Source organism: Rodentibacter ratti, from assembly GCF_002000485.1.
GTDB classification, from domain to species: Bacteria; Pseudomonadota; Gammaproteobacteria; order Enterobacterales; family Pasteurellaceae; genus Rodentibacter; species Rodentibacter ratti.
The window spans coordinates 57672-113086 of record NZ_MLAJ01000006.1; the positions used below are offsets into that span (position 1 = coordinate 57672).

Annotated in this window: 53 protein-coding genes, 2 tRNA genes, 1 pseudogene and 1 riboswitch (1 of these 57 only partly in view); of the genes and pseudogenes, 20 read left to right on the plus strand and 36 right to left on the minus strand. The window is 39.3% G+C overall.

The window, feature by feature from the left end:
* Positions 1 to 610: the 3' portion of an anti-phage deoxyguanosine triphosphatase gene (locus tag BKG94_RS06785; protein WP_077435519.1), read on the plus strand. It extends 743 nt beyond the left edge of the window; 610 of the gene's 1353 nt are visible here — the last part of the coding sequence; its start codon lies off the left edge, out of view; the stop codon is at positions 608 to 610.
* Positions 611 to 642: 32 nt separating this feature from the next.
* Here the strand turns inward: BKG94_RS06785 and BKG94_RS06790 are convergent, their stop codons facing one another.
* Complete coding sequence (locus tag BKG94_RS06790; protein WP_077435521.1) at positions 643 to 1032, minus strand: hypothetical protein; 390 nt, start codon at positions 1030 to 1032, stop codon at positions 643 to 645.
* A 63-nt stretch (positions 1033 to 1095) separates the two neighbouring features.
* Here BKG94_RS06790 and BKG94_RS06795 point away from each other — a divergent pair, with 63 nt between their 5' ends.
* Complete coding sequence (locus BKG94_RS06795; protein WP_077435523.1) at positions 1096 to 1347, plus strand: helix-turn-helix domain-containing protein; 252 nt, start codon at positions 1096 to 1098, stop codon at positions 1345 to 1347.
* A gap of 175 nt (positions 1348 to 1522) precedes the next feature.
* Here the strand turns inward: BKG94_RS06795 and dxs are convergent, their stop codons facing one another.
* The 3 genes from dxs to xseB all read right to left on the minus strand — a co-directional run bounded on the left by dxs (position 1523) and on the right by xseB (position 4575).
* Entirely contained in the window at positions 1523 to 3376 is a 1854-nt protein-coding gene (gene dxs, locus BKG94_RS06800; protein ID WP_077435525.1) for a 1-deoxy-D-xylulose-5-phosphate synthase, read from the minus strand.
* A 67-nt stretch (positions 3377 to 3443) separates the two neighbouring features.
* Positions 3444 to 4334, minus strand: a complete 891-nt coding sequence (gene ispA / locus BKG94_RS06805) for a (2E,6E)-farnesyl diphosphate synthase (RefSeq protein WP_077435527.1) — start codon at positions 4332 to 4334, stop codon at positions 3444 to 3446.
* A 1-nt stretch (position 4335) separates the two neighbouring features.
* Positions 4336 to 4575 carry an exodeoxyribonuclease VII small subunit gene (gene xseB, locus BKG94_RS06810; protein WP_077435529.1) on the minus strand — a complete coding sequence of 80 codons (240 nt, stop codon included), beginning with the start codon at positions 4573 to 4575 and terminating at the stop codon, positions 4336 to 4338.
* A gap of 170 nt (positions 4576 to 4745) precedes the next feature.
* On the opposite strand from xseB, the gene thiI reads away from it, so the two are divergent.
* Positions 4746 to 6197 carry a tRNA uracil 4-sulfurtransferase ThiI gene (gene thiI / locus BKG94_RS06815; protein WP_077435531.1) on the plus strand — a complete coding sequence of 484 codons (1452 nt, stop codon included), beginning with the start codon at positions 4746 to 4748 and terminating at the stop codon, positions 6195 to 6197.
* 45 nt (positions 6198 to 6242) lie between these two features.
* On the opposite strand, the gene BKG94_RS06820 is transcribed toward thiI, so the two are convergent.
* The gene (locus BKG94_RS06820; RefSeq protein ID WP_077435533.1) at positions 6243 to 7178 is read right to left on the minus strand and encodes a gluconeogenesis factor YvcK family protein; all 936 of its coding nucleotides are present in this window, start codon (positions 7176 to 7178) and stop codon (positions 6243 to 6245) included.
* A gap of 146 nt (positions 7179 to 7324) precedes the next feature.
* A riboswitch (molybdenum cofactor riboswitch) is annotated at positions 7325 to 7466 on the plus strand.
* Between BKG94_RS06820 and moaA the strand changes: the two genes are divergently transcribed.
* From moaA to moaE, 4 genes are all read left to right on the plus strand, one after another.
* The gene (moaA, locus tag BKG94_RS06825) at positions 7455 to 8468 is read left to right on the plus strand and encodes a GTP 3',8-cyclase MoaA (RefSeq protein WP_077435535.1); all 1014 of its coding nucleotides are present in this window, start codon (positions 7455 to 7457) and stop codon (positions 8466 to 8468) included. It overlaps the preceding riboswitch by 12 nt.
* 41 nt (positions 8469 to 8509) lie before the next feature.
* Positions 8510 to 8989, plus strand: a complete 480-nt coding sequence (gene moaC, locus BKG94_RS06830) for a cyclic pyranopterin monophosphate synthase MoaC (RefSeq protein ID WP_077435537.1) — start codon at positions 8510 to 8512, stop codon at positions 8987 to 8989.
* The gene (gene moaD / locus BKG94_RS06835) at positions 8990 to 9235 is read left to right on the plus strand and encodes a molybdopterin synthase sulfur carrier subunit (protein ID WP_077435539.1); all 246 of its coding nucleotides are present in this window, start codon (positions 8990 to 8992) and stop codon (positions 9233 to 9235) included.
* A gap of 1 nt (position 9236) precedes the next feature.
* Positions 9237 to 9689 carry a molybdopterin synthase catalytic subunit MoaE gene (gene moaE, locus BKG94_RS06840; RefSeq protein WP_077435541.1) on the plus strand — a complete coding sequence of 151 codons (453 nt, stop codon included), beginning with the start codon at positions 9237 to 9239 and terminating at the stop codon, positions 9687 to 9689.
* Between the two features lie 43 nt (positions 9690 to 9732).
* Here moaE and ftnA (BKG94_RS06845) read toward each other — a convergent pair whose 3' ends face one another.
* From ftnA (BKG94_RS06845) to mukF, 7 genes and pseudogenes are all read right to left on the minus strand, one after another.
* Positions 9733 to 10233, minus strand: coding sequence for a non-heme ferritin (gene ftnA, locus BKG94_RS06845; protein ID WP_077435543.1), 501 nt, complete (start codon positions 10231 to 10233; stop codon positions 9733 to 9735).
* Between the two features lie 18 nt (positions 10234 to 10251).
* The gene (gene ftnA / locus BKG94_RS06850) at positions 10252 to 10740 is read right to left on the minus strand and encodes a non-heme ferritin (protein ID WP_077435545.1); all 489 of its coding nucleotides are present in this window, start codon (positions 10738 to 10740) and stop codon (positions 10252 to 10254) included.
* A 720-nt stretch (positions 10741 to 11460) separates the two neighbouring features.
* Complete coding sequence (gene sbcB / locus BKG94_RS06855; RefSeq protein WP_077435547.1) at positions 11461 to 12882, minus strand: exodeoxyribonuclease I; 1422 nt, start codon at positions 12880 to 12882, stop codon at positions 11461 to 11463.
* An 11-nt stretch (positions 12883 to 12893) separates the two neighbouring features.
* A complete protein-coding gene (locus tag BKG94_RS06860) occupies positions 12894 to 13769 on the minus strand; it encodes a hypothetical protein (protein ID WP_077435549.1) in 876 nt (291 codons plus the stop codon).
* Between the two features lie 111 nt (positions 13770 to 13880).
* Positions 13881 to 18296: pseudogene (gene mukB, locus BKG94_RS06865) on the minus strand (chromosome partition protein MukB); the annotation flags it as partial.
* A 101-nt stretch (positions 18297 to 18397) separates the two neighbouring features.
* Entirely contained in the window at positions 18398 to 19156 is a 759-nt protein-coding gene (gene mukE, locus BKG94_RS06870) for a chromosome partition protein MukE (RefSeq protein WP_077435553.1), read from the minus strand.
* Positions 19157 to 19224: 68 nt separating this feature from the next.
* Complete coding sequence (gene mukF, locus BKG94_RS06875; RefSeq protein ID WP_077435555.1) at positions 19225 to 20559, minus strand: chromosome partition protein MukF; 1335 nt, start codon at positions 20557 to 20559, stop codon at positions 19225 to 19227.
* A 154-nt stretch (positions 20560 to 20713) separates the two neighbouring features.
* Here mukF and ttcA point away from each other — a divergent pair, with 154 nt between their 5' ends.
* The 3 genes from ttcA (at position 20714) to metE (ending at position 24481) form a co-directional block, all read left to right on the plus strand.
* A complete protein-coding gene (gene ttcA / locus BKG94_RS06880) occupies positions 20714 to 21646 on the plus strand; it encodes a tRNA 2-thiocytidine(32) synthetase TtcA (RefSeq protein WP_077435557.1) in 933 nt (310 codons plus the stop codon).
* Between the two features lies 1 nt (position 21647).
* Positions 21648 to 21977 carry a TusE/DsrC/DsvC family sulfur relay protein gene (locus BKG94_RS06885; RefSeq protein ID WP_077435559.1) on the plus strand — a complete coding sequence of 110 codons (330 nt, stop codon included), beginning with the start codon at positions 21648 to 21650 and terminating at the stop codon, positions 21975 to 21977.
* A gap of 227 nt (positions 21978 to 22204) precedes the next feature.
* Positions 22205 to 24481 carry a 5-methyltetrahydropteroyltriglutamate--homocysteine S-methyltransferase gene (metE, locus tag BKG94_RS06890; RefSeq protein WP_077435561.1) on the plus strand — a complete coding sequence of 759 codons (2277 nt, stop codon included), beginning with the start codon at positions 22205 to 22207 and terminating at the stop codon, positions 24479 to 24481.
* Between the two features lie 52 nt (positions 24482 to 24533).
* Here metE and BKG94_RS06895 read toward each other — a convergent pair whose 3' ends face one another.
* Positions 24534 to 24716: a YegP family protein gene (locus tag BKG94_RS06895; RefSeq protein ID WP_018356020.1), complete on the minus strand. Its 183-nt coding sequence runs from the start codon at positions 24714 to 24716 to the stop codon at positions 24534 to 24536.
* A 381-nt stretch (positions 24717 to 25097) separates the two neighbouring features.
* Between BKG94_RS06895 and BKG94_RS06905 the strand changes: the two genes are divergently transcribed.
* Positions 25098 to 25448 carry an MliC family protein gene (locus BKG94_RS06905; RefSeq protein ID WP_077435565.1) on the plus strand — a complete coding sequence of 117 codons (351 nt, stop codon included), beginning with the start codon at positions 25098 to 25100 and terminating at the stop codon, positions 25446 to 25448.
* A 325-nt stretch (positions 25449 to 25773) separates the two neighbouring features.
* Here the strand turns inward: BKG94_RS06905 and BKG94_RS06910 are convergent.
* A tRNA-Leu gene (locus BKG94_RS06910) sits at positions 25774 to 25859 on the minus strand.
* A gap of 290 nt (positions 25860 to 26149) precedes the next feature.
* Here BKG94_RS06910 and BKG94_RS06915 point away from each other — a divergent pair.
* The 3 genes from BKG94_RS06915 to BKG94_RS06925 all read left to right on the plus strand — a co-directional run bounded on the left by BKG94_RS06915 (position 26150) and on the right by BKG94_RS06925 (position 28943).
* Entirely contained in the window at positions 26150 to 26923 is a 774-nt protein-coding gene (locus BKG94_RS06915) for an FNR family transcription factor (RefSeq protein WP_077435567.1), read from the plus strand.
* 94 nt (positions 26924 to 27017) lie between these two features.
* Positions 27018 to 27947 carry a universal stress protein UspE gene (uspE, locus tag BKG94_RS06920; RefSeq protein WP_077435569.1) on the plus strand — a complete coding sequence of 310 codons (930 nt, stop codon included), beginning with the start codon at positions 27018 to 27020 and terminating at the stop codon, positions 27945 to 27947.
* Positions 27948 to 28109: 162 nt separating this feature from the next.
* Positions 28110 to 28943, plus strand: a complete 834-nt coding sequence (locus tag BKG94_RS06925; RefSeq protein WP_077435571.1) for a DUF4198 domain-containing protein — start codon at positions 28110 to 28112, stop codon at positions 28941 to 28943.
* A 40-nt stretch (positions 28944 to 28983) separates the two neighbouring features.
* Here the strand turns inward: BKG94_RS06925 and topA are convergent, their stop codons facing one another.
* Positions 28984 to 31590 (minus strand): type I DNA topoisomerase, encoded by a 2607-nt coding sequence (gene topA, locus BKG94_RS06930; protein ID WP_077435573.1) that lies wholly within the window; start codon positions 31588 to 31590, stop codon positions 28984 to 28986.
* Between the two features lie 96 nt (positions 31591 to 31686).
* Here topA and BKG94_RS06935 point away from each other — a divergent pair, with 96 nt between their 5' ends.
* Positions 31687 to 32580: a LysR family transcriptional regulator gene (locus BKG94_RS06935; RefSeq protein WP_077435575.1), complete on the plus strand. Its 894-nt coding sequence runs from the start codon at positions 31687 to 31689 to the stop codon at positions 32578 to 32580.
* 191 nt (positions 32581 to 32771) lie between these two features.
* Here the strand turns inward: BKG94_RS06935 and BKG94_RS06945 are convergent, their stop codons facing one another.
* The 4 genes from BKG94_RS06945 to smrB form a co-directional block, all read right to left on the minus strand.
* Positions 32772 to 33311 (minus strand): DUF4303 domain-containing protein, encoded by a 540-nt coding sequence (locus BKG94_RS06945; RefSeq protein WP_158074643.1) that lies wholly within the window; start codon positions 33309 to 33311, stop codon positions 32772 to 32774.
* A gap of 135 nt (positions 33312 to 33446) precedes the next feature.
* Positions 33447 to 33890: an SMI1/KNR4 family protein gene (locus BKG94_RS06950; protein ID WP_077435579.1), complete on the minus strand. Its 444-nt coding sequence runs from the start codon at positions 33888 to 33890 to the stop codon at positions 33447 to 33449.
* Between the two features lie 235 nt (positions 33891 to 34125).
* Positions 34126 to 34551 carry a hypothetical protein gene (locus BKG94_RS06955; RefSeq protein ID WP_077435581.1) on the minus strand — a complete coding sequence of 142 codons (426 nt, stop codon included), beginning with the start codon at positions 34549 to 34551 and terminating at the stop codon, positions 34126 to 34128.
* A 402-nt stretch (positions 34552 to 34953) separates the two neighbouring features.
* Entirely contained in the window at positions 34954 to 35457 is a 504-nt protein-coding gene (gene smrB / locus BKG94_RS06960; RefSeq protein ID WP_077435583.1) for an endonuclease SmrB, read from the minus strand.
* Between the two features lie 95 nt (positions 35458 to 35552).
* Between smrB and prmB the strand changes: the two genes are divergently transcribed.
* Entirely contained in the window at positions 35553 to 36497 is a 945-nt protein-coding gene (gene prmB, locus BKG94_RS06965; protein WP_077435585.1) for a 50S ribosomal protein L3 N(5)-glutamine methyltransferase, read from the plus strand.
* Between the two features lie 57 nt (positions 36498 to 36554).
* Here prmB and cysB read toward each other — a convergent pair whose 3' ends face one another.
* The 9 genes from cysB to mdh form a co-directional block, all read right to left on the minus strand.
* Positions 36555 to 37526 carry an HTH-type transcriptional regulator CysB gene (gene cysB / locus BKG94_RS06970; RefSeq protein ID WP_077435587.1) on the minus strand — a complete coding sequence of 324 codons (972 nt, stop codon included), beginning with the start codon at positions 37524 to 37526 and terminating at the stop codon, positions 36555 to 36557.
* Positions 37527 to 37535: 9 nt separating this feature from the next.
* The gene (rluB, locus tag BKG94_RS06975) at positions 37536 to 38552 is read right to left on the minus strand and encodes a 23S rRNA pseudouridine(2605) synthase RluB (protein ID WP_077435589.1); all 1017 of its coding nucleotides are present in this window, start codon (positions 38550 to 38552) and stop codon (positions 37536 to 37538) included.
* A gap of 40 nt (positions 38553 to 38592) precedes the next feature.
* A complete protein-coding gene (locus tag BKG94_RS06980) occupies positions 38593 to 39216 on the minus strand; it encodes an L-threonylcarbamoyladenylate synthase (protein WP_077435591.1) in 624 nt (207 codons plus the stop codon).
* A gap of 122 nt (positions 39217 to 39338) precedes the next feature.
* Complete coding sequence (gene sucD / locus BKG94_RS06985) at positions 39339 to 40208, minus strand: succinate--CoA ligase subunit alpha (protein WP_077435593.1); 870 nt, start codon at positions 40206 to 40208, stop codon at positions 39339 to 39341.
* A gap of 2 nt (positions 40209 to 40210) precedes the next feature.
* A complete protein-coding gene (gene sucC / locus BKG94_RS06990) occupies positions 40211 to 41377 on the minus strand; it encodes an ADP-forming succinate--CoA ligase subunit beta (RefSeq protein WP_077435595.1) in 1167 nt (388 codons plus the stop codon).
* Between the two features lie 99 nt (positions 41378 to 41476).
* Positions 41477 to 42706 (minus strand): 2-oxoglutarate dehydrogenase complex dihydrolipoyllysine-residue succinyltransferase, encoded by a 1230-nt coding sequence (gene odhB, locus BKG94_RS06995; protein ID WP_077435597.1) that lies wholly within the window; start codon positions 42704 to 42706, stop codon positions 41477 to 41479.
* Positions 42707 to 42815: 109 nt separating this feature from the next.
* Positions 42816 to 45623 (minus strand): 2-oxoglutarate dehydrogenase E1 component, encoded by a 2808-nt coding sequence (sucA, locus tag BKG94_RS07000; protein ID WP_077435599.1) that lies wholly within the window; start codon positions 45621 to 45623, stop codon positions 42816 to 42818.
* Between the two features lie 186 nt (positions 45624 to 45809).
* Positions 45810 to 46379, minus strand: a complete 570-nt coding sequence (locus BKG94_RS07005) for a ComEA family DNA-binding protein (protein ID WP_077435601.1) — start codon at positions 46377 to 46379, stop codon at positions 45810 to 45812.
* A 309-nt stretch (positions 46380 to 46688) separates the two neighbouring features.
* On the minus strand, positions 46689 to 47624 hold the full coding sequence (gene mdh / locus BKG94_RS07010; protein ID WP_077435603.1) for a malate dehydrogenase: 936 nt from the start codon (positions 47622 to 47624) through the stop codon (positions 46689 to 46691).
* A 207-nt stretch (positions 47625 to 47831) separates the two neighbouring features.
* Between mdh and argR the strand changes: the two genes are divergently transcribed.
* Complete coding sequence (gene argR / locus BKG94_RS07015) at positions 47832 to 48284, plus strand: transcriptional regulator ArgR (protein ID WP_077435605.1); 453 nt, start codon at positions 47832 to 47834, stop codon at positions 48282 to 48284.
* A complete protein-coding gene (locus BKG94_RS07020; RefSeq protein ID WP_077435607.1) occupies positions 48284 to 49180 on the plus strand; it encodes a TIGR01777 family oxidoreductase in 897 nt (298 codons plus the stop codon). The genes argR and BKG94_RS07020 overlap by 1 nt, the downstream gene beginning before the upstream one ends.
* Before the next feature lie 54 nt (positions 49181 to 49234).
* On the opposite strand, the gene BKG94_RS07025 is transcribed toward BKG94_RS07020, so the two are convergent.
* Complete coding sequence (locus BKG94_RS07025) at positions 49235 to 49900, minus strand: Bax inhibitor-1/YccA family membrane protein (RefSeq protein WP_077435609.1); 666 nt, start codon at positions 49898 to 49900, stop codon at positions 49235 to 49237.
* Between the two features lie 201 nt (positions 49901 to 50101).
* Here BKG94_RS07025 and BKG94_RS07030 point away from each other — a divergent pair.
* Positions 50102 to 50191: transfer RNA gene (locus BKG94_RS07030), tRNA-Ser, on the plus strand.
* A gap of 46 nt (positions 50192 to 50237) precedes the next feature.
* Here BKG94_RS07030 and BKG94_RS07035 read toward each other — a convergent pair.
* Complete coding sequence (locus tag BKG94_RS07035) at positions 50238 to 50924, minus strand: hypothetical protein (protein WP_077435611.1); 687 nt, start codon at positions 50922 to 50924, stop codon at positions 50238 to 50240.
* 110 nt (positions 50925 to 51034) lie between these two features.
* On the opposite strand from BKG94_RS07035, the gene yfaE reads away from it, so the two are divergent.
* Positions 51035 to 51283, plus strand: a complete 249-nt coding sequence (yfaE, locus tag BKG94_RS07040) for a class I ribonucleotide reductase maintenance protein YfaE (protein WP_077426324.1) — start codon at positions 51035 to 51037, stop codon at positions 51281 to 51283.
* Here the strand turns inward: yfaE and dapB are convergent.
* The 6 genes from dapB to ribH all read right to left on the minus strand — a co-directional run bounded on the left by dapB (position 51278) and on the right by ribH (position 55204).
* Complete coding sequence (dapB, locus tag BKG94_RS07045; protein WP_077435613.1) at positions 51278 to 52090, minus strand: 4-hydroxy-tetrahydrodipicolinate reductase; 813 nt, start codon at positions 52088 to 52090, stop codon at positions 51278 to 51280. The genes yfaE and dapB overlap by 6 nt on opposite strands.
* Before the next feature lie 15 nt (positions 52091 to 52105).
* A complete protein-coding gene (locus BKG94_RS07050; RefSeq protein WP_077435615.1) occupies positions 52106 to 52735 on the minus strand; it encodes a homoserine/threonine efflux transporter in 630 nt (209 codons plus the stop codon).
* A 1-nt stretch (position 52736) separates the two neighbouring features.
* On the minus strand, positions 52737 to 53225 hold the full coding sequence (locus BKG94_RS07055) for a phosphatidylglycerophosphatase A family protein (protein ID WP_077435617.1): 489 nt from the start codon (positions 53223 to 53225) through the stop codon (positions 52737 to 52739).
* Complete coding sequence (gene thiL, locus BKG94_RS07060; RefSeq protein WP_077435619.1) at positions 53222 to 54226, minus strand: thiamine-phosphate kinase; 1005 nt, start codon at positions 54224 to 54226, stop codon at positions 53222 to 53224. The genes BKG94_RS07055 and thiL overlap by 4 nt, the downstream gene beginning before the upstream one ends.
* A gap of 66 nt (positions 54227 to 54292) precedes the next feature.
* Complete coding sequence (nusB, locus tag BKG94_RS07065; RefSeq protein WP_077435621.1) at positions 54293 to 54727, minus strand: transcription antitermination factor NusB; 435 nt, start codon at positions 54725 to 54727, stop codon at positions 54293 to 54295.
* Positions 54728 to 54730: 3 nt separating this feature from the next.
* On the minus strand, positions 54731 to 55204 hold the full coding sequence (gene ribH, locus BKG94_RS07070) for a 6,7-dimethyl-8-ribityllumazine synthase (RefSeq protein WP_077435623.1): 474 nt from the start codon (positions 55202 to 55204) through the stop codon (positions 54731 to 54733).
* Between the last annotated feature and the right edge of the window lie 211 nt (positions 55205 to 55415).

The window sequence follows — 55415 nt, forward strand, 5'->3', positions numbered from 1 at the left end:
TTCTGCCGAGTTTTTAAAAACCGGTTTTAAATCTCTCGATTGCAGCATTATGGAATTGGCGGATGATATTGCTTATGCAGTGCATGATTTAGAAGACGCTATTGTCACCAAAATGGTGAATCAACATCAATGGCAAGAAGCGCATATGGCATTAGCGCAAATTCCTTATCCATGGTTACAAGAAAATATCCAACGCATTAGTCAAGGGCTTTTTTCTGACAAACATTTTGAACGGAAAAATGCCATTGGTGCATTGGTGAACTTTTTTATTACCAATGTACGTTGGACCCTCACCGAGAATTTTGATGAGCCTTTGTTACGTTATAACGCAGAACTCCCAAGATCGGTGGTGATGGCCCTTGATGTATTCAAAAAATTCGTTTGGAAATATGTGATTCGTGGTGTTGATACGCAGAGAATTGAATACAAAGGGCAAAGAATGTTAACGGAAATGTTTCAAATTTTTGAATCCGATCCAATCCGTCTTTTGCCACGTCATACCGCCGAAGAGTGGCAAAACGCTCCGGACGACCGGAAAAAACGAGTCATTTGTGATCATATCGCGAGTATGTCCGATGCCCATGCCATGAGGCTTTATCAACAACTATAGTGAAAAAAGGGACGCCAAATGCGTCCTTTTTACTATTGTTCTTTATTCTGCAACTTTTCTTGTTTTGAGTGATAAAAATAAAGGTAAATCAACCCAATAGGGGCAATGAAAATGGAAAAGAAAAAACATAAAGCCATAGTGATGAATTTTACAGTAAGTAAGAAAACTGCATTCACTAAAAAGACATTCTCTCCAAAAATATATCCCACAATACTTTCATAAACAAAACGGGCATAAGGATAAAGGAATAAGCATACCAAACCATAACCAATGTTTACCGCTAAAAGTGAATGAATTCCACTTCTCGTGTAGCTGTCATAACCAATGAAAAGTAAAAAGGCAAAAAATATTAAACCGAAAAGAAATTGCCTTATATAGTAGGATCTCGATAATCCACCAAAAGTTTTAGATAAAAATGACATCTCTCCTCCTAATGTTTGGTTCTAAAACAGGTACAAGTATATATTGCTCCTAAAATAGGTGCAATGGGAAATTTAAGATTATCTGTTCATTCTGATGAACATAGCTGGTTAAGGGAACTTTTCCTTAATCGGCGAAATGAATTAGGTTTAACTCAGCGCGCATTGGGAGAACGATTGGGCGTTGTACATTCCTTTATTGGAAAGGTGGAAACTGGCGACCGAAGGTTAGATATTTTTGAATTTATTGAATATAGTAAGGGGCTAGAACTTGATCCCATAATGATTTTGAAAGAAATTGAAAAACGGTTTGGGTGACACACTTTAAAAGATAAAAAAACCGCTATTCATAACAAATAGCGGTGGAGGTCTTAAAATAAAATAACCATTTAAAAAACTGCAAATATGCAGTGCACTAGCAATTTATCAGACTATTGTTTTGTGAGTTAGTTCACATTTTTTTCAAAAAAATGACTAAAAATTTCATCAGTACCTAGTTTTTTGTAAAGGCAAGGATTTGCGCCTCAATTCCTTCCGCATCTAACTGCAATTCATGTAACATTTCTTGTTGTGAACCTTGCGGAATGAAGTAATCAGGCAAACCGAGTTGTAAAAGAGCGGTCGGTTTTGCCGATAAATTTAATACTTCCGCTACCGCCGAGCCTGCCCCACCTTGAATCGCATTTTCTTCCAACGTCACTAAATAATCGTGAGTTTGTGCAAGGATATTGATCATTTCCCTATCAATCGGTTTCACAAAACGCATATCTACCACTGTCGCATTTAATTTTTCTGCCGCTTCGAGGGCTGCAGGTAGCAATGTACCGAAATTTAGAATCGCAATTTTTTGCCCTTCTCGAACCAAACGGGCTTTACCGATAGGCTGTACTTCCAGAGGCGTTAATTCTACACCTAAAGCATTACCGCGTGGATAACGCACTGCAGCCGGTTTACCGCATTTATATCCGGTATAAAGCATTTGGCGGCATTCGTTTTCATCACTTGGTGTCATAATAATCATATTAGGAATGCAACGCATAAAACTTAAATCAAATGCACCTTGGTGGGTTTGCCCATCAGCCCCCACGATACCGGCACGATCGATAGCAAATAAAACCGGAAGATTTTGAATAGCCACATCATGAATTAACTGATCGTAAGCACGTTGTAAAAATGTTGAATAAATGGCAACAACCGGTTTATAGCCGCCAATAGCTAAACCGGCGGCGAAAGTGACGGAATGTTGTTCTGCAATGGCAACATCAAAATATTGTTCCGGGAAGCGTTGGGAAAACTCAACCATCCCTGAACCTTCTCGCATTGCCGGTGTGATGCCAATAATTTTAGGATCATTTTCCGCCATTTCACAAAGCCAATCACCGAAAATTTTGGAATAAGTCGGTTTTGCGTTTGATTTTGGCAATTCACCACAAGCCGGATCGAATTTCGGTACGCCGTGAAAACCAATCGGGTCTTTCTCTGCCGGGGCATAGCCTTTGCCTTTTTTCGTTTTAATATGCAACAGTTGTGGCCCTTTTAAATTGCGCATATTGCTTAAAGTGGCGACTAATTCATCAATATTATGACCATCTAGCGGGCCAATATAGTTAAAACCAAGTTCTTCAAATAACGTACTTTCCGGTGAGAACATAACACCTTTCATATGTTCTTCGGTTTTTTTCATAAAATTCTTCACACTTGGTACTTTATCTAGAATTTTTTTACTGCCATCCCTTACCGTAGAGTAAAAAGAACCTGAGAAAATACGCGCTAAGTGATTATTGAGTGCGCCCACATTTTCTGAGATTGACATCTCATTGTCATTTAAAATAACCAACATATCTGTGTGTAACGCGCCTGCATGATTTAACGCCTCAAATGCCATACCTGCTGTGATTGCGCCATCACCAATAACACACACGGTTTTACGTCCCGCATTTTCTCGTTCTGCGGCTAAGGCGATACCCAATCCTGCACTAATAGAAGTGGAGGAGTGTCCAACACTCAGCACATCAAATTCACTCTCCTCACGCCAAGGGAAAGGGTGAATACCATCTTTTTGACGAATTGTGGACATCTGATCACGGCGACCGGTGAGAATTTTATGCGGATAAGCCTGATGCCCTACATCCCAAATGAGTTGATCGAATGGCGTTTTATACACATAATGCAATGCGACAGTAAGTTCTACCGTACCTAGCCCCGAAGCTAAATGACCGCTGCTCTGACTAACTGATTCCAAAAGGTAGCTACGTAATTCATGGCAAAGCTGTGGTAATTGGTTTTTGTTTAAAAGACGTAGATCTTCCGGTGAATTAATGAGGGATAAAAGAGGGTAGTTGTTCATGTTAGTTATTCCCAAAAATTTGTGATTATTAACCGCACTTTTTGTTTAATTTGTGACGCGGTATCAATTAACTCTTTCTTGTAATAATAAATTTAGCTAAAGCACGAAGTGCGGTGGTATCAAAGGGGATTTTATCCAATTCGGACAGCGCGGTTAAATATAAATCTTGTGCCTTTTGCTTTGCGCCCTCTAATCCGAGAAGTTTCGGATAAGTATTTTTACCCAAAGTTAAATCCGAACCGACTGGTTTTCCAATTTCTTCACTATTACCCTCAATATCTAAAATATCATCCTGAACTTGAAAGGCGAGTCCAATGGCTTCAGCATAATGCGTTAAGGACTGTTCTAGTGCTCTATCTGCAAAATGGGGGGAACAAATAAATCCCAGTTTTAAAGCGGCGGTGAGTAATGCACCGGTTTTATTGCGGTGAATGATTTCTAATTCCTCAAGGCTGATTTGTTTATTTTCGGAAATCAGATCCAAACTTTGCCCCAAACACATACCCTGTACACCGGAAGCTTGGGCTAAAATCTGAATCAATGCCAGTTTTTGTTCCGCTGAAAGGTGAGGAGTTTGAGTGAGAATATCAAAAGCGAAAGTTTGTAGTGCATCACCGGCTAAAATTGCCGTGGCTTCATCAAAAGCAATATGACAGGTGGGATGTCCCCGGCGTAAATCGTCATTATCCATTGCCGGTAAATCATCGTGAATTAAGGAATAAGCGTGTATGGCTTCAATGGCAGCAGCAGCATAATCTAAAGATTGTTCATTTGCTCCGAGCATTTTCCCTGTTGCATAAACTAAAAAAGGACGAACCCTTTTTCCGCCCAACAACAAACCATATTTCATCGCATCACGTAATGGTGCTCCCTGGTTTTTAATATTATCAAACCGCGTCTCTAAAAATAAATTAATCCGTTGTTGAACATCTGTAGATTGTTGTAAAAATTGATTCATTTTACTCGCTTCCTTGATAATCACTCAGCGGTGCATCTTCACTTTTTTGCAAAAGAATTTGAATACGCTGCTCCGCTTGCTGTAAACGTTCTTGACCTAACTGTGCCAATTTTATTCCCTGTTCAAATTCTTTTAGCGCCTCTTCTAAAGGCAATTCGCCACTTTCTAAACGAGAAACAATGGTTTCCAGTTGCATCAATGTGGTTTCAAAATCTTGTGATGTTACCGCTTTGCGAGCCATTATTTAGTGTTCCTTTTTATGGAAAATATGCAACATTGTACTTTATTTTATCGGATGTTAAAGTTTTATTTCAAAAACACCGATGGGAAAACTTGCACTTGATTTTGCTTTGTGGACTTTTCCCTTGCTTTGCGTAAAATATCCGGCATTTTTTATCAAATTCTATTCTTATGAAATTTATTATTAAACTTTTCCCTGAAATTATGATTAAAAGCGAAACCGTGCGTAAACGTTTCGCTAAAATTCTCACCAGTAATATACGCAATATTTTGCAAAAATATGACGAAGAAACCGCGGTTGTTCGCCATTGGGATTACATTGAAGTGCGGTCAAAAAATGAAAAAAATCGTGAAGAATTAATCGCATTATTGCAACGTATTCCGGGTATTCATCATTTCTTAGAAGTAGAGGAAAAATCTTTCACAGATTTACACCACATTTTTGAACTCACTCTTGCCGATGTCAAAGAACAACTTCAAAACAAAACCTTTTGTATTCGGGTAAAACGTAAAGGTAGGCATAAATTCAGCTCCATTGAAGCGGAGCGTTATATTGGCGGTGGTTTAAACCAACATATTGAAAGTGCAAAAGTGCGATTAAAAAATCCTGATGTAACCGTACGGATTGATATTGAAGATGACAAAATGATGTTGGTTAAAGCACGTCACGCCGCTATCGGAGGTTATCCTATTGGCACGCAAGAGGATGTGCTATCTTTGATTTCCGGGGGATTTGATTCAGGTGTGTCGAGTTATATGTTGGTTCGCCGAGGTTCACGGGTGCATTATTGTTTCTTCAATCTTGGCGGGGCGGCACATGAAATTGGCGTAAAACAAATGGCTTATCATATTTGGCAACGTTATAGTTCATCCCACAAAGTCCGCTTTATTGCGATTAATTTTGAAGGGGTAGTCGGCGAAATTTTAGAGAAAGTCGATAACGGTCAAATGGGCGTTGTCTTAAAACGAATGATGGTACGGGCAGCAAGTAAAGTGGCGGCACGTTTTAATATTGAAGCGATTGTAACCGGCGAGGCGTTGGGACAAGTATCCAGTCAAACCTTAACTAACTTACGCTTAATTGATGAAGCCGCAGATGCCTTGGTATTACGTCCTTTAATCACTCATGATAAAGAACAAATTATTGCTATGGCGAAAGAAATTGGGACTGATGATATTGCAAAATCAATGCCTGAGTTCTGTGGTGTGATCTCGAAAAATCCAACTATCAAAGCGGTACGTGAGAAAATTCTTGCGGAAGAAAGCCATTTTAATTTTTCTATTTTAGAAAGTGCGGTAGAAAATGCGCAATATTTAGATATTCGTCAAATTGCAGAAGAAACGGAAAAAGAAGTAGTAGAAGTTGATACGGCTTCAGAGCTAAATGAAAACGATGTCATTTTAGATATTCGTAGCCCGGAAGAAACCGATGAAAAACCCTTTAAATCGGATCACCACGAAGTTATACAAATGCCGTTTTATAAGCTTTCATCACAATTTAGCTCACTGGATCAAAGCAAAAACTATATGTTGTATTGCGAACGTGGTGTGATGAGTAAATTGCAAGCCTTGTATTTAAAAGAAAACGGTTTCACTAATGTTTATGTGTTTGTGAGAAAATAACCTCAATATTGACCGCACTTTTATGCTTTAATTGTGCGGCTAAAACTAATTCAACTCTTCTAACATTTCATCAATAGCTTTTGCTAATAAAGTGCGGTCATGGCGGTAACTGACATCATCCGCATTTAAGCGCTTTTCGAGTATTTTTACCGAAGAAATGCTTGAAATATCAACCGCACTTTTTCCCCGTATTGGAGTGATAACACCATCAAGAATATCTGTGCCGACAGTATGGTGAATCCAATGGATACGCTCAGTTAAAGAAAGGGTAGCGGCAGTACCTAATTCAATGCCTAAATTATCAATAAAAATTTTTTTCGCCGTACTTGTGCGAATTGCGCTGCCAATATCAGATAAAAGCAAAGGAGGCATAATACTGGTTAAGAAACTTCCCGGTCCGAATAAAATAACATCAGCCTGCTCAATTGCTTGGATGGCTTCCGGTGTTGCCTGAACCAGCGGAATAAGAAATAATGATTGCGGTGTTTCGGTTAAATTATCAATGCTTACTTCTCCCACAATACTGGAGCCGGCTCCAAGGCTTGCTGCGAGGTGGACGGGGCTTTCTGACATCGGAATTAAATAGGATTTAACCCGTAATAAATCCCGAATCAAATTAACGCCGTCTAGCGGGCGAACGTGCATATCTTCAAGGGCTTTTAGCATTAAATTACCCAAATTATGTCCGCCAAGTTCGCCTGTACCGCTAAAACGATATTCAAATAGGGCGGAAGCAGTACTAGGTTCAGTAATGATTTGGTTTAAACAATTTCGTAAATCCCCCCAAGCAATCCCACCTTGCTGCAAACGAATGCGACCGGTAGAACCGCCGTTATCCGTGGTAGTAACAATGCCGGTAAGGCGTTCTTTCATAAAACTTAAAGCAGACATTACCCGCCCTAAACCATGTCCGCCGCCAATCGCAACAACACGTTGATCATTTAAGTATTTATACTGACCCAGTGGGGTAAAGTCTGACATAAAATTTTTCTACCTAAAATTAATTAATATATCAATCATTATATATTTATTTATATAAAAAATTTAAAAGAATTTACTGAATTTATCATGAAGTTTACATAATTCATTGCGTTTTTTAGCAAGAATCTTTTAAAATGCCAAAATATTCTATCGCATAACTCCGAGCTTGTTTAGTCTAAGTTCTCAACCGAATATGACGGCAATGCCAATAACGATGTTTGTTATTCAGGGATACGTTGGAAACGGCTTATCCTCTCCATTTTAGAAAGGTGTCTCATGCAATCAATTCCTATAAAAAACGTGGAGGCGTCACGTTTAGTCGATGCATTCCAGCGTACTTACTATTATTTACGGCTGTCAATTACTGATCAATGTAATTTCCGTTGCAACTATTGCTTACCAGACGGCTACCAACCGGAAACGGATAAACCCAGTTTTCTCACTTTAAGTGAAATTACCCGTGTCGCACAGGCTTTTGCCAATATGGGGACGAAAAAGATTCGTTTAACCGGCGGTGAACCAACGTTGCGTAAAGATTTTCTTGCGATAGCTGAAAATATTGCCCAAATCAAAGGTATCAATCAAGTGGCTTTAACCACAAACGGCTACCGTATGTTAAAAGATGTGGAGGCTTGGAAACGTGCCGGCATTACCTCTATTAATGTGAGCGTAGATAGTCTCGACCCCAAAATGTTTCACCAAATTACGGGGATTAACAAATTTGAAGAGGTTATACGTGGAATTGAACGAGCATTTGAAGTGGGCTACGAGAAAATCAAAGTTAATTCGGTATTGATGAAAAATTTAAATGATATTGAATTTAATCAATTTCTTGATTGGGTGAAACATCGTCCGATTCAAATGCGTTTTATCGAGTTGATGCAAACGGGAGAAATGGATAGCTTTTTCCATCGTTATCATCTTTCAGGACAAGTTCTTGCTGATAAATTAATCTCACTGGGTTGGAGTCAACAACAAAAAGCGCTAACAGATGGACCGGCAAAAGTTTTTAAACATACTGATTATAAGGGCGAAATTGGTCTGATTATGCCTTATGAAAAAAACTTTTGTGCAAGCTGTAATCGTTTACGGGTTTCGTCAAAAGGCAAGCTACATCTTTGCTTATTTGGCGAAGAAGGGATTGAATTGCGTGATTTGTTGCAATCTGATGAGTATCAAGCACGTTTACAAGCTCGCATTTTTGCTGCTTTGCAAGGTAAACGTGAACATCATTATTTACACCAAGGTGATACTGGTATCCGTAACCATCTTGCCTCTATTGGTGGGTAAGATTCAAAACTTTTTCAAAATTAACCGCACTTTTTTAAATTATGACAACATTTACTCATATTAATAGTCAGGGCGAAGCCAATATGGTGGACGTATCTGAAAAAACAGATAGTGTACGCGAGGCACGAGCCGAAGCCTTAGTGACCATGTCACAAGATACATTATCGATGATCTTAAATGGACAACATCATAAAGGCGATGTATTTGCTACCGCACGCATTGCGGGTATCCAAGCGGCGAAACGCACTTGGGAACTGATTCCATTATGTCACCCATTGTTACTTTCAAAAGTGGAAGTCAGCTTAGAACCACTGATTGAAACGAACCAAGTTCGCATCGAATCCCTTTGCAAACTTACGGGAAAAACAGGGGTAGAAATGGAAGCCTTAACTGCAGCGAGTGTTGCAGCGCTGACCATTTATGATATGTGCAAAGCGGTGCAAAAAGATATCGTGATTTCACAAGTTCGCCTACTTGAAAAGAGCGGTGGAAAATCAGGTCATTTTTTAGTGGAGAAGTAGATGTTACACGTATTGTTTTTTGGTCAGACACGTGAAATTATCGGGCTAGATGAAACTAAAGTAGAAGGGGAGTTTTCTAGCGCAGAAGCCTTACGCCAACACCTTGCTCAACAAGGTGACAAATGGGCATTGGCGCTGGAAAAAGGAAAATTGCTTGTGGCAATTAATCAAACTTTAATGCCCCTTGAAAGTACGATTAAATCCGGTGATGAAATTGCTTTTTTCCCTCCGGTGACAGGAGGTTAATATGAGCGATATTCATATTTCTGTGCAAGATGCAAAGTTTGATCAAAATGCTGTTTATCAGTGGCTTTCAGCACCGCATTCCGTTGGTGCAGTCGTTATTTTTGTGGGAAAAGTTCGTGATCTGAATTTAGGTGATGACGTGTCCAGCCTCTATTTGGAGCATTATCCGGCCATGACAGAAAAAGCGTTGCGGGAAATTGTATCTGAAGCCAAACAGCGTTGGGATATTCAGCGGGTTACAGTGATTCATCGTGTTGGGTTATTACATACCGGTGATGAAATTGTATTAGTCGGTGTATCTTCATCCCATCGTGGTGAGGCTTATCAGGCGAATGAATTTATTATGGATTACCTTAAATCAAAAGCCCCATTTTGGAAAAAAGAACAGACTAACCAGGGAGAGCGTTGGATTGAAGCCCGGGACTCAGATAAAAAATCGTTAGAAAAATGGTAAAACTAAAAAAGCTCGGGAATACCGAGCTTTGCATTTTAATGATTTAACTTTCCAAACCGGCAAGATTACCTAAATCTTTGTCGATTAAGAATAAGCCTTTACCATCTTCACCAAGAAGGTTAAGTTTATCTAGAATACCGCTAAAGAGTTTTTCTTCTTCGTGTTGTTCAGCCACATACCATTGTAAGAAATTGAATGCTGAATAGTCTTTTTCTTCAAAAGTACGACCTACTAACTCATTGATTTTACTGGTAATCAATTTTTCGTGTTGGTAAGTAATTTCAATCACATCTTTTAATGATTTATACTCGTGAGGTGGAGCTTCAATCGCAGAAATAACAGCTAACGCGCCGGTTTCATTCAAATAAGTGAATAATTTGCGCATATGTTGCATTTCTTCTGCAGCATGTGCAGATAGGAATTTTGTCGTACCTTCAAAACCTTGTTGTTCACACCAAGCACTCATCTGAAGATACAAATTAGATGAATAAAATTCTAAATTCATCTGATCATTTAATAGTTTTACGACATTTGCTGATAACATCTTATTTCTCCTATTATCCTATTCTAACGTTGCCAAATCACGATCAACGAAATATAAACCTCTACCGTCTTCACCGACCAAATTAAATTTATCAATAATACTACTAAATAATTTTTCTTCTTCATGTTGCTCAGCAACATACCATTGTAAGAAATTAAAGGTAGAGTAGTCTTTATTTGCAAAAGTCACCTCAACTAATTCATTAATTTTTGAAGTAACAAGTTTTTCGTGTTCTAGGGTAATTTCAAATATTTCTTTTAATGATGTATAGTCATTTTTCGGCGCTTCGATTTTACCTAAAAGCGGCATACCGCTAGTTTCATTCACATACTGGAACAATTTATGCATATGTTCTAATTCTTCGTCTGCATGACGAAGTAAAAAAGCCGCAGCACCTTCATAACCATGTTTTGAACACCATGCACTCATTTGTAGATAAACATTAGAAGAATAAAATTCCAGATTAATTTGTTCATTCAGTTTATCTGTAATTGCTTGATTAAGCATAACTAGCTCCTTTTCACTTGATTGATGAAATAATGAATCTAGGACATTCTAGATAGATAAATGAGAATTTTCAATATATTTTACACTTTATTTTTTACAAACCATTAATTTTAAAAGGATAAAACAAAGTGAATTATTCTCATTTATAGCAATAATTTAGAATGTAACAATTAATGCCTTCCTTGGTATCTTATTACTTTGAAACTGATTTTACCGAAATTTAGTTTTAACCATTCATTCGCTTTATCCAATAAACAGTAAAACTAACCATTAGTTTCTTAAACCCAAGAATTAGATCTGCCTAATTTTTTCTTAAACAAATAGAGTAGAAAAACAAACGTTCTAAAAGTGACAAAATCTTACAGTTAATTTAACATAATATACATTATGCGAAATTAGTGATAAGGTGAGTGAAAACTACGGATTAATAAAATCACAGAGTTATGCACAGGTCACAGATACTAGTTAAACAAGACAAATACAGTGATTTTTACGCCTTGTAACGGCTTTTTGAGGTATTTTATTGAATGATTGAAGTTGATTGTCAGGTTTTTGTCAAGGCTTAGGTGTGTCAGATATTTATAAAATTATTAGATGGATGTGGCTATCCTAATGAGGCATAAATTTTCTATAGAACTTATTTAGGACTTAAAAAACAAAAGCACATTCATTTCTGAATATGCTTCCATTTTAAAAAATCTCTTGTGATACGGTCACTAATTATTCGAACAATTTTACTCCATATTCGTAAACTTGTTGCAGTAAAAAAAGTTTTTCAGGATTATTAGCATTTTCGTCAGCGAGCGCTCTTAAACTACTCTCAAAATCACTCAGACTTTGTTCCAGTTTACGTTGACGATATTTCTGCCATTTGATTTGTTCTGCCCGTGTTAGTGTTTTATAAAAATGTCGTGCACGATAATGAAATAATAAATCTGCTATTCGCTTATCCTCAAAGGCTAATCCATGTTCAGCTAATTTATCCTCCGGCAATTGGCGTAAAATCGCCATATTATTTTTATCGGCATTACTGAAAAAACCATTATAAAGTTCAGTTTCAACATTGTCACTTGGTTCAAAAATACGCTCTTCACTAAATATATCGGTCACTTTTTCGCGAATATCAAAAGACGTACGCAATTTAGCTAAATTTTCTAAGCATAATTGACGATTTATACCCAAGCGTTCTGCATTTTTAGGCAATAAGGTTTTAGCTGGCGCAAGAATAGGACATTTATTAATATGTACAAGTTTTAACGGTACAGATGGGACTTCCCTTTCATCTAATTCGGTTTTTTTAGTATATAAATCGATTCTTAATTCATCCGCACTTTTTGCCAATAAATTATCAATGTCACCACTTAAATCACACGTAATTACAGCATTTTGATTAGTCGGATGCCAAGCTAAGGGAGCAATCCAAGTACAATTACCGCGATAATTACCAAACATACCTGAAACGTGAACTAACGGTGTCATTTCTGCCGTATCAATGAGTTTTTCTACTTCCCTTTTGCCACGATTTTCAAAGAAATACTGGAATAATTTAGGCTGTTTTTCCTTAATTAATTTTGCCATAGCAATAGTCGCATAAACATCGGCCATAGCATCATGCGCATTCTCGTGTTCAATTCCATTCGCTTTGGTAAGTTTTTCTAGTTTAAAACTAGGGATTCCGTTTTCATCAAACGGCCAATTTATTCCATCTGGGCGTAATGCGTAGCAAGCCCGCACCAAATCTAATAAATCCCAACGGGAGTTCCCATTTTTCCAGCTATATTCATAAGGATCGATAAAATTGCGATAAAAGGTATAACGCGTCATTTCATCATCAAAACGAATGTTGTTGTACCCCATTACACAGGTGTTAGGTTGAGAAAATTCAGCTAAAATTTTTTCGGCAAACTCCGGCTCAGAAATCCCCTTTTCGTTGCATTCTTGAGGAGTGATTCCAGTCACTATCACAGCTTCCGGAGAAGGTAAATAATCGTTTGTTTGCTTACAATAAAGCATTACAGGTTCGCCGATAATATTAAAATCAGCATCAGTACGAATACCAGCAAATTGAGCCGGGCGATCTTTAGATGGACTGATCCCAAAACTTTCATAGTCATAGATAAAGAAGGTAAAGTTATTTGACATGATATTCTCTTTTAAGCCAAAATTTTATCTAAATAAAATAAACAAAAGATAGCAGTTAAACTAAAGACGATACCTAACCAGTTAATTTTACTGATCTTTTCCTTAAATGCTAAAGCACCGGTCACTGTTCCCAAGCAAATAACACCGATATTCATACCTGCAAAAACTAAAGTCGGGTTTTCGCCAAAACTTTGATGAGCTTTAATATAAAATAAAATATTAAAGAAATTTAGTCCCCCTAAAATAATACCGCCGACAAAGCTTGGTACAGTCCATTGCGTACGTTTGACTAATAAATAAAAAAACATTACACAAGAGGCAAGAGAAAACGAAATAAATAATGTGGCTGAAAATACCCCACCACTTTTTGCCACTTGTTTGAATAAAATATCAATAATGCCATAGCCAAACCATACACCGATTAATCCTAAAATGCCCTTAAAATTGACCGCACTTTGTCCATGGTTTGATTTCGTCAATAAGCAAAATAGTCCCATAAATGCTAAGAGAATCCCGACTATTTTTGATTGACTCAATGTTTCGTCGAAAATTAAAAATGTGGCTAAAATTGGCAGAAATAACGAGAGGCGTTGTGCCGCATCTGAGCGAACAATACCGGCAAATTCCACGGCTTTCGACATAACAATAAACACACTTGGCAACAATAGCCCTAGTGCGAAGAAAATGGGAGCGCTATCACTTTGTGCAATATAATCCGTAAATTCCAATCCTTTGAAATCCGGTTTTAACAAAAAATAGCTTAATGACAAGGCAACAATATAGTTAAAAGCAATAGCTTGCTCTACAATGATATTTTTCTTGCGTGCAATTTTGAGTAAAACAGAAACGGACACACTGAATAAAATAGCGAGTATGAGATTGTACATTTTGTTCCCTGACTACTACTTGATCAAAAATTAATAATTTTTAGAAGAAATGGATATTTTCAACAAAAAAGTGCGGTCAAAAACACGCTCATTTTTAACCGCACTTATCCTCTACTCCGTTACGCCAAAACCACGTAATCCAACCACATGAACGTGTTCTTGGTTTCCTGAGATTTTACGTACCAGTTTATAAGTCGTTCCTTTTTCCGGGCTAATATTTTCCGGTGCGGCGATGAGGAGTTGCATATCTAGCCGTTCGCACAATTCAAATAAGGTGGAAATGGACTTGCCGTCAAGACGTGCAGCTTCATCAAGGAATAATAACCGGCAAGGCACAATATCTTTTCCACGAATGCGGCGGCTTTCTTCTTCCCAACTTTGCACCACCATTAAGAGAATTGACATCCCCGTACCGATCGCCTCGCCGGTTGATAATGCCCCACTTTCCGCACGTAACCAACCGTCTGCACCACGGAAAACTTCCACTTCCAATTCAAGATAATTGCGATAATCCAATAATTCTTCCCCGATGGTTTGTGCCGTGCGTTGCCCCATATCAATATGCGGGTTAATGCGTTGATAAAGCTTCGCCATTGCTTCAGAGAAAGTAATACGATTGTCATTAAATAAATCTTGGTATTCATCTTGCTGACCGGAAAGCGCATCCAGTAACATCGCGTGTGTATCACGGATATTAACCACAAGACGCACGGATTTCACCTGACCGAAAGCGATATTTTGTAAACCTTGGTTCAGCATACGAATACGGTTTTGCTCACGCTGAATGGTTTTACGCATAATATTCGCTACACTTTCGGAGCTTATCGCTAGTTTTTTCTCACGTCCGGTGAGTTCCGCCGTTAGACGGGAAAGCTCGATTTCCATTTGTTCAATAGCATCAATCGGATCATCGGTTTTAATAATATCTTGGCGGATACGTTCACGTAAATGTTGATAGACCGCAATAAAGAAGCGTACTTTATTTTCCGGTTTACGACTATCTTCTGATGCACGTAAGCTATCACGTAAATATTCGTTGTCCGCAACGGCCGTGCGTAATGCTCCTAATGCCTTATCCGACATTGAACGGAGTTCATCTGCGGACAAATAAGCCAGTTCACGGCGATTTAAGCGTTTTTCAACATCAGAATGACGGGATAAACGCAACACAACGCACCAACTCGCTTTTGCTGCGATGATCAACTCCCGCTGAGTTTTGTAATCACGCTCTGCTTTACGAATTCGACGATTTAAATTCTCTGCTTCACTCTCAATTAAGGTAAGTTGTTTTTCTACATAAGAACGTCTTTGGCGATTGATTGAAAGCTGTTGATTCAACTCATCACGTCGGATACGTGCTCGCTCTTCTGCCCCTTCATCGGCACGTACACCCAATTCGTCAATTTCGCTGATGAGTTCTTCTAATAGCTGACTTTTGCTGTCATAAGAACTTTGTAATCCAATGAAAACCTGATTATATTGGGCAAACTGAACTTGTTTTTGACGAAGTTGTTCACGTTGTGCATCTCGTTGGGTTTGCATTTGTTCCAAACGTTGGCGAAGTTGTTCGTTCAATTCTGAAGTTTCTGTCTGAACACGATCTTCATATGCAAAATGATGTTTACGTTGTACGACATCAGCCAAGGCAAAAACTCGTTGTTGAACTTGTTTTTGACGCTCAATAGCTTGCGTTAATTCGTTTTTCAGCTCTTCATAATGTTCCGGATCGCTTTGCAGACTATTGGCAATCGGTTCTAATTGTGACAACGTCATACCATATTGGCGAATAAACAATTCATCTTGCTCAGCAAGGTCTAATTGTTCACGACACTCCTCAATACGATCAATTAAATCTTCATCAGCCAATACGCTGAGTTGTGGAATTAATTTATTCAGCAATTGCATTTTTTCTTTTGCATTATCTAATTGAATACGTAATTGCTGTTCACCACTATTAAATTGATTTAATTCACGATCAATTTCATTGCGTTCACGATTGATTTCTGCCATTAATTCTTCTGGGTTTGGCTGGAACGCAAGAGCTAAATGTAAACCGACAAATTGACTGAAATGTTCGTGTAAACGTTGGCATTTTTGCACATCAAACGCAACTTGCGCATGATCTTCTGCAACTTCATCACGTTGAATTTCTAAAGCTGCTAAATGTTTTTCACGAGCTGCGCGCCCAAATAATGGAATTTCCGGGAATTTAGAATAACGTAATTCACGTTCCGATACTTGCACCACTACGCCAAGCTCAAGCTCCTGAGCGGATAGTACACTATCATCAAAAGCACTTGGATCACCTTCAATTAAATAAAGATCATCCGGGCAGTCATCAAGCTGGGTTAACTGTTCTCTTATAGCGTTTAAATCACGAACCACAATGGCATGCCGTGCCGGTCCGTAAAGTGCGGAGAAATATGGTGCATCTTCAATCGGTACATCATCATAAAGTTCAGAAAGCAATACACCGCCAAAACGTTCTGCAAGAGCATTTAAACGTGCATCTTCGGAGCCATCAGGTTGGCTTAAACGAGAAATTTGCTCATCTAATTGTTGGCGTCTTTGTTCAAGCTGATCACGTTGCATCGTCAATTCGCGTTCTTTCACGAGTTGCGCCTGCATAAAATTCATCACATCCTGACTATGTTGAAAAGTCTCACCACTCTGCTCTTCCAAACGTTCCAGTGCTGCTTGGGCAGTCAACCAGGCCGGTGCTTTGCGAGCATTTTCATCATAAAGTGCGGTTAAATTTTCACGTTTTTGGCGAAGCATTGAGCGAGCTTCCAGTTGTTCAGAAAGATCGGCAGAAAGCTCCTCTACTAACGCTTCTTGTTCCGCATGATAGGCTTCTAACTCATCAGCTGTTTCTAAATTTAAATCCGCCCGATGATTAAAATCATTTAATAATTTGACCGCACTTTGTTGTTGCGCATAACGTTGTTCCAATTCACTTAATTTGGCACGAAGTTGTGGCGTTTGTTGTGCCTGCAATTTTTGACTTGGGTATTCACGCAATAATTCTTTAGCACTTTCCCAAGCGGCAGATCGAGGTATATCGCCGGCAATTTTACAAACTAATTGGTAAGCCTTATCAAATTGGGATTTTGCCGCTTCAGAAATAGACATTTTATGTTCTAATTCCAATACCGTTTCCGTCAAACTTTCTGCGTGAGCTTCAAATTCTGCATGGTAATCTGCGACATTTTTTACATTCAGTTCGGCTAAACCGCATAAACTTTTCGCTTTTTCTAAAGCGGCAATCGCTTGTTGATATTGTAATGCGCGCGTTTGTTGAGCATCTAATGCTTGCTGATAATCGGCTAGTTGGCTGCGAACTTCATCAATTTCGCTCTCTGTTTGCTCAAACAGCGCTTGGCTTTCTTCAAGTTGCTCATTGGCCGTTTCCACAACGATTTTTTGCTCTTCTAAACGTTCGGAAAGCTCTGTAACATCTTCTTGATAACGAGATATTTTCTCTTGATGGCGAAGTGCGTTCAATACAAGATTCAAATGATCTTGCGCACTTTGGTGATCCACTTCCAAGGTACGTTCATTCTCTGCAAGTTCGGCAACTTCACGGCTTAAATCGATTAAACGGTGCTGTGAAAGCTCTTGCTCCGCCTTAGCTTTATACCATTCACGACGAAATTCCAGCGCCGCTTCAATATTGCCACGGCGTTCGTTCGCATTACGCATATAATCCGATGCCACATAATTGGTCGTTTCGGTGATTAAATGCTTGAATAAATCACGATCAGACTGAGTAACCTTAATGGCTTCCAACGTCATACGATTCTCACGTAATGCGCTTTCCATATCTTGGAAAGCTTTACGTACACCTAAATTTTCCGGCAATAAATAATCACGTAACGAACGGGTGATGGCACTTGAAATCCCGCCGTATAAGGAGGCTTCGATAAGTTTATAGAATTTGCTACGATCCGATGCAGAACGCAGGCGTTTTGGAATAATGCCGAGATCGAACATCATGCCATGATAATCACTGATGGAATGGTATTGTTTAAACTGCGCCCCGAGATTTTCAATCTTATCTTTAAGTTCGTTTAAATTCAGCACGCGTGCTTGACGTTCCCCTACGCTTTCGGTGAAAAGTGCGGTCGGATTTTGCGATAATTCTACGCCTTGAATAGAGAAAGTTTTTAAATCGACTTTTTTATCACGTCCGGCAACTTGTTGTAGCCGAACCCCTACAAGAATGCGTTGATGACGGGAATTTATGGTATCCAATACAGCGTAACAAACACCCGGACGTAATTTCCCGTGTAAACCTTTGTCGCGTGATCCACCGGTTGAACCGGCTTCTGTGGTGTTGCGGAAATGAAGTAATGTTAAATCCGGAATGAGCGCAGTAACAAAACCTGCCATGGTGGTTGATTTTCCTGCACCGTTACCGCCGGAAAGTGTCGTCACCAGCTCGTCTAAATCAAAAGTGCGGGCAAAAAAACCGTTCCAGTTGATTAAAGTTAATGAGCGAAATTTACCACGTTCAACCCCATGATTGATGATTGGCGTAACAAACTGGCTTTCTTCCATTTTTTCAATGTCTTGTTCCGGTGACTCGTGCTGTGCAATATCACTTTGCAATTCTAATACATCAGACATTATTCTTGTTCTCCTGCATCATCAAATTCTTCTTCAATTTCAACCGCACTTTCTTCGTCCATTTCTTCAGGCTGATGTTCTGTATTTGTCAGTGCTTGTTTTTCAAGTTGTAAAGATTGTGGTGTGGCGGCTTCCCCATCACGTATTAAACGGGCCTGCGCTTCTAGTGCATCATCACCGGAACGCACTTCTGCCCCAAAACGGAAAACCGACTCGGCGATCGTAAATTTGCCGCTATTTTGTTCCCCCACTGTATGAATCATTCCTAAACGGCGTAAACGACCAATTGCCGCACGCACTTTTTCTGCTAATTTTTGTTTATCTAAATCAGAACCGCTGGAACGTTGGTTTACTGCTTTTAATAATTTACTTTCATCCGCCAAGTTTAATAATTCGTCATACACTTCCTGTGTGCTAAAAATGCCCTGCTGCGCCAAACGTTCCGGGCTTAGATAGAGATAGCAAAGCACTTTTCCCACTAGCATTTCCAATTCGGAAAGTACCGAACGGGCAATCAGAGTGGTTGCTTTCGGGCGTAAATAGAAAAAGCCTTCAGGCGCACGAATAAGTTCCACATTATAGCGGCGATAAAAACCGTCCAACTCATTTTGGAAATCCATTAAAAAGGCGTGATTATCAAGCTGTTCCGTGCTGATATGGCGACCTGAACGCAAAAGGCTGTCCACCGTAGGAAATAGCGGATTCGCAATCGCCGTCGCAAGTTTTGGGGAAATTACATCTTGAAGATTATCTATCATGGTTTATTTCTCTTACTTTTTATATCCTGTCCCGGGATAATTAAATCTCTTTTAAAATTGACCGCACTTTAATACTTATCAATCACGTGAGCCTGTACCTCAGCACCTTGCTTGTTAATTTCTTTCCAATTCGGATAAACGCCGGATAAATCATCGTTTGCGATTCCTAAGCGTACCGCTTGATCCACAATAATACGGGCTACATCAAAATGACGGGAAAACGGATAGCTATCCAGTTGTTCTTTAAGTATCACACTTAAATCTATCGGACGATTATTTTCACGGTATTGAATCAACAAGTTTTGCATATGGTCAACAATCTGATCATGTAAATCCGCTAAAGATTCATATTGCAACGCTTCCGGTAATTCACCGAGAGCATCATCTTCACGTAGTACCATTTCTTCATCACGTAAATCAACGAGGCGATCCGCTTGTGCCGTCCATAAAAACCAAGGATGATCAAAATAATGATGGATAGACTGACGTAAACGTTGTGAAAAAACACGATTTTTATCCATATCAATAGCAGTACGGATAAACTTATGCACATGGCGGTCATAACCAATCCACAAATCAATGGCTTGCTGCCCCCAACTGATAATTCGATCGAGCTTCGATTGCAAATCGGTAATTAATTGATCAATAAAATACAAATCATCACGCTCAATCACACAATCTTGAATCCGCAATAATTGCGCTTGAAGTTTATCACCGGCTGCATTTAAGGTATCTTGTAATTCACGTAAATTACCCGAAGTTTCGTCCAACAAACGTTCACAACTTGAAATTGCCGCTTGCCAATCTTTGGTTAAAAGCTCGGCAATTTCCTCTTTAATGCTTTGTTGATTTTCATCCATAATACGTTGTGAAAGATCAATGCTATCAAAAATTTCAGCCACCGAATATTTCAAAGGGGCAAAGACATTTTTACGCCAATAATGCTCGCTTTCGTTATGTTGAGCGCCCTCCTCCGCTGAATTTGATGCCCTTTGTATTTCATCGGCAACGATGGAAAGCTGCACGGAAAGCCTTAACGTGGAAAATTCACGTTGGCGTATATAATAATCGGACACACCAACACCGAGTGGTGTTAGGCGATAGATTGCCAAGCCTTCAGTAAACTCGCTACTAAAACGATTCAATAAACGTTGTTTGACCAGCTCATTGATCGCATTATTGGCACGGGTGGCAATCGCATCAGTAGATTGATCGAAAGCATTAATAGTATGGCGAAAAATATCCACGAGATCGGCTTCTAACATCTCGCCGTCTAATTGCTCATTGTTATAAATAGCAATCGCCAACAAAAATACCAAACGCTCGGTGGGTAAATTCAGTGAAAACTCGCGTTCTTTTGCCCAAGAGACGAGTTCTGGAATGGTTTGTGATGTCTCAATCATTGATAATGATAGCGTGTTAAAATTGAACAAAAAATTGGAATGATTATACAGGAATTTTTGCGGATCTTAAAAATCTTCTTTTGAATTGACCGTACTTTCCCTTTTTCACGTATAATATGCCCCTTTTATAAATATAAACAAGCCAAAAAACAGAATGAGCGAATTAACCCAACAAGAAAAAAAACAAAACTATAATTTCAATAAATTACAGAAACGCTTGCGCCGCAACGTAGGAAATGCGATTGCAGATTTCGGTATGATAGAAGATGGCGACAAGGTGATGGTATGCTTATCTGGCGGAAAAGACAGTTATACGCTTTTAGACATTTTGTTAAATTTACAACAAAGTGCTCCCGTTAAGTTTGATATTGTGGCAGTAAATCTTGATCAAAAACAACCGGGTTTTCCGGAGCACGTTTTGCCGACTTATTTAGAAAGTATAGGGGTGGATTACAAAATCGTGCAAGAAAACACCTACGGCATTGTGAAAGAAAAAATTCCGGAAGGCAAAACCACTTGTTCGCTCTGTTCCCGCCTACGTCGTGGCATTTTATACCGTACTGCCACAGAATTGGGGGCGACAAAAATCGCGCTTGGCCATCACCGTGATGATATGTTGGCTACCCTGTTTTTAAATATGTTTTACGGCGGAAAATTAAAATCTATGCCGCCAAAATTAATTTCAGATGATGGGAAACAAATCGTCATTCGTCCATTGGCTTACTGCAAAGAAAAAGATATTGAAAAATATGCGGTGACGAAAAAATTTCCGATTATCCCTTGTAATTTATGTGGTTCTCAACCGAATTTACAACGCCAAGTGGTAAAAGAAATGCTCAATACTTGGGATCGACAATATCCGGGACGTTTAGAAACCATGTTCAGCGCAATGCAAAACATCACGTTGTCACATTTGTGCGATCCGAAACTCTTTGATTTTAAAAATATTCAACATGGACAACCATTAGAAGGTGTTGAAGGTGATACAGCATTTGATGAAGAACGAATTGAACCGATGCAATTTGATAATGAAGAATCCATAGATTTTTCTGTTCAAGAAATGATTAGTTTTAAAGAAGTAAAATGACATGATTGAAGTACAAGGAAAACAAATTGAAACCGATTCATCCGGTTATCTCACTAATACCCACGACTGGAATGAAGAGGTTGCTAAAGCCATAGCACAGCAGGAAAATATTGAACTTTCGCCTGCTCATTGGGAAGTTATCTATTTTGTACGGGATTTTTATCAAGAATATAACACCTCGCCGGCAATCAGAATGCTTGTGAAAGCCATGGCGGATAAACTCGGAGCAGATAAAGGAAACAGTCGTTATTTACAACGTCTTTTCCCGGAAGGCCCGGCAAAACAAGCAACAAAACTCGCCGGTTTACCTAAACCGGCAAAATGCCTTTGAAACTACGCAGTATGTCTATCTTTGCATTTGCCACATCATACCGAAACGAATAAGAAAAACGACCGCACTTTTGCGGTCTTTTATTTTTACCACACAAGGTTTATTAAAATAATTCATAAATTTATTGAAAATAATGAGTTTGCATAATAATAAGAAATACCTCATCCTATCTTCGTTCAGACGTTTAGCCGTCTAAATTACCACAACATCATAGATGAGGAATTATTATGACAACATTTCATTTATCCGGTTTTCCACGTGTTGGTGCAAAACGTGAACTTAAATTTGCACAAGAACGTTATTGGCGTGGCGAAATTGCTGAGCAAGATTTATTAGATATTGCCAAAGCATTACGTGAGATCAACTGGAAACACCAAGCGGAAGCCAACGCAGATTACGTTGCCGTTGCGGATTTTACCTTCTACGATCATATTTTAGATTTACAAGTCGCTACCGGCGCAATTCCTGCCCGTTTTGGTTTTGATAGTCAAAATCTTACACTTGATCAATATTTCCAATTGGCACGTGGGAACAAAGCACAATTTGCCATCGAAATGACTAAATGGTTTGACACCAACTATCACTACCTTGTACCTGAATTTCAGGTCGATACTCAATTTAAAGCAAATCCTACACATTATGTACAACAAATTCGTGAAGCCAAAACCCTTGGATTAAATGCTAAACCGACGATTGTCGGGCCATTAACTTTCTTATGGTTAGGAAAAGAAAAAGGTTCGCTATTTAACCGTTTTGACTTATTGAATAAACTGCTCCCTGTTTATGTCGAAATCTTAAATGCCCTAGCAAAAGAAGGCGTGGACTATATTCAAATTGACGAGCCTGCGTTAGCAGTTGATTTACCCGCACAATGGCTTTCAGCATACAAGGAAGTTTATGCCACATTAACCAAACAAGTCGAGACAAAATTATTATTGGCAACTTATTTTGGCTCCGTAGCAGAACACGCCGATTTATTAAAATCTTTACCTGTCGCCGGTTTACATCTTGACTTAGTACGAGCACCTGAACAGATTGCGGCTTTTGTTGATTATGACAAAATTTTATCTGTCGGCATTATTGACGGTCGTAATATTTGGCGGGCAAATTTAAACCAAGTGTTAGATCTTGTGGAACCATTAAAAGCGAAATTAGGTGAGCGTTTATGGATTGCACCAAGCTGCTCCCTACTCCACACACCTTATGACTTATCAATCGAAACCCAATTACAGACAAACAAACCGGAACTTTATCACTGGCTTTCTTTCTGTTTACAAAAAATTCAAGAATTACGTGTTATTAAGACCGCACTTGAGCAAGATCGCCAGTCAGTTAAAGCGGAAATTGATGCCAGCCAAGCTGCCGCTGATGCAAGAGCGAATTCAAAAACAATTCATCGTCCTGAGGTTGCGGCACGTTTAGCAAGCCTGCCAAAAGGTGCGGCTCAACGAAAATCGCCGTTTGCAGAAAGAATTAAATTACAAAATGACTGGTTAAATCTTCCTCTACTACCAACCACAAGTATCGGTTCTTTTCCGCAAACTAAAGAGATTCGCTTCGCTCGTGCCGCGTTCAAAAAAGGCGATTTAAGCCTTGCAGATTACGAAGCCGCAATGAAGAAAGAAATTGAATTGGTCGTACGTGAACAAGAGAAATTAGATTTAGATGTACTGGTTCACGGTGAGGCGGAACGGAACGATATGGTGGAATACTTCGGTGAATTACTAGAAGGTTTTGCTTTCACTAAGTTCGGTTGGGTGCAAAGCTATGGCTCCCGTTGCGTAAAACCACCGGTGATTTATGGTGATGTGGTTCGCCCTGAAGCTATGACAGTACGCTGGTCCAAATATGCTCAAAGCTTAACTAAAAAAGTAATGAAAGGTATGCTAACAGGGCCGGTCACCATTTTACAATGGTCTTTTGTTCGCAACGATATTCCTCGTTCAACGGTTTGTAAACAGATTGCTGTCGCACTTTCCGATGAAGTATTAGATTTAGAAAAAGCCGGTATTAAAGTGATTCAAATTGATGAACCCGCTATTCGAGAAGGCTTACCGCTCAAACGGGCAGATTGGGATAGCTATTTACAATGGGCTGGAGAGGCATTCCGTTTAAGTTCGATGGGATGTCAGGATGATACGCAAATTCACACCCATATGTGTTATTCCGAATTTAATGACATTTTACCGGCTATTGCCGCTTTAGATGCGGATGTGATTACCATTGAAACATCTCGTTCTGATATGGAACTCCTCACGGCTTTTGCGGATTTCAAATACCCGAACGATATTGGTCCTGGTGTGTACGATATTCATAGCCCACGTGTTCCAACCGAAGTTGAAATCGAACATTTATTACGTAAAGCGTTACAAGTGGTACCCAAAGAACGGCTATGGGTTAATCCGGATTGCGGCTTAAAAACCCGAGGTTGGCAAGAAACCCTTGAGCAATTAAAGGTGATGGTGAATGTCACGAAAAAATTACGTACAGAGTTAGCAAATTAGCAAAGTAGATCCGCCCGTAAAACGGGCGGTGCTGTGATTAAAGGGCTAAATTTTAAGCAACAGTCAAGTCTTTAACTTCTGTCTGCTCATTTACCGTTTTAATCACTCCAATGGCGTGTTGGCAACTTTGTTTTGTTGTATAGCCTTCACCACTTGTCGCGATAGATTGGTGATTACCTGCTTTCAATCTCCAGCGAAATTCCCCTTTCGCATCTTTATAAATTTCAAAATACATAGGAGCTCCTTATGCACCAAATGAAAGAATATACCTTATACTTATCATTTTGAGGGTCAAACTTGAGTGATCAATATTTTTGCCGATACACCAAAGCAAGACAAAGAAAAAATAAAGGCGGTTTCCCTAGCAACCTACGAATGTGAAATTACCCAATCAATTCACATTCCGGTAAAAGATACCTTGTGGTTAGCAAAGGCGAGCAAAAGAATAGCACAGCGATTTTCATCTTCAACAAAATCATTTTAATTTTGAGGTATATCTCACATTTTTATAAGTAAGTTTTTCATCAAAACCAAATAAATACTTATAAATAATGAACTTTTTTATTATTTACTTAGTCGAATACTGCACACCATATACAAAACTAGGAGTCAAACTATGAAGCTTAATAAAACCACAATGATTGCATTAACCGCAGCTGCATTAATACCTTTAACATCTCAGGCTACCGTTATGAAAGATAGCTCTACAGATGAATTAACTAAAATTGTTTATGTATGCGAAAACAATAAAACATTAGACGTTGTATTTGTTAATACAGAGAAAAGTTCTTACGCAATCATTAATGATATGAACGAATTAATTCCTATGCAAATTCAAAAAAGCGCCTCCGGTGCAATTTACAAAGCAATTAATAAAAACTACACAAATGAGCTCCTCACAAAAGGTAATACCGCTACACTTATGGGTGATAATAAAGTAATCCTTTCCAACTGTGTAACGGAATAAAAACCAAACCAGATAAATAAGCCCTGCACTGCGGGGCTATTTTTATACCTAAAACTTGGAGAAATAGAATGAAACATCACAAACTATTCACTAATGAAGGGCTTATTCACTCTCATGATATTTCGTCTTTGGGCAACAAAGATTATCGCAGCAATGATTTGACACCCAGCATCCTTTCGGATTGAGATAACCGCACTGCAAGCCGTTCCAAACGGCTTTTTATAGGAATAACACAATGAAAAAACACTCAACCGGTGAAAATAAAGCGTTTTTAGGCAACAAAAAAACCGCTATTAAAGCGGCTTTCTATATTTAAAATTCTGTTTGGTGCCTAGGGTCGGACTCGAACCGACACGGTTATTCACCGGCGGATTTTGAATCCGCTGCGTCTACCAATTTCGCCACCCAGGCTTGGGAATGAGGTGGATTATACGCATATACAGACTCGTATCAAGTAAAAAATGTTAGATTTTATTTATTTGATTTAAAATTAAACAAAAATAAATCTTATCTATGAATTGCTAAGAAAGAAAATACCGCCATACAAATGCGCTAATCAAAATACACAATACCACCAAAATTTGAATCAATCTTTTCTTTGTTAATTTTTCTGCTGCCATCTTCTGAAAATCCCTATTTAGTGTTAAAATCTTTGAGCTAGATCAATTTTACATTATTATTTTAAAAAATCTGAGGGTTAAATGAAAAATTTCATTTCGGAAACTAAGGCTGGATGTCGGACTCAACTAGGAGGTGGAGCTATTCATTGCCAGGATTGCAGTATCAGCCAACTTTGTATTCCTTTCACATTAAGTGAACATGAACTTGATCAACTAGATAATATTATTGAACGTAAAAAACCCATTCAAAAATCGCAAATATTATTTAAAGCAGGTGACAAACTGAGCTCTATTTATGCTATTCGTTCCGGCACAATTAAAAGCTATACAGTTAGTGAAACAGGTGAAGAGCAAATTACTTCTTTTCATTTGCCGGGCGATGTAGTGGGCTTTGATGCTATCACGAATATGCAGCATCCTAGCTTTGCACAAGCCTTAGAAACATCCATGGTGTGTGAAATACCCTTTGATATTTTAGATGACCTTTCAGGAAAAATGCCTAAACTTCGCCATCAAATAATTCGTTTAATGAGTAGTGAAATCAAAAGAGATCAGGAAATGATCTTATTACTTTCCAAAATGAATGCCGAAGAACGTCTTGCCGCATTTATCCATAATCTTTCCAGACGCTACTCTCTCCGTGGTTTCTCCGCAAAAGAATTTCGTTTAACGATGACTCGTGGCGATATTGGTAATTACCTTGGCTTAACCGTGGAAACCATCAGTCGTCTATTAGGCCGTTTCCAAAAATTAGGTGTCCTTTCTGTACAAGGAAAATACATTATAATAAATAATATCAATGAGTTAATTGAGCTTTCCGGTATACATAAAACAAAAATCACCATGAGCGAATAAAAGTTGAGTATGGGATCACTCTCTTTTTTAAGGTTCTTTTCTTGTCATATCATAAATTCTTTTTTATGCTATAAGCATAACCAAGGAGATTATTATGAAATTTAAAAATATCCTAGTTGTTCTCAATCCGGATAATGAAAAACAGTATGCTCTAGCTCGCGCGGTTCGCCTGGTAAAAGAGCAAGAAAGTATTGAAAAAGTAAAAATCACAACATTATTAACCGTTTATGATTTATCTTATGAAATGACAGCCTTACTGTCTTCTGATGAACGTGAGGAAATGCATAAAACAGCGATTGAACAACATCGCCAAGCGGTTCAATTTTATCTAGATAAATACGCAGATCCACAAATTGAATTTGAGTCTCATATTGTTTGGAACAGTAATGAAGCTGAAGGTATTCGTGAAGAAGTTGAAAAAAATCAATATGATTTAGTTGTGAAATATACTAAAGATGAGGAAAGTTTAACTTCTCTTATCTTTACTCCGGTAGATTGGCAATTGTTACGCAAATGCCCTGTTCCTGTACTTATGGTTCGTGACGGTGATTGGAAACATCAACGCCGAATTCTCATTGCCGTAAATGTATCCGGTGAACAGGATTATCAAGATGAATTTAATCAAGAGCTTGTCGCAACCGGTATTTCCCTCGCCGAAAGACTAAACCGTGGGAATGTTCACCTTGTTGCGGCCTATCCTGTTACCCCAATTAACATGGCAATCGATTTACCCGAATTTAATACCCTCGGCTATGAAAATAGCATTCGCGGACAACATTTAATTAATATGAAAGCCTTACGTCAAAAATTCGGCATTGATGAAGATCATACGCACGTATATGAAGGTTTTCCTGAAGATGTTATCCCTGAGGTAGCACAAAAAATTGAAGCCGAACTGGTCATTCTCGGTACTGTCGGTCGCACAGGTTTATCTGCTGCATTACTTGGTAACACTGCAGAACATGTTATCAGCAAATTAAATTGCAATTTACTTGCGATTAAACCTTCCAAAAAAGAAGCCTAATTACAAAAAAGTGCGGTCATTTAAAATGTTATTTTTTCTGACCGCACTTTTTTTGTGATCTATTTCACAAATTTAAAAAAAATTACTCGATCATCTTCCACTTTTCCTCTATATTCCCCACCCCATTTTTAAGAATCATTTTCATTTATAAGGAGAAACATAATGAAAAAAAATCTGATCCTAGGGCTAGCCTTTTTTGTCGGTAGTGTACAAGCGCACGAGGTCTGGGTATCCGCACCAGAACGACTAAAAGCAGAAAATATTTTAAAAGCAGAGCTTGCTTATGGAGACTACCCTTATGTTGAAAAAATCCCAGAGGCCCGCTTACATATTTTTGCACCAATGGAAATCATCAACCAAAATGGCGAGCATCAAGCCTTGATCCAAAAAGGTGAAAACTATCAATATCAATCTGAAAAACCTTTAAAATCAGGTTCTTATTGGGTTACCGCAACCTACAAACCGACTTTTTGGTCACAAAATGCTGAAGGCTGGAAGATGGATAATATGAAAGCGACACCAAATGCGACTTACTGCGAACAAACTCAAATGTTTAGTAAAAGCCTTCTGACTGTGGGAAAACAGCCTTTAAATGCAGAAATGGCAATGACCCGTGTGGGATTACCTCTTGAAATTGTGCCTTTGAAAGATCCAAGCAAAGCAAAATCCGGTGAACCCTTCCCTGTTCAAATTTTCTATAATGAAATGCCATTAGCAGGAGAAACTGTGATTGCAACGGCGGATACCGTGATTGTGAAAGATTTAGAAGCTGCAACCGGTCATCGTGAACCTCAAGGCTTTTCCGGTAAAACAGATAGTCAGGGACGAGTTAATATCATTCCGTTAATCGATGGTATTTGGAAAATTAAAGTCGTTCATAAAACGCCATTTACCGATCAAAATATTTGCCAGAAATCGGCAAGCTATTCAACCTTAATTCTTCCTGTCGGAAAAGGCTTGGATAAGCTCCCTCCGAAACCTGAACATCATCACTAAAAGCAAAAGTGCGGTTAAAATTAACCGCACTTTTTATCTTCTATTTTTTCCGTTCAATCCATTTTCCGTCAATAAAATCAACAATCCATTTTGTTGCCTTACCGTCTTTTTCTGACGTGACATATTGTTTTTTCTCTTTACGGCTAAAACGGATAATGGCTTCATTCCCTTCCGGATCTTTTGTTGGTGCATCTGCAAGATAGGCCAATTTTTCCGGCAAACGATCCCGATATAATGCTAATTCAGCAACTTTTGCAGGGCGTGTTTCACGGGATTTTGGGAAATTATGGGCTGACATAAATACCCCACTTGCACCATCACGTAATACAAAATAAGCATCAGATTTTTCGCATTTCAATTCAGGGAAATGTACCGGTTCTTCTTTTGGTGGGGCAACCTCACCATTTTTCAAAATTTTGCGTGTATTATCGCACTTTGTACAAGCCATATATTTGCCGAAACGACCTAATTTTAAGTGCATATCCGCATCACATTTGTCGCATTCAACAATTGGCCCGTCATAGCCTTTAATTTTAAAAGAACCTTCTTCAATCAAATAGCCATCACAATTTGGATTGTTACCACAAATATGAATTTTACGATTCGCATCAATAACATAGCTGTCCATCGCCGTATCACATTTTGGACAACGTTTACGTTCCATCAATGCTTTGGTTTCAGAGGATTCATCCAATACGTTTAATAATTCCGCCTCAGGAATTAAATTAATCGTAGTTTTGCAGCGTTCTTTAGGCGGTAAAGCATAGCCGGTACAACCTAAAAATACCCCGGTGCTTGCCGTACGAATCGCCATATTTCTGCCACAGGTTGGACACTTAATATCAGTTTCCACTAAGCTATTTGGACGCATGCCCCCTTCCAGTTCATCCAGTTCCGCTTTTGATAACTGATTGGAAAAATCTTTGAAAAATTGATTTAATTCCGTTTTCCAATTCGCTGAACCTGAAGCAATCTGATCAAGCACATTTTCCATATTGGCCGTGAAGTCAAAATTCATCAAATCACCAAAAGATTCATTTAGGCGATCAGTGACGATTTCCCCCATTTTTTCGGCATAAAAACGGCGGTTTTCCGTTCTCACATAGCCACGTTCTTGAATCGTCGAAATAATTGCCGCATAAGTAGAAGGACGGCCAATGCCCCGTTTCTCTAATTCTTTTACGAGAGCGGCTTCAGTAAAACGAGCCGGTGGTTTAGTGAAATGTTGGCTGGGTTGTACTTCCTTTAATGCCAATTTTTCAGAAACATTGACTTCAGGCAATTCCTGATCTTCGGGATTTTTTCCGATTTGCGGTAAGACTTTCGTCCAACCATCAAAACGCAAAATTCTCCCTTTGGCTTTTAACGTATAGTCACCGGCGGTAACAGTGAGCGTGCTACTATCATATTGTGCCGGTGGCATTTGGCAGGCTAAAAATTGACGCCAAATTAAATCATAAAGACGCACCGCATCTTTTTCCATTCCTTCCAAATGTTCCGGTAATGTATTCACATCGGATGGACGAATCGCTTCATGGGCTTCTTGCGCATTTTCTTTACTGGAATAAAAATTCGGTTTTGCCGGTAAATATTGTTCACCAAAACGATTTTCAATATAGCGACGAGCCATATTGAGCGCATCTTGGCTCAAATTTGTCGAGTCCGTACGCATATAAGTGATATAGCCTGCCTCATAAAGACGTTGTGCAAGCATCATGGTTTTTTTCACACCAAAGCTCAAACGAGTACTCGCTGTTTGTTGTAAGGTTGATGTGATAAAAGGCGCACGAGGGCGTGAACTGGTGGGTTTGGTTTCGAGATCTGTGACAACGTAATCGGAAACCTTTAAAAAATCGACCGCACTTTGTGCATCCTTTTGATTTTTAGGATCAAATTTCTTGCCTTTATACTCTGCGACATCCAAACGAATATTTTCTTTGCCTAAGGTTTGAGTGAGAACGGCCACTTCCCAGTATTCTTCCGGTTGGAATGCTTTAATTTCCCGTTCACGTTCCACTAACAGTTTCACTGCAACAGATTGAACACGTCCGGCTGATAAGCCCCGAGCAATTTTTTTCCATAAAAGTGGCGAAACCATAAAGCCCACAACCCGATCTAAGAATCGGCGTGTTTGTTGAGCATTGACACGATCCATATTCAAATGTTCCGGTTTATCAAAGGCTTGCTTGATCGCATTTTTGGTGATTTCATTAAATACCACACGGCTAAAACGCTCATCATCACCACCAATTACCTCTCGCAGATGCCAGGCAATGGCCTCCCCTTCTCTATCCAAATCGGTGGCGAGATAAATATGATCGGCTTTTTTGGCAAGATTTTTTAATTCCGCCACTACTTTTTCTTTACCCGGCAGAATTTGATAGTTCGCTTGCCAATCGTGGTAAGGATCAATCCCCATGCGTTTCACAAGGGCATTGCGTTCCTTCTCTGCTTTCACCTTTGCTTTTTCGTCCGCACTCATCCCTTTCGTTGAAATGGGTTTGGCTTTTTCGCCGGTACTTGCACCCACTGTCGGTAAATCACGAATATGTCCAACACTGGATTTCACCACATATTGATTCCCGAGATATTTATTAATGGTTTTCGCCTTTGCCGGTGACTCGACAATCACCAAAGATTTACTCATTTGATTACCTAACTTTTGCTAGCATTTTGTAAAATTGGCGGTATAGTGCAAACTTACGCTAGCAAAATCAAGTTTTTTTTGAAAAAAGGGATATAAATGGACAAACTCAATGCGATTTCTATTTTTTGTAAGGTTGTCGAAACACAAAGTTTTACACAAGCGGCAACACAACAAAATATTTCTGTCGCAATGGCAAGTAAATTGGTTTCTCAGTTGGAAGAACATCTCAAAACCCGTTTGTTACAACGTACCACAAGAAAAATTATGCCCACGGAAGCCGGCATGATGTATTACCAACGTTGCCAAGGTATTTTGCAAGATTTAGATGAAGCGGATGCAAGTATTAGCAATATGACCACAAGCCTGCAAGGTAATTTGCTGATTTCCGTACCTCGAGATTTCGGGCTATTATTCATCTCCCCGAATCTCCCTATGTTTATTGCGGCACACCCCAATTTACACGTTGAAGTGGAATTTAATGATAAAAAAATAGATTTACTTGCGGAAGGCTACGACCTCGCTTTACGCATTGGCTATATGCAAGACAGTTCTTTGGTTGCCCGTAAAATTAGTACCTCCACCATTCACTTTGCCGCCTCTCCCCGTTATCTTGAACGATATGGTATGCCAACTACCCCTAATGACTTAGAACAGCATGAAGGGCTACTTTATAAAAGCACGTTAAATCAAGTGAATTGGCAAGGGGCACGACTAAATCAAACACAACGTTTTAAAATTAAATCGAAAGTCGTAAGCAATAATGGGTTAGCCCTGTTAGATATGGCAAAAGCTGGACTAGGGATTGTAAATTTACCCCGTTTTATTCTTGGGGATGCCTTTGAAAGCGGCGAATTAGTGGAAATTTTACCGGAATACAAGCAACAAGAATTGGAAATTCATGTAGTGTACCCAAACCGCCGACACTTACCGGCAAAAGTGCGGGCATTTATTGAGTTTTTGGCGAGTTTAGGGCTGTGTTCTGAAATTTAATTTGGGGTTTATTTGTAGGAATACACGGCGAGTGTCCATTAAATATTGGAGAAAAACAATCCCCAATCCGTCTTGCCTAAGGCGTCATATTTATAGTGCCAGACTTCACCGTTTGGCGTGGTGAGCCCGACCAGTTCGTTTTTGCCGTTCCAGCTGTAGTGGGTTTCTTGTTTTCTAAAGCCATGCCAAAGCTATTCTTCACCAGCTTCTTCAATCCATACTGGTAATATTTTAGAGTTTTTAGGATTTAATTTTTTTGCTCGGATCACGTTTGTTTCATCTGGTGGCATTACTTCAACATTTATTAGTAAATTTAATCTAGACTCACCACTACCAAAAACGCCGTCTGTGTCGGCTTGTTGCATTGCAGTAACCATAGCATTTATTCTAAAATCAAACTCGTCATTTAAAACTTTCTCATTTATACCCTCAATATCACGAGATTCAAAAATTTGCTCTACATTATGAAAATAATCATTTTTATACATTGTATAGGGAGAATCGGCATAAGACCACTTAATAAGCTGTTCCCTCTCTTTATCATTTTCCGACAATTTATATAGTTCTTGATAAGACCATGCAGATAATATAGGTGAATGAGCCTCTCCAGAGGTTATTAATGAAATGTAATAAAAATCTTCATTTGGATGATTATCAAAAAGCTCTTTTACAGAGTATGTGATTGCAATTTTAATCTCATTAACTAATGAATTAAATTCTGAAATATTCATATGTATGAACTCCTTATGCAAGCATTTGTTCATTCGGTTGGCAGATAGCGTAGCCGGTTTAGTATTTCTATTTAATTATATTGCTACCAATAATAATTGTAGATATTGTCTAGTAATATTATGTTTTCATCAAAATTATAAATTAAAGGCTAATTTATTAAATAAGCTAATAAAGTTTTCCTTTACTAGGGATATAGATATATCAGGTAAGGAAAAATCTATATAATAGATTTCCTCTAAAAAGTAACTACCAACTTTTTTAAAACAGTATACTCCTCCTGTTTGATCATCAAATATCGGAAAAAATCCATTATTTATTATGTTTATATTACTTTGAGTACCTAATACATAATATTCACTATCAGGAGCTATGGAAAATAACTCAGTAAATCCAAAGCTACCGCCTCCAAAAGTTTTTTGAAATGCTACATAAACAGGTGGTAACTTTGCTCTCAAATAATTTTCTATTTCACTTTCATTTTTTATAGTTGCTTTTGGCTCTAACTCTCTAAATAAAAATAAATTAGGATAATCATTCATTTTTTTATCTAAACAGATAAAGAACTCATTTGATGTCATTTTATACCTCTTTAGTCATAAATTAAGTCTGGATATATTTTATCAGCACCTTGTTATCTAGCTCGATACCACCAATGTAACTGCCCATCAGAATTTCTCATTTATGGAGTTACACCTTGACTCTTTGTTTATTTATCATATCTTGATGAACCTAATTATTACTGTCCATATATTTTTGAAATTTTGTGTGATAGCTATTGTTGTAATGCCGTCTGAAAACGAAATTTTTATAATATTAGGTATGTATTGATTGGTAATTATCTAATATTATGGTCGCAGCATCTCGAATATCTTCATTTTTTGAGTGTAATGAAATTTCAAGACCTTTACGCAATCTGTCGTCAAAAAATAGCTCTGCATTTTGCGTAACCCAATATCGCACATTGTTTGGGGGGTTAATATCTTCAAGAACTTCTTTAATTGATAAAATTACTTTCTCTTTAGAGCAATTTAATAAGACATCTTCAACTAATGGATATACACCCAATCCATCCCCGTTACCATATGAATTTAGAAATAATCCAATGACATCATCATCCGGATTATCTATAAAAAACTTCCTTATTTCATCATATTTATTAATAATTTCTTCTGTTAATTTTTCATCATCTGGTAATGGTTGATACTTTTTTAAAAAAGTAATTGCATCTTGTTTATTCATGGTTATTTACCTAGTGTACTCCACAGTTCTTTATTTTGTCTAATCAACTCTTTAAGCTGAATATTAATTACTCTTCTACTATACCCTGAATTACCTAATATATTTCTGAGATCTTTAATATCTCTAGCTAAATACTGACGATTAGTTAACCCTGACTTAAGATTTCCAGCCCTTACTTGATTATAATTCCCACGAAAAGGTCTTCTCTTTGTTGAGAAAGTTTACACCCAGCCAACCCACTTTCTTCATCGAGCCATTGCCCTGAAACAACATTTGCGGGTCAAGAGGATTCGCTTGCTACATTTTCTCTTTTTGTGTAACGGCTATATATTTCCTACTTTCATCGAAAAAATATCTCAAAATTAACCGCACTTTTAGGAATTTCCCGCATAAAAAAGAGGCTTACACATCGACTAAAATCAAAATTGCCGCTTCACCGCCCCATTCTTTCGGAGCCTGATGCAAGGCTCGCACTTTGGGATGTTGAACAAGCCAACGGGGAATTTGTTTTTTTAAGGTAAACGTCCCGTAGCCGGTCATAATGCTGGCGCAATCCACTCGTTCACTCTCACAGGCAAGCAATAATGCGGCGAGTTCCATTTTTGCCTGTTCACGTGTCAAACCGTGTAGATCTAAGAACAGTTCGGGAGAAAAATCCCCTCGGCGTAATTGTTTTAACAAATGAGAATCTTCACCGTCACGAAGATATTTTACGATGCCATCATTTTCATTAAGCAATGGTTCATATTCATCGGAAAAATAAAATAAGGTATCCTCTTTTTCACGGATATCACGTAAATAAGACTTTTTTTGACCGCTCTTTTGGCGTGGTGCGACAAAGGTATCCTGTTTAATGGGTTTAATGCCTTTCGTTTCAGCACGAAATAACTCAAATTCCTCTTGCATTTTTACTCACTCATTTCAAATTTTGCGTATCATATCATAGTTATAAACCACCTTATGTGGTATAACTAGGCAAATTTTTTTCATAAGGAAATATAATGGAAACCGCATACAATCAAGAATTGGTGGCAACAATTTTAGAAGATAATGTCGCCCATGAACTTCATAGCATTCAAGATTTTCTCCGTTGGACATATAGCGTATTTAATCGTTCTGATATTTACTATGGGCAAGGCTATGATAATGCTTGGGATGAAAGCCTTCAACTGGTGCTGACCGGATTACAATTACCTCTTGATCTCCCCACTGAGTTATTCCATAGCCGTTTAACCCCTTCAGAAAAAGAAAGCCTCATTCAACTGGTTTTAACCCGTATCGAACAACGTGTTCCCGTGGCTTATCTCACAAACAGTGCGTGGTTTTGCGGCCATGAATTTTATGTAGATGAACGCACGATTATCCCACGTTCGCCAATAAGTGCGCTCATTCAAGAGCATTTTGAAGGTTTAGTGGAACAAACGCCACAACGTATTCTTGATCTTTGTACCGGCAGTGGCTGTATCGCCATAGCCTGTGCTTATGCTTTCCCTGAATCAGAAGTGGATGCTGTGGATTTATCCGTGGATGCCCTCAATGTGGCAGAAATCAATATCGCCCGTCATCAAATGGAACATCGTGTTTTCCCGATTCAATCAAATTTATTTGAGAATATTGTAGGGCAAAAATATGATCTTATTGTGACAAATCCGCCTTATGTAGATGAAGAAGATCTTGCCGATATGCCGGAAGAATTTCATTTTGAGCCCGAACTTGCCTTGGGTTCAGGTAAAGACGGCTTGGACATCACGAAACAAATTCTAAAACAAGCGCCTAATTATTTAACGGAAAATGGTGTATTAGTTTGTGAGGTAGGAAATAGTATGGTAAGCCTGATCGAACAATACCCTGATGTGCCATTCAAATGGCTTGAGCTTAAAAATGGCGGTGTAGGGGTATTTGCGATCAGCCGTGAAGATTTGGTTAAATATCATCATTCATTTTAATGAAAAGAGCGGTTAAAATTCTCTTTGAATTTCAACCGCTCTTCTTGGCAAATACGACTACTTCACTTCCAATTCTACATTATCAAACAATTTTTTCACGGCATTGTTATCATGCAAGCGTTCGGCTTTTTCCACCATTGGACGGGTAAGATGCGGTGAAAAATATTCGATAAAATCATACATATAGTTGCGTAAAAAGGTGCTTTGCTTGAAGGCGATTTGCGTCATACTTGAACGGAATAAATGGCTGGCATCAATAGCAACAAGATCACTATCAAGATCGGTATGTGCCATACTTGCCATGATCCCTACGCCCAGCCCTAAACGCACATAGGTTTTTATCACATCCGCATCGGTGGCGGTAAAAACGATATTAGGCAAAATTCCGGCTGCGTTAAAGGCGTAATCCAAATCCGATACCCCTGTAAAGCCAAAAGTATAGGTGACAAGTGGATATTGCCCGAGTTCTTCAATCGTGAGGTTTTTCACTTTTGCTAAGGGGTGATCAGATTTCACGATGGCAGAACGATTCCATAAGTAGCACGGCAATTGAATAAGATCATCAAATAAGTATGGGGCTTCCGTCGTAATCGCCAAATCCACTTCACCTGACATAAGCGCATCATGAATTTGTGTCGGCGAGCCTTGATGAATATGCAAACTTACATCGGGATATTGTTTAGAGAAACGTTCAACCACCGATGGTAACATATAGCGAGCTTGCGTATTTGTGGTCGCAATACGCAATACACCATGATCCGGGCGGGTATATTCATTAGCGACAGATTTGATACTTTCTGCTTTTACCAACAATTCTCGGGCAATGGAAATAATTTTTTTCCCTGCCGGTGTGACGGATTTTATATGTTTTCCATTGCGCTCAAAAATTTCTAAACCTAATTCATCTTCCAATAAACGCACTTGTTTACTGATACCCGGTTGTGACGTATAAAGTGCATTTGCCGCCTCCGTCACATTCAAATTTTGATTCACTATTTCCACAATATAGCGAAGTTGTTGCATTTTCATCGCAGACACCTATTTTTTATAGCGTTTTCCTAATTCAGCGTAACGTTTCACCGCTTTACGAATTTGTCCAGATTTTGGTCTGCGGCGAGGTTTTGTTACATCAAGCTTGGTTTCCGTTTCCGGCGCTAACCCCACCAATTCTCGCAGATAGTTCAGGTTCTCAAGAGGCATTTCTTCCCAGCCGCCCCTCGGTAATCCTTTCATTAATTTGATATTGCCGTAACGGGTACGAATCAAACGGCTGACCTGAATCCCTTGAGATTCCCACAAACGGCGTACTTCACGATTGCGTCCTTCCGTCAAGGTAACGTCATACCATTGATTCATTCCTACACCACCGGCAAATTTAATTTCCTTAAAATTTGCCGGCCCGTCTTCAAGCTGAACCCCTTTGCGTAAACGTGCCAGCATGGCATCATCCACTTGCCCGAACACGCGTACGGAATATTCACGCTCCACTTCACGGCTTGGGTGCATAAGGCGGTTTGCCAACTCGCCATCCGTGGTAAATAATAATAAACCGGAAGTATTAATATCCAAACGCCCTACCGCAATCCAACGTGCACCATTTAAGCGTGGTAAACGATCAAATACCGTCGCACGCCCTTCCGGATCGCTACGGGTGCAAAGTTCACCTTCCGGTTTGTAATACATCAATACACGACAGATTTCTTTTTGTGCTTGTTGGAGATTAATAATGCGACCATCAATACGGATTCTCACCCCGGAATGAACATCAATGCGATCACCCAACGTTGCCATTTTTCCATCAACACTCACCCGATTTTCCGCAATCATTGCTTCAATTTCACGGCGTGATCCTTGCCCGGCTCGCGCTAAAACTTTCTGTAATTTTTCCCCTTCCACTTTCGGCTGCATTTTTTGAGAGGCCGATTTTCCTTTTGCTGAAAATTCTCGTCCCAAAATAACCGCACTTTGGCTTTCTTTGCGCTCAAAGTGCGGTCGGTTTTCGTGCTGTTTTTCACTACGTTTATGGGTGTTTTTTCTTGATTGATTGGTTTTCATTGTATTTCCTTTGTCGCTTTCACAAGCGTCTTTGTATCAATTAAATAAATGGCTCGGTAGAACCGCTTCCTTCACGTAAAATAATCGGTGTATCTTCCATTAAATCCACCACTGTTGTGGGATCTTGTCCCAAATATCCACCATGAATAATTAAATCGACTTGATGTTCTAAACGTTCTCGAATTTCTTCCGGATCAGATTGAGTGATATGTTCTTCTCCCGGCAACATCAGAGAACAAGAAAGAATCGGTTCTCCCAATGTACTTAACAAATCTAAAGCAATTTGATTATCCGGTACCCGTAAACCGATAGTTTTACGTTTTGATGTCATTAAACGACGTGGTAATTCTTTTGTTGCTGTCAAAATAAAGGTATAACGCCCCGGTGTATTATTTTTGATTAAGCGGTAAGCAATATTGCTCACAGTGGCATAATTAGAAAGCTCGGATAAATCACGACACACTAAGGTGAAATTATGCCCTTCCGGTAATTTACGAATCGCAATAATACGATCCATTGCGTGTTTATCCCCAAGCATACAGCCTAATGCATAACCGGAATCGGTGGGATACACAATCACCCCGCCTTTACGCAAAATCTCCACAGCCTGATTGATTAAACGTGCTTGCGGATTTTCAGGATGAATATAAAAAAACTGACTCATAATTTTTTCCTTAAAAATGTTGTCGAGATTATACACCTTTTATCATTACGTTATAAAAATTTGTTATAAAAAAACCGCACTTTGACAATCTATTCAAAGTGCGGTCATTTTTAAATGAGTTTTTATTTTAGTAATGCTCTTAATGCAGAACCAATTTCTGCTAAACTCCTTACAGTTTTTACCCCAGCAGATTCAAGTGCGGCAATTTTATCCTCTGCCGTACCTTTACCGCCACTGATAATCGCCCCGGCGTGTCCCATACGTTTTCCTTTTGGCGCGGTGACACCTGCAATATAACCAACCATCGGTTTGGTGATATGAGCTTTAATATAAGCGGCGGCTTCTTCCTCAGCGGAACCCCCAATTTCTCCGATCATTACGATGGCTTCGGTTTCCGGATCATCTTGGAAACGTTTTAAAATATCAATGAAACTTGAGCCCGGAATCGGATCGCCACCAATCCCCACACAAGTAGATTGCCCAAACCCCTCATCGGTGGTTTGTTTTACGGCCTCATAAGTTAGTGTACCGGAACGGGAAACAATGCCGATTTTCCCTTTTTTGTGAATATTTCCCGGCATAATACCAATTTTACATTCATCAGGTGTAATCACCCCCGGGCAGTTAGGGCCAATCATGACGACACCGGTTTCATTTAATTTTTGTTTTACCGTAAGCATATCAAGCGTAGGAATGCCTTCAGTAATACACACGACAAGTTGAATCCCCGCATCAATAGCTTCTAAAATCGCATCTTTACAAAATGGGGCGGGAACATAAATCATCGTGGCTGTCGCACCGGTGCTCTCAACAGCCTCTCTCACGGTATTAAATACCGGTAAGCCTAAATGGGTGGTTCCCCCTTTATTTGGTGAAACGCCTCCGACTAATTTTGTGCCATAGGCAATGGCTTGTTCACAATGAAATGTGCCCTGTGCACCAGTAAAACCTTGGCAAATGACTTTGGTCTCTTTATTAATTAATATCGACATAATTACTCTCCTTTCGCAGCATTTACCACGGCTTGTGCCGCCTCTTGCAAACTATTGGCGGCAATTAAATTCACACCGCTTTCCGATAAAATTTTACGTCCTAATTCTGCATTAGTGCCTTCTAAACGTACAACGACCGGCACGTCAACACCGACTTCTTGAATTGCGGCAATCACACCTTCTGCAATGAGATCACAACGTACAATCCCACCAAAAATATTGACCAAAATGGCTTTTACGCCCTTATCCGTCAAAATAATTTTGAAAGCTTCAGTAACTCGTTCTTTTGTCGCACCGCCGCCGACATCAAGAAAATTTGCCGGCTCACCACCATAAAGTTTGACAATATCCATTGTCCCCATAGCAAGCCCTGCACCATTCACCATACAACCAATATTACCTTCCAATGCGACATAATTTAATTGATGTTTTTCTGCTTCGGCTTCTCGTAAATCACTTTGGCTTAAATCTCGTAAAGCGAGTAAATCTTTATGACGAAATAGAGCGTTATCATCAATGGATATTTTAGCATCCAAACAAACTAAATTTCCTTGTTGCGTGATCACAAGCGGGTTAACTTCTAAAAGAGAAAGATCTTTTTCAACAAATAATTTTGCTAATTGTACAAATACTTGGGTAAATTGTTTGTTTTGCTCTCCATTTAAACCTAATTTAAAAGCTAATTCTCTGCCCTGATACGGCATACCGCCAAATAACGGATCAATCGCGACTTTATGAATTAAATGAGGCGTTTCCTGTGCGACATCTTCAATATTCATTCCCCCGGCGGAAGACGCCATAAAGACAATTTTTTGTGAAGAACGATCTATCACGGCACCAAGATAAAGTTCTTGAGCAATATCACAGGTTTCTTCGATATAAATACTGTTTACCGGTTGCCCCTGTTTATCCGTTTGGAAAGTGACCAAGCGATTTCCTAACCATTTATGAACAAAAGCTCGGGCTTCTTCGGCATTATTGACCAGTTTTACCCCTCCGGCTTTGCCACGTCCTCCGGCATGAACCTGGCATTTAGCAATCCAACGTTCACCATTAAGCTGGAAAAGGGCCATAGCTGCCTCATCAGCAGAATGACAAATAATCCCTTCACTTACCGGTAAGTCATACTCTTTAAAAATCTGTTTTGCTTGATATTCGTGTAGATTCATAGGGCTACCTGCATTTTTCTCGTTATTTATGGGAGAGTGAAAAATATCATTTTTTCGTAGAAAAATAAAAGTGCGATCAAAATCGACCGCACTTTTACTCTAAATTTCCAGTAATAATCTTGTTGGATCTTCCAATAATTCTTTAATAGAAACAAGGAAACCGACAGATTCTCTACCGTCAATTAAACGGTGATCATAAGACAATGCTAAATACATCATTGGTCGAATGACAACTTCTCTATTCAATGCGATTGGACGCTCTTTAATAGCGTGCATACCAAGAATCGCACTTTGCGGAGGATTAATGATCGGGGTGGACATTAATGAGCCGAATACACCACCGTTGGTAATAGTGAAATTACCGCCGGTTAAATCTTCCACTGTTAATTTACCATCACGTCCTTTTTCCGCTAACGCTTTAATTTGTTTTTCAATTTCCGCCATACTCAATTTATCGCAATTGCGTAACACCGGTGTAACCAAACCACGAGGGGTTGAAACGGCAATACTGACATCAAAGTAATTATGGTAAACAATATCATCGCCATCAATGGAAGCATTCACTTCAGGATAACGTTTCAACGCTTCTACAACGGCTTTAATGTAGAACGACATGAAACCTAAACGCACACCGTGTTGTTTTTCAAATTTTTCACCGTAAGTTTTACGCAAATTCATTATCGGTTGCATATCCACCTCATTAAAGGTAGTGAGCATTGCGGTGCTGTTTTTCGCTTCAAGTAAACGTTCTGCAATGCGTTTACGTAAGCGTGTCATAGGCACACGTTTTTCCGAACGGGACTGATATGCCACAGTGCTAATCGTATTTTGCTCTGTTGCGACTTGCTGTTTTGCTTTTTGTGCATCTCTTTTTGAGATTTCACGTTCAATATCTTCTCGGGTTAATCGACCACCCACACCGGAGCCCTGAATTTGACTAGCATCAAGATCGTGTTCCGCTAACAGCCGTCTGATTGCAGGTCCATGATCATCAGCGTTATGTTGACTATTTTCAATAGCTGAATTATGTCGAGCTGCCGGTGTCGGCTCATTTGATTCATTTATCGTTGCCGTACTAATATCGCCTGCTTGAGCCTTGGAAAGTTTACCGAGCAACTGTTTGCTGACTACTGTCGCCCCTTCGGTTTCTAAAATTTCTGTTATCACCCCATCGGACTGAGCCGGGACTTCTAACACGACTTTATCCGTTTCAATTTCAACTAATACTTCGTCACGTTTTACGGAGTCCCCTACTTTTTTATGCCATGTTGCCACTGTGGCATCTGCAACGGATTCGGGTAAATCGGGAACAAGAATTTCGATTGTCATGGTCATTTTTCCTTACTATTCTTTAACATGCGAGCTTTAGCCCGACGTTTTGGGTACTTTTGTCAGTGGACAGTTCTGCCGTAAAAACACTCAAATTTTTTACCGCACTTTAGAGCATTAATGCATCTTCCACCAATTGTTTTTGCTGTTTAACATGTAATGACATATATCCAACAGCTGGTGAAGCCGAAGCCGGACGCCCTGCATATTTAAGTTTGACATCCTCTGGAATGGAACTTTCAAAATTATGTTTGCAGCTATACCACGCTCCCTGATTAAGCGGTTCTTCTTGACACCATACATAATCTTTTACATGGGCATAAGGCTCAAGCACTTTTTTCATATCTTCATGCGGATAAGGATAAAGTTGTTCGATTCGGATAATTGCCACATCAGTTTGATTATTAGCCCGGCGTTGTTCCAATAAATCGTAATAGACTTTTCCTGAGCACATCACAATGCGTTTAATTCCTTTCGGATCCAGCTCATCCATTTCACCAATTACCGTTTGGAATGAACCATTAACCAGTTCATCTAAACTGGATACGGCTAACGGGTGGCGCAATAAGGATTTTGGTGAAATCCCAATCAATGGACGACGCATTTTACGTAAAGCTTGACGGCGTAACATATGATAAACCTGTGCCGGTGTAGAAGGGATACAAACCTGCATATTTTGCTCTGCACAGAGTTGCAGATAACGTTCTAAACGAGCGGATGAATGTTCCGGCCCTTGTCCCTCATATCCATGCGGTAACAACATCACCAAACCGCACATTCTGTTCCATTTTTGTTCTCCTGAACTGATAAATTGGTCGATCACAATTTGTGCACCGTTAGCAAAATCACCAAATTGCGCTTCCCAAATCGTTAAGGTTTTTGGATCAGTGGTGGCATAACCATATTCAAAGGCAAGTACTGATTCTTCAGATAGTACCGAATCCCATACTTCAAAACGCCCTTGGTTGGCATGCAAATGAGTGAGCGGTACATAGCCTGTTCCATCGTTTTGGTTATGTACGACAGCATGACGATGGAAGAACGTCCCCCTTCCCGCATCTTCCCCTGATAAACGAACGTTTACACCTTCATCAAGCAAGGTTGCGTATGCCATAGTTTCAGCCATTCCCCAATCAAACAATTTCTCACCTTGATACATGGCTTTACGATCGTGATAAATTTTTTCAACACGTGGGTGTGCACGTAAACTTGTTGGATATTCACATACACGTTTTGCCAGCGTGATAAAACGATCTTGTGGGAATTTATTTTCATAAGGCGATGTCCAGTCATAATTGAGATATTGCAGCCAATCCATTTTTGCCGTATCCATTTCACGCCATTCTGCTACCACACGTTCGCCATTATCTAAACTATCACGATATAAATTCATCATTTCAATAGCTTGTTCTTCGGTAATCACGCCTTCTCTCACCAAACGATCGGCATAGACTTCACGAGGTGTCGGGTGTTTTTTAATGATGCCATACATCATTGGTTGTGTGGCTAAAGGTTCATCGGCTTCATTATGTCCATGACGACGATAAGAAATCAAATCAATGAAAATATCCCGTTTGAATAAACTACGATATTCCACCGCCATGCGAGCAGCAAACGCAACCGCTTCCGGATCATCACCATTGACATGAATAATCGGTGCCTGAATCATTTTCGCAATATCGGTGCAATATTCTGTGGAACGAGTGTCGTTCGGGTTAGATGTCGTAAAACCGATCTGATTGTTGATTACAATGCGAATAGTACCGCCTACCGTATAACCACGGGCATTTGACATATTTAAGGTTTCTTGTACAACACCTTGTCCTGCTACCGCTGAATCACCATGTACAGTTACCGCCAAGACTTTTGAACGTTCCACATCATTTTTCTTGGTTTGACGTGAACGTACGGCACCAATGACCACTGGGCTCACAATTTCTAAATGAGACGGGTTGAAAGCGAGAGTTAAATGAACATGGTTCTCACCAACAGCAAAATCGGACGAAAATCCCTGATGATATTTAACATCACCGGTACGGTCGCCTGAGTGTTTACCGGCAAATTCATCAAAGAGATCCTTCGGTTTTTTACCCAATACATTCACTAGCATATTCAAACGACCACGGTGTGCCATCCCCATCATTATATCCTTCACACCTTGTTTGCTAGCATGGCGAATGATTTCTTTCATTAATGGAATAAAGGCATCACTTCCCTCTAAAGAGAAACGTTTTGCCCCAGGGAATTTCGCACCGAGATAACGTTCCAACCCATCAGCTGCGGTTAATTCATTAAGAAAATTCTTTTTTTCTTCATGGCTAAAGAGCGGTTGGTTTAAGCGGCTTTCCAATTTATTTTGAAGCCACATTTTCTGTTCCATATCCTGCACATGCATAAATTCCAAACCGATAGGACCACAGTAGGTCTCTTTCAGCATTGCATTTAAATCAGCCAACTTGATGTTGTCACGTTGATAAACGTAGTGGTTAATATTGAAGGTTTCGTTGAGATCTTGCTCTGTAAATCCATGATAACGATAATCTAATTCCGGTACACTTGATACTTTCCAGCGATAGTAATTAAGAGGATCAAGATTTGCTTCCAAATGACCACGGAAACGGTAAGCATTTATAAATTGCAATACTTTTACCAACTTTGCACTTGCTTCCGGATCAATCACTGTGACTGCGTCAATGCTATTTTCCCGAGCTAAGCGGCGAAAATAATCACGCACCGGCGAATGCGGTTGTTCAACAGCAGTTGATTTCGGCAAAGAATCAAAGGTGGTTTTCCAGCTCTTATCAATAGAATTCGGATCGTCTAAATAACGTTCATATAATTCTTCGATATAGGCTTGGTTTGCGCCACCGAATGCGGTTGTTGCCAACCATTCTTCAAAAGCCTTGTTTGGTTGCATATTCACCTCAAATAATATGATCTATTAAGTTCAATGCCCATTATACATAGGATTGAATTAGAAACATTCCTCATTTACAAGTTTGTTGCAAATTTGTGATCTAGCTCAACAATATTTTTAACTTAAAACAAAAAACCCGACAAATTTGTCGGGCTTTAGAAAGTGCGGTCGATATCGACCATGTTTTTAGAAAGTTAGATAAGGTGCAATTTTTTCAATGGTTGTTTCTCCTAAACCATCAATTTTTGACAAATCTGCCACATTCTTGATTTTGCCTACTTTATTACGATAATCAATGATCGCTTGAGCTTTTTTCTCCCCAATGCCAGAAAGTTTTTGTAAGGTTTCCGCATCTGCTTTATTAATATTGACTTTGGCTTTTGAGGAAATTTTTTCTTTTTCTGTTTTAACCTGTTCTTTTGTTGAATTAAATTTTTCAGAGGCTTTATCTTTCATTGATGAAGTTTCTGATGATTTCATTGATTTAGCTTTTTCTTTCGCTACATCCATTTTTTCTTTTGTCACATCTTTTGTGGACTTCATTGCCTCTTTGGCTTTTTCTTTTGTAGTGACCGCTTTTTCTTTCAGACTATTTTGATCTGCAATAACACTTTCTTTTTGGTTTTGAATCATTGAATTAACATTGGTTACAGCTTCTTTTTTAAAAGTGGTAACCGTACTTTCATTTGCAAATGCAGCCCCGGAAACAGCCATAGTAAGTGCGGTCAAAGTTAATAAAGATTTTAAAGATTTCATAAAAAACTCCTATAAATAATGATTGTGTCAAAAGACGACTCTTAAGATTCTAATTTAGACAATTAGTTCAATTCTATTGCATTTTATAATAAAAAAAGTGCCTCAAAAGAGGCACTACTCGGAAAGCAAAATAGATGTCGGCTATTTAGGATAGCACTTGTTTTTAGTGAGGCTAGGTTACTCTTATCAAGATAGTTATGCAAATATCTATTTTCAAATTTGTGAAGTAAGTCACGGTTTTTCTTAATTTTTTCTTTTTTTATAAAAAAAGCGCCTATTATTTAGACGCTTTTCTCTAAAGATTTAGAATTAACCGGTAATAAATTTTTCACCTAATTCAATATCTGCACGCAATGTCGGCAACATAGCGTCCAATGCCTTTTGTTCAAACTCACTTAATAAACCGATTGGCAGAATTTCTTCCACCCCTTCTTTGCCTAAACGAACCGGTTGAGCAAAGAAACGGGCATATTTTCCGTCACCTTCCACGTAAGTGCATTCAACAACCGTTTCACCTTTTAGACCTTTTATTAAAGAACGGGCAAAACGAGCAGCAGCTTGTGCCATAGAAAGCGTTGCCGATCCACCACCGGCTTTAGCTTCTACAACTTCAGTTCCTGCATTTTGGATACGTTTTGTTAATGGTTCAATTTCTTCAGCCGTAAAGTCAGCATAAGGAACTTGAGAAAGTAATGGAAGAATCGTAACGCCTGAATGTCCACCGATAACCGGTACGGTTGTGCGGGAAACATTGAGATTTTTCAATTCGGCAACAAAGGTTTCCGAGCGAAGTACATCTAACGTTGTCACACCAAATAATTTACGTTTGTCATAAACACCGGCCTTTTTCAATACTTCAGCAGCAATGGCAACCGTTGTATTAACCGGGTTAGTAATAATACCTATACAGGCTTTCGGACAAACTACCGCTATTTTTTCAATAAGATTACGAACAATCCCTGCATTAATATTGAATAAATCGGAACGATCCATACCCGGTTTGCGTGCTACACCCGCAGAAATCAATACCACATCGGCACCTTCAAGTGCCGGAGTTGGATCCTCACCTGAAAAACCTTTCACCTTCACTGCAGTGGGAATATGGCTTACGTCAGCCGCCACACCGGGGGTGATCGGGGCAATATCGTAAAGCGATAATTCGGTTTCTGCCGGTAATTGTAGTTTTAGCAATAATGCTAATGCTTGGCCGATACCTCCGGCTGCACCCAATACTGCAACTTTCATGTGTACTCCTTATTAAGTAGATTAACTAGCGCTATAAATTTTAAAAGGTCAATCAATAAATTACAAACACTGAAATTCAATAATGAGATCTAGTTCAAATTTCTAGATAAAACTTCTTTCTTTTGGCGCTCAATTTTGTATTTCTGTTGCATATTTTGAATTTTTATGCAAGGCTTATGCAAATTAATTTTTGTATAAAATAAACAAATGGATAATTTAACAAAAGCATTTAAAGAGTTGCTGAACCAGGAAAGTTTTTCCTCTCAAGGAGAAATTGTTGAAGCTCTAAAAAATCAAGGTTTTCCAAGTATAAATCAATCAAAAGTTTCACGGATGTTGAGCAAATTCGGTGCAGTGCGTGCGCGTAACACCAAAATGGAAATGGTCTATTGCTTACCAAATGAATTAAGTGTACCAGCAACCAGTAGCCCATTACGAAACCTCGTATTAGATATTGATCATAATGAATTTTTAATCGTGATTAAAACGACACCGGGCGCTGCGCAATTAATCGCACGTCTGTTGGATTCCGTTGGTAAATCAGAAGGTATTCTTGGTACGATTGCAGGTGATGATACAATTTTCGTATCGCCAACACGTACAACCTCTATTTCAACGCTTATTGAACACATTAAAAATTTATTTGAAAACTCACTTTAATGAATATTTTCATCACCGGCGGTACCGGATTAATTGGGAAAAAATTAGTCTCGGCCCTTTTACAAGATCAGCATCAAATTACGCTTTTCACTCGCAGTGAAGAAAAGGCTCGAGCTATCTTCCCTCAGAAAACATTGAGATTTTTGACCGCACTTTCTCCCCTTAAAAATTTAGATGAATTTGATATGGTGATAAATCTTGCCGGTGAACCGATTTTTGCTAAACGATGGACCACTTCACAAAAAGCGAAACTATTTGATAGTAGGATCAACCTGACCCAGCAATTAGTTACATTGATTAACGCCGGTGTAAATCCACCACGGCTAATTTCCGCTTCTGCAACCGGGATTTATGGCGATCAACCCGATCAAGTTCTCACGGAAACAAGCCCTAGCACTCCTCATACTTTCACGGCAAAACTTTGCCACGCTTGGGAAACCACGGCATTACAAGCCAACACAACGGTTTGTATTCTTCGCACCGGTATGGTGCTTTCACCGAATGGCGGGGCATTAGAAAAAATGCTTCCGCTATATTATTGGAATTTAGCCGGGCCATTAGGCTCGGGAAAGCAATATTGGTCGTGGATCGCATTGGAAGATATGGTCAGCGGAATTTTATTTTTACTTTCTCATACTGAATGTCAGGGGATTTATAATTTCGTTTCACCTCAGCCGATTACCAATCAGGCGTTTAATCAACAACTAGCCCAATCATTAAAACGTTGTGCCCCTTTCCCGGCACCCAAATTTGCTTTAAAACTCGCCTTAGGTGAACGTGCCAATATGCTATTAGAAAGCCAATATGTTTTGCCCAAAAGACTTATTGAAGCGGGGTTTACTTTTCAATATGAAAATTTAGCCCAATATTTCACCGCACTTTTCCTAAAAAAATAACATAAAAAAACGCACCTTGATGACAACCAAGGTGCGTTTTATTCTTCATCAAATTTAGTCGTTATTACTTGAGAAGATTGAAAGCAATCTTAATAAACTTAAGAATAAGTTATAAATTGCTACATAAATACTCACTGTGGCACGAATGTAATTTGTCTCACCACCGTGAATGATATTGCTGGTTTCATATAAAATTGTCATCGTTGAGAAAACAACAAATAATGCACTAATTGCAATGGCTAATGCCGGCATTTGGAAGAAGAAACTTGCTACCATACCAAGTAAAAGCACAATGAAAAGGGCAAACATTGCGGTTGCAAGAAATGACATATCTTTTTTTGTCGTCAACACATAAGCTGAACAGGCAAAGAAAACAATCGCTGTGCCGGCAAACGACAACATGATTAAATCTTCCATACCATTTGCCACATACATATTAAGAATTGGTCCAATGGTGTAGCCCATAAAACCGGTAAAGGCAAATGCCGCTAAAATACCCGCAGGACGATCAGCTAAACGATGTGTAATGAAAAGTAAGCCGTAAAAGCCTACAAGTAAAACAATAATGTTTGGATAAGGCAAATTCATCGCCATAGAAATATAGGCGACTACTGCCGAAAATGCCATTGTTAGCCCAAGCAAAAAGTAAGTATTACGAAGCACTTTATGAGTGCTTAATAAGGATTCATTTCTTGAGTCAACAATAATGCGTGATTGCATAAAAGCTCCTTAATAACGTTAGTTAGCATCAAACCGTAAAGTAAGGGCGGGCGTATAAAAAGTCAATGGTTGAGCCAAAATTATTTTCTTATTTTGAGCAAAAAACATTCAAAATGAATAAATAAACATCGACTAAATGGATTTCACTCGTTTTTTATTTACATCAAGAAATTTTGAATTATACTACCCACCGTCAAGTACGGAGGAATGGTCGAGTGGTTGAAGGCACCGGTCTTGAAAACCGGCGAGGGTTTACGCCCTCCGTGAGTTCGAATCTCACTTCCTCCGCCATCAAATTAAGAAAATCCCTTAGTTAAAAAACTAAGGGATTTTTGTTTTACCAACAAAACCTTTCATTGACGTGATTTTCTAACCGCTCTTTTTGCCATTTCGCTTTCTGCTGTGGATCAGCAAAAAATTCATCCTGTGTCTTTAAACGAGCCTTTAGTTTTTCTTCCGCTTCTTTTAAAGCAATGTGTCGATCTTGAAATTGAGAGGGTAAGGCTTTGATAAAAATAATTTCATAAGGATGAGAGATGACCCAATCTACCGCCTCCTTTGCCAATTGACGCTGTTTGTTTAAATCACAAAACGCATAAGGGTTGACAAATTGCCCGATGACTTGGCTAAATCCGGTATTTTCCGCCACGCTCGACTTGGGCAAATCTAATACATACAGTACGGTAATTAAACGATTTTGCCCCCGATAAAACCATTTCACCGCCTCATCACGCAAGCCAAAATCATAAGCCCGAGCCGACAGGGTAAATAATGTAATAGGGGAAATTCGTGCCGAATTTTCTTCCACAAATTTAACCGCACTTTGATAGCCCTTTAAGCTATTTTCCCGCAAAAGCGGATCAAGTTGCTTATGTACGAAAACATTTTGAGCTTTGCCCTTTTCAGAGGAATAATAAGGTTTCACATAAATATCAATGGATTTCACGGGTTCCTTGCTGATCGTACTACAAGCAGTTAGACCCAGTGCGGTCAAAATCATCGTTATTTTTCCGGTTAATCTCATCATACCTCCATCAGGAAATCATTTTTTATCTCATAAAAGTGCGGTGGATTTTAACAGAGTTTTCTCTTTTTCCTATATAATTACGCTACACATTAACGATTAAACAAAAAATGAAAATCCACTTAATTCGTAGCCAAACCACCCTTGATTTCAATAATGAAACAAGCCTACTCGATCATCTCGAACGCCACAATATTCATCACGAATATCAATGTCGTAGCGGTTATTGCGGTTCCTGCCGTACGAAGATCAAAAAAGGCAAGGTATCCTATCCGGAAACGCCCCTTGCCTTTATTCAGCCTAATGAAATTTTATTATGTTGTTGCCGTGTGGAAACGGATCTTGAATTGGAATTATAGATTATTCAAATCCAGTACATCCGTCATATCAAATAAGCCATGGGATTGATTTTCCAGCCATTTTCCAGCTCGCACCGCCCCCTTTGCAAAGGTCATTCGGCTGGAGGCTTTGTGGGAAATTTCCACCCGCTCGCCAATGTCTGCAAACCAGACGGTATGTTCACCCACTACATCTGAGGCACGGATCGTGGAAAAACCGATTTCATCCGGTTTACGTTCACCGGTAATGCCCTCACGGCAAAATACACCATGAGTTTTCAAATCACGCCCTAAGGTTTTCGCAATATGTTCCCCCATTGAAAGTGCTGTACCTGAAGGCGCATCCACTTTATGGCGATGGTGGGCTTCAATAATTTCAATATCGCAATAATCCCCCATCACTTTGGCGGCTTTTTCCAAGAGTTTGAAGACTAAATTCACGCCGACACTAAAATTAGAAGCAAAAACAATGGCGATTTTTTCAGAGGCGGCTTGAATGGCAATTTTGCCTGCTTCATCAAATCCTGTGGTACCGATCACCATTTTTTTATTATTCGCCACACAAAACGCCATATGCTCAAGCGTACCTTCCGGACGGGTAAAATCGATCAACAAATCAAACTGATCTTTTTGGGCTTCCAGATCATCGGATACCGCCACCCCAAGATGTCCAATGCCCGCTAGTTCCCCAGCATCCGCCCCAACTAATGATGAGCCTTGGCGTTCAAAAGCAGCGCCTAATTCCACGCCTTCTGCCGAATGAACCGCTTGAATTAATTGACGTCCCATTCTTCCGCCTGCGCCGGCAATTGCAATTTTCAATGTCATAGTTACTTCCTTCTTTTAATGAATCATTTCCATGATGCCGCTGTAAATTAACACGCCACCAAAGAATAAAAATACCACACCTGCCACATTATCAATATAACGGCTATATCGACTATAAAACCGTTTAGCAATACTACGCGAAAAAATAAAAGAAATCAGGTAAAAGTAAAAAAATGTGACCAATACAATTAAACCCAATGCCACGCCCATTTCCCAGATTTCCGTCATCTTGGCTAACACAAAAGACATCACACTGGAAAAATAGACCACCGCTTTTGCATTGGATAAATTCACCAACAAGCCTTTTAAGATTTCTTTTTTGGCGCTAGTTTGTTGATTCAATTCTTCAGCTGAGAGTGGCTTAAATTCAGCATTTTGTTTGCTACGCATCAATAAAAAACCGAGATACGCCAAATAGCTTCCACCCAATATCATTATCACACCGTGTAATGCCGGCATCGTGGCAAATAATACCGCCAACCCAAGCATTGAAACTGTCGCCCAAAATGCCACGCCTAATGTGATGCCAATAATGCCATAAACCGTATTTCGGCGAGAATTGCTTGCTGCCATTCGGCTCACATAAAAGAAATCCGGCCCCGGTGTCATTAAACCAAATAAATGTACAATAAGTAAATTTAGCATGTTATCTCCACACTTGAATCAAGAAAACCACGATAACCGCATAAATCGCCGCCAATACATCATCCACCATAATGCCAAAGCCACTTTCTAATTTATTGTCGAAATAGCGGATGGGAAAGGGTTTTAAAATATCGAAAAAACGAAAAAGCACAAATGCCGTTAAAATCCAAGGCAACGATAAAGTCGGGATAGCAGCAAGCACAATAAACACGCCGACAAACTCATCCCAGACGATAGCGCCGTGATCGTGCACCCCCATATCATCAGCGGTTTTTTGACATAAATAGCAGCCTAAAACAAAACAAAGTGCGGTCAAAATTAAGAAAGTTTTTGTTCCCAAAAGGGCGAGTAACATCACGCCTAATAGTGTGCCAAGAGCGCTTCCCCAGGTTCCCGGTGCAGGGCGACATAAACCAGCGCCTAGCCCCACTGCAAGCAAATGAACGGGATTTTTTAAAGAAATTCGTTTTAACGGGTTTTCTTCTGTCATATTTGTTCCTTGAAATGATCGAAACCAAGATTTGGTGAATAGTCGATCGGCTCACCGTTACGTAAAAAACGGATGGAAAACTGACCGCACTTTTCCTTCTCAAATGCCGGTACAACACGCCCAATACAGCGACAAGGCACATCAAGATTTTTTAGTCGGGCTTCAAGTAAAGGTTGATTTTCAGGCGGCACAGTAAAACACAATTCATAGTCTTCCCCACCGCTTAAGGCAAATTGCTCTGCTTGCGTGCGATCATAAAGATTTAATAATGATGAGGAAAGTGGCAATTTGGCAAGATCAATTTCTGCCGCACATTGACTTCGTTTAAGAATATGCCCAAGATCAGAATTTAACCCATCGGAAAGATCAATAGCAGCGTTGGCAACACCGATTAAGGCTTGTCCAAGCGCAATGCGTGGCGTTGGACGAAGATGACGTTCCTGTAAAAATTCTTCGTCAAAACTGACCGCTCTTTTGCCCGATAAAATCTGTTGCAAACCGGCAGCGCTATCGCCTAATGTACCGGAAACATAAATCCAATCCCCTGCTTTTGCTTGATGGCGGCATAGCGCCTTTCCTTTTTCCACCAAGCCTTGCGCCGTAATAGTAACGGATAGCCCACCTTTAGTGGTATCACCACCGATTAATGTGACGTTGTAATCTTTTAATGTTTGTAACAAACTTTGGCTAAATGGTTCAAGCCAGTTTTCATCCACTTTCGGTAAGGTTAAGGCAAGAGAAACCCATTTTGGCTGTGCGCCCATTGAAGCTAAATCACTTAAATTAGTGGCGACTGCTTTATAGGCCAAATCTTGCGGTAAAATGGAAGGTAGAAAATGGGTATGTTCCACCATAGTGTCAGTGGTAATGGCAAGCCAGCAATTTTCCGGAACGATTACTAAAGCGCAATCATCGCCAATAGATAAGTGTACCGAATCATCCTCTCGAATTTGCGGCTGTTTAAAATAGCTTTTGATTAAATCAAATTCACCCATTGCCATTGCTTACCCTTACACAAAAACAAAAAAGCACGCGTAAACACGCGCGCCATTTCGACCAAACTCAATTTATTTACGCCCTAATGCCGGTGCGATTTTGTCTAATACACCATTAATATATTTATGGCTGTCGTCCGAACCGAACACTTTTGCCACTTCAATGGCTTCGTTAATCACCACTTTGTACGGCACATCAAGCTCAAAACGCAATTCATAGACCGCTAAACGTAAAATGGCTTTTTCGATAGGATCAAGCTCATCAAAGGCACGATCAATATAAGGGGTAATGGAAAAATCCACAATTTCCATATTTTCCACAGCTTGACGAAATAATTGACGAAAATAAGGTTTATCCACGCCGTTCATATCTTGATCAAGCATAAAGGCAAGTTCTACCTCTTCTGCTGTATTACCGGAAACCGCCCAAGAATACAGGGCTTGCATGGCACATTCACGCGCCCGACGACGAGCCGAGGGTTTCTTCACTGATTTTTGTTCTATCATTATTTATGCCGCATCAATTTGTTGAAGAAGATTGATCATTTCAAGTGCCGTTAATGCCGCTTCCGAGCCTTTATTACCTGCTTTTGTGCCTGCTCGCTCAATGGCTTGGTCAATATTTTCAGTGGTTAACACACCAAATGCCACAGGAATTTCCGCTTCCATTGCCACTTTGCCTAGCCCACTACTTGCCTCACCCGCCACATATTCAAAATGAGCTGTGCCGCCACGAATCACTGTTCCCAATGCCACAATTGCATCAAATTTTTTACTTTCCGCTAAACGACGAGCAACCAACGGAAGCTCATAAGCACCCGGAGCACGCACAAGGGTAATATTTTCGTCTTTTACTTGACCGATACGCTTTAAGGTATCAACCGCACCTTCCAATAAACTTTCATTAATAAAGCTGTTAAAACGTGCAATCACCACGGCTACTTTTGCGTTAGGTGCGGCAACAACGCCTTCTAAAACTTTCATATTTTTTCCTATGTTATTCGTCCTAATAAATTGGTGGCAGATTCTAGCACAAAAATTACTGCCTATCAGCATTTATCTTGCCTACTGCAAAACGAAGTGCGGTCATTTTTCGCGGTATTATGTAGCAGCTGCACAAAGATTTAACCGATTAAAAGTCTTACAATCCCCATTGAAATTTAAACTCAATGGGGATTTTATTTTTAACTAAAAA

Excerpts from the sequence above, each read along its gene's own strand:
- BKG94_RS06790 (WP_077435521.1), bottom strand. The coding sequence starts at position 1,032 with ATGTCATTTTTATCTAAAACTTTTGGTGGATTATCGAGATCCTACTAT.
- BKG94_RS06795 (WP_077435523.1), top strand. The coding sequence starts at position 1,096 with ATGGGAAATTTAAGATTATCTGTTCATTCTGATGAACATAGCTGGTTA.
- dxs (WP_077435525.1), bottom strand. The coding sequence starts at position 3,376 with ATGAACAACTACCCTCTTTTATCCCTCATTAATTCACCGGAAGATCTA.
- ispA (WP_077435527.1), bottom strand. The coding sequence starts at position 4,334 with ATGAATCAATTTTTACAACAATCTACAGATGTTCAACAACGGATTAAT.
- xseB (WP_077435529.1), bottom strand. The coding sequence starts at position 4,575 with ATGGCTCGCAAAGCGGTAACATCACAAGATTTTGAAACCACATTGATG.
- thiI (WP_077435531.1), top strand. The coding sequence starts at position 4,746 with ATGAAATTTATTATTAAACTTTTCCCTGAAATTATGATTAAAAGCGAA.
- BKG94_RS06820 (WP_077435533.1), bottom strand. The coding sequence starts at position 7,178 with ATGTCAGACTTTACCCCACTGGGTCAGTATAAATACTTAAATGATCAA.
- moaA (WP_077435535.1), top strand. The coding sequence starts at position 7,455 with ATGCAATCAATTCCTATAAAAAACGTGGAGGCGTCACGTTTAGTCGAT.
- moaC (WP_077435537.1), top strand. The coding sequence starts at position 8,510 with ATGACAACATTTACTCATATTAATAGTCAGGGCGAAGCCAATATGGTG.
- moaD (WP_077435539.1), top strand. The coding sequence starts at position 8,990 with ATGTTACACGTATTGTTTTTTGGTCAGACACGTGAAATTATCGGGCTA.
- moaE (WP_077435541.1), top strand. The coding sequence starts at position 9,237 with ATGAGCGATATTCATATTTCTGTGCAAGATGCAAAGTTTGATCAAAAT.
- ftnA (WP_077435543.1), bottom strand. The coding sequence starts at position 10,233 with ATGTTATCAGCAAATGTCGTAAAACTATTAAATGATCAGATGAATTTA.
- ftnA (WP_077435545.1), bottom strand. The coding sequence starts at position 10,740 with ATGCTTAATCAAGCAATTACAGATAAACTGAATGAACAAATTAATCTG.
- sbcB (WP_077435547.1), bottom strand. The coding sequence starts at position 12,882 with ATGTCAAATAACTTTACCTTCTTTATCTATGACTATGAAAGTTTTGGG.
- BKG94_RS06860 (WP_077435549.1), bottom strand. The coding sequence starts at position 13,769 with ATGTACAATCTCATACTCGCTATTTTATTCAGTGTGTCCGTTTCTGTT.
- mukE (WP_077435553.1), bottom strand. The coding sequence starts at position 19,156 with ATGATAGATAATCTTCAAGATGTAATTTCCCCAAAACTTGCGACGGCG.
- mukF (WP_077435555.1), bottom strand. The coding sequence starts at position 20,559 with ATGATTGAGACATCACAAACCATTCCAGAACTCGTCTCTTGGGCAAAA.
- ttcA (WP_077435557.1), top strand. The coding sequence starts at position 20,714 with ATGAGCGAATTAACCCAACAAGAAAAAAAACAAAACTATAATTTCAAT.
- BKG94_RS06885 (WP_077435559.1), top strand. The coding sequence starts at position 21,648 with ATGATTGAAGTACAAGGAAAACAAATTGAAACCGATTCATCCGGTTAT.
- metE (WP_077435561.1), top strand. The coding sequence starts at position 22,205 with ATGACAACATTTCATTTATCCGGTTTTCCACGTGTTGGTGCAAAACGT.
- BKG94_RS06895 (WP_018356020.1), bottom strand. The coding sequence starts at position 24,716 with ATGTATTTTGAAATTTATAAAGATGCGAAAGGGGAATTTCGCTGGAGA.
- BKG94_RS06905 (WP_077435565.1), top strand. The coding sequence starts at position 25,098 with ATGAAGCTTAATAAAACCACAATGATTGCATTAACCGCAGCTGCATTA.
- BKG94_RS06915 (WP_077435567.1), top strand. The coding sequence starts at position 26,150 with ATGAAAAATTTCATTTCGGAAACTAAGGCTGGATGTCGGACTCAACTA.
- uspE (WP_077435569.1), top strand. The coding sequence starts at position 27,018 with ATGAAATTTAAAAATATCCTAGTTGTTCTCAATCCGGATAATGAAAAA.
- BKG94_RS06925 (WP_077435571.1), top strand. The coding sequence starts at position 28,110 with ATGAAAAAAAATCTGATCCTAGGGCTAGCCTTTTTTGTCGGTAGTGTA.
- topA (WP_077435573.1), bottom strand. The coding sequence starts at position 31,590 with ATGAGTAAATCTTTGGTGATTGTCGAGTCACCGGCAAAGGCGAAAACC.
- BKG94_RS06935 (WP_077435575.1), top strand. The coding sequence starts at position 31,687 with ATGGACAAACTCAATGCGATTTCTATTTTTTGTAAGGTTGTCGAAACA.
- BKG94_RS06945 (WP_158074643.1), bottom strand. The coding sequence starts at position 33,311 with ATGAATATTTCAGAATTTAATTCATTAGTTAATGAGATTAAAATTGCA.
- BKG94_RS06950 (WP_077435579.1), bottom strand. The coding sequence starts at position 33,890 with ATGACATCAAATGAGTTCTTTATCTGTTTAGATAAAAAAATGAATGAT.
- BKG94_RS06955 (WP_077435581.1), bottom strand. The coding sequence starts at position 34,551 with ATGAATAAACAAGATGCAATTACTTTTTTAAAAAAGTATCAACCATTA.
- smrB (WP_077435583.1), bottom strand. The coding sequence starts at position 35,457 with ATGCAAGAGGAATTTGAGTTATTTCGTGCTGAAACGAAAGGCATTAAA.
- prmB (WP_077435585.1), top strand. The coding sequence starts at position 35,553 with ATGGAAACCGCATACAATCAAGAATTGGTGGCAACAATTTTAGAAGAT.
- cysB (WP_077435587.1), bottom strand. The coding sequence starts at position 37,526 with ATGAAAATGCAACAACTTCGCTATATTGTGGAAATAGTGAATCAAAAT.
- rluB (WP_077435589.1), bottom strand. The coding sequence starts at position 38,552 with ATGAAAACCAATCAATCAAGAAAAAACACCCATAAACGTAGTGAAAAA.
- BKG94_RS06980 (WP_077435591.1), bottom strand. The coding sequence starts at position 39,216 with ATGAGTCAGTTTTTTTATATTCATCCTGAAAATCCGCAAGCACGTTTA.
- sucD (WP_077435593.1), bottom strand. The coding sequence starts at position 40,208 with ATGTCGATATTAATTAATAAAGAGACCAAAGTCATTTGCCAAGGTTTT.
- sucC (WP_077435595.1), bottom strand. The coding sequence starts at position 41,377 with ATGAATCTACACGAATATCAAGCAAAACAGATTTTTAAAGAGTATGAC.
- odhB (WP_077435597.1), bottom strand. The coding sequence starts at position 42,706 with ATGACAATCGAAATTCTTGTTCCCGATTTACCCGAATCCGTTGCAGAT.
- sucA (WP_077435599.1), bottom strand. The coding sequence starts at position 45,623 with ATGCAACCAAACAAGGCTTTTGAAGAATGGTTGGCAACAACCGCATTC.
- BKG94_RS07005 (WP_077435601.1), bottom strand. The coding sequence starts at position 46,379 with ATGAAATCTTTAAAATCTTTATTAACTTTGACCGCACTTACTATGGCT.
- mdh (WP_077435603.1), bottom strand. The coding sequence starts at position 47,624 with ATGAAAGTTGCAGTATTGGGTGCAGCCGGAGGTATCGGCCAAGCATTA.
- argR (WP_077435605.1), top strand. The coding sequence starts at position 47,832 with ATGGATAATTTAACAAAAGCATTTAAAGAGTTGCTGAACCAGGAAAGT.
- BKG94_RS07020 (WP_077435607.1), top strand. The coding sequence starts at position 48,284 with ATGAATATTTTCATCACCGGCGGTACCGGATTAATTGGGAAAAAATTA.
- BKG94_RS07025 (WP_077435609.1), bottom strand. The coding sequence starts at position 49,900 with ATGCAATCACGCATTATTGTTGACTCAAGAAATGAATCCTTATTAAGC.
- BKG94_RS07035 (WP_077435611.1), bottom strand. The coding sequence starts at position 50,924 with ATGAGATTAACCGGAAAAATAACGATGATTTTGACCGCACTGGGTCTA.
- yfaE (WP_077426324.1), top strand. The coding sequence starts at position 51,035 with ATGAAAATCCACTTAATTCGTAGCCAAACCACCCTTGATTTCAATAAT.
- dapB (WP_077435613.1), bottom strand. The coding sequence starts at position 52,090 with ATGACATTGAAAATTGCAATTGCCGGCGCAGGCGGAAGAATGGGACGT.
- BKG94_RS07050 (WP_077435615.1), bottom strand. The coding sequence starts at position 52,735 with ATGCTAAATTTACTTATTGTACATTTATTTGGTTTAATGACACCGGGG.
- BKG94_RS07055 (WP_077435617.1), bottom strand. The coding sequence starts at position 53,225 with ATGACAGAAGAAAACCCGTTAAAACGAATTTCTTTAAAAAATCCCGTT.
- thiL (WP_077435619.1), bottom strand. The coding sequence starts at position 54,226 with ATGGCAATGGGTGAATTTGATTTAATCAAAAGCTATTTTAAACAGCCG.
- nusB (WP_077435621.1), bottom strand. The coding sequence starts at position 54,727 with ATGATAGAACAAAAATCAGTGAAGAAACCCTCGGCTCGTCGTCGGGCG.
- ribH (WP_077435623.1), bottom strand. The coding sequence starts at position 55,204 with ATGAAAGTTTTAGAAGGCGTTGTTGCCGCACCTAACGCAAAAGTAGCC.